A 57,671-nucleotide genomic window follows, 5' to 3' on the forward strand; every position below is an offset into this window, starting at 1 on the left:
CAAATCATCGCGTCCATCGGCAATTTACGCCGTCTTAACGTCGCAACGCCCTGAGAGTCTAGACAAGATTGAATTAACTCAGGTTCTAACACATCTGCTAAGCAGGTGAATTCGGTTAGGCGGGTAATATGAGTACGGGCGAGTGCTTCTGAGAGTTGCATAAAAAATCCGATGACATGAGGTCATCGGATTTTGATCTTTTCAGCGAGATCGTCAAGCGATCTGTCTTAACTGATCGGCATTAGGCTATATGCCTCCTTAATTGAGTTTTAATGCTAGATTTAGAATTTGTGTTCTAAGCCAACACCAATGTATTTGTCATCATCTGTAGACGCTTCTAACGAACGGTTCGTGTAGAAAGCGAATAATTTAGTTGGCTTACCTAAGCTGTAGTCTGCACCTACCGACCATGAATCACCAAGTTCTTCCATATCTTGGAACTGAGCTTTTAAAGTAACAGCATCGATATCATAGGCAGCGCTTAATAGATAGCCGTTAGCACTTTCTGCAGTGACTTCAACTGGCATCGACGTTGCAGAATCAAATTTATAGGTTTGCTCTTGTTGCTGGTACATACCACCCAGTTTAATACCGGCTAACTTAGCTTGTAAGCTGGCACGAACAATCTCATATCCAGACACATCTGAGTCATAAGCAAGAGATGCATAAACGGGTGTTTTCTTCAGTTTCGCATCGCCATACATGGCCGCTAAGCTAAAACCATCTTGAGCAAATTGACCTTTTACATCATTTCCTTCGGCAACATAGGTAACACCGAATACAAAATCACCAAAGGAAGGCGTAAGGTAAGTCGCCGTTTGAGCAGCGCGAACTTCACCCTTGAACAGCTTACCTAAGTCACCTGAAAGGTCGTTAAACTGATCAACATCACCTTGAGAAATTTTCAACAAGGTATCATTACGACCCACAGAGAACGAACCAAATGCGCCTTTCAAACCAACAAATTGGTTACGTGCAGTAAAGTTATCGCTTGATGCTGCACCTGTATCAACTTGATATTCCACTGTGTAGAAAGCTTCCAGCGAGCTAGACAGCGCAAAATCACCCTTCACACCAAAACGAGAAGCATTACTTTGAATAGTTGTTGTAGCATCACCTTTCTCATCATTTGATTGAGCAGTGACATTCAACTTACCATAAACAGTCAGTGGCTCAGCGGCATTAGCTGAAGCCAGAGTTGCAGAAGCTAGCGCAGAAGCAAGTAGAGTTTTACAAAAAACGTTCATCATTTAATCCTTTCGACGTTATGTTCGTCTTGGTTATTGGTTTGGAACGACCGAAAGTTTGCAATGAATGTGTTTCAATTTTATTTCAATTGTGACCATTAACGTTGGCGTGCAAAAAAGCTGACGCGAAGCCAGGCATAAAACCCAGTAAAAATGCGGGCTGCAGCTAAGCTAATTATTATGTTACAGTTTAATGAATTCTGATCCTCCGTTAAAAATCAGCTATTGAACACAGGTTTACCCCGCTCAAACTATGCCGTAAACTGCCACTTTAATTTTCAATGGGCGCCTCTTATGTGGTTTAAAAATCTTACTCTTTATCGTTTCAATAAACCTTTTGCCGTCGAAACCGAAGCGCTAGAAACTGCGTTGGCCGATTTCACTTTCTCCCCCTGCTCAAGCCAAGATGTCAGTAAATTTGGTTTCTCAAATGCGTTAGGCAAAAAAGGCAGTTCTTTGGTCCATAGCGCTGACAATCGCCATCTGATCTGCGTGACTAAAGAAGAGAAAATTCTGCCAGGCCAAGTCATCAAAGAAGCCTTAGAAGAAAAAGTGGCTCTCATTGAAGATGAAGAAAATCGTAAACTGGCGAAAAAAGAAAAAGATGCGCTAAAAGATGAAATCATCACTAGCCTACTGCCACGCGCTTTTTCGCGCCGAAGCCAAACCCACGCCTTGATTTTGCCTGAGCTAGAAATGATCCTCGTTGATAGTTCAAGTGCCACTAAGGCCGAAGAATTATTAGCGTTATTACGTAAAGCTCTCGGCAGTTTACCTGTGATCCCACTGAGCTTTAAAGCGCCAGTCGAATCCAATTTAACTGAATGGTTAAAACTTGGCAGCGCGCCATTACCCTTTGAAATGCAAGACGAAGCCGAGCTCAAATCTGAAGCTGATGAAGGCGGAATTGTGCGCTTTAAGCAGCAGGATTTGAAAGAAGACGAAGTGTTAGCTCACTTAGCAACAGGTAAGCAAGTACACAAGTTAGCGCTGCATTTCGGCCAATCGATTGCACTATTATTGCAATCAGATGCCAGCGTGAAGCGCCTTAAATTCTCTGAAGAATTTAGAGCAGGGAACGATGAAGTCGGCACTGACGATCCTATGGCTCGTTTAGATGCAGACTTTGCCCTAATGGGCAGCGAGTTAGTCGCCTTGATGCATGCACTCGTGGCCGCCCTTGGTGGACTCGAAGACGCACAAGTTTAAGCAAAACTCGTTAAGCAGACGAGATCTGCAACTCGCTTGTTAGACTGAGCCGTACAAGATAAGAAAAGGCGCCCCCATCAAAATAATGGTTGCGCCTTTTTTATGACGATTTTACTTTAGGTGGCTTTAAGACAAAGGCATTTAGATGCTAAATATGAAGCCCTAACCACATTAAGCTTTAGTCGCTAACTCGCCTTTATTGTCAAACGGCCAATCAATGCCTAACCAAGTCTTGAAGAAAGCTTTTTGCTGTTTAGTCGCTTTTGCATCCCCCTTGAGCACTAGCTTACCGCTTTGTTGCTCGCCAAGGGTGAGCTGTACTTGCTTGATTTTATCGTTGCTAAATAATGTCACCTCTACACTATCGCCAACCTTAAAGTCTTTGATGCGCTTATAGAAACCCGCAGCAGTCACCTTGAGAGCATTAATCGCTAATACTTCATCCCCCGCAACTATGCCCGCTTGCCAAGCAGGACCATTACGCAACACTTGGTCTAACACTAAAGAGCCATGGGTACTGCTCAAGGTCATTCCCGCAAATGCCTCAGCTTTTGAATCTTTACCATAGGACAGATTTAACCCTGCCTGTGATAATAATTCGGGGAAATCTAAACTCATGGGACTATTCACATTGGCTTGCCACCAAGGTGCATAATCTTTGCCGGATAAGTCTTTAAGAATGTACTGAACATCACTAACACCATAGCCTTTTGGTACGCGATGTTCTTGATATAAACGACGGTGCACATCGCGATATGAATACTTAAGTTCGGAGTCTTGCAGTAATGAAAAATCTAAGGCTAAAGAGGTTAAGTAACCCTCTGAGTAAATATTTACACTGTGGTTAATGGCATAATCGCCACCGATACTGCTCCACTCCCCTGCACTCGCCTCTGCCACAGATTGAGTTTCACGACCCGGATTGAGTTGGTTTTTCTCGACGCGCTTGGCTAAATCTTCGAGGAACTCTTTAACTGTTATCACTCCAGCCCGCAACAGCAACTGATCTTGAAAATAACTGGTAGAACCTTCAGCCATCCACAGTAATTCCGTCATGTTTTCATGTTGATAATCGTAGGGAACTAATCCCTCGGGACGATAAGCCTTCACGTTCCAGGTATGGATAAACTCATGGGATGCCGTGCTAATAAAGCGCAGGTAGTCCTTGCGTTCACGGAAACTAAAGCGCGGCAGCTGAATGACAGTAGAATTTAAATGTTCTGTCGCGCCACTGGCACCACTCGTTGCATGCACCATATAAACGTAACGATCAAAAGGATAATCATCCCAAATCACCTTAGCTTGACCGCTTAAGGCTTTAAGATCTTTTACTATTTTATCCGTGTCATAGTTACCTTCCCCCCAAAACACCAATTCATAGTTTTTACCATTAGCACTAAATTGTTTATGGGTACTCACACCAGTTTCAATCGGGGAGTCGATCAACACATCATAATTAGGGGCAATAAAGGAATGAGCGGCCTTACCCGATGACATCCCAGAGTAACTTTGCCAATTTTTAGGCACTTTTAATTCTACGGATATTGGTTCAGAGCGAAATTGCGGACTGTACATGAACACACCGCTAGCATCTAAATAGGCATGGCTCGCGTCAATATGGCGCACCCTTTGGCCTAATTCATTAGCATACAATTGATAACTGACGGTAACACGGGTTGGCTGCGTGAGCGCCACTTGCCATTCACCGCTCGCGGTGCGCTTCCATTGCAGTTCATGACCTTGACTATCTTTAGCACTAAATAAGCGCACACCATCGGCCAAAGGCAATACTTGATATTTGCCCGTCCGCCACACAGGGAGATTCACCGTAAAATCGTTCGTCTTCACTTCAGGAAAAGTGACACTCACTTGGGCAATATGGTGTTCGGGTTTAATAAGGTCGATTTGGTATTTCACATCGGCCAATACTTGACCCGAAAATAATGCGCTTAATATCAAGATTGATAGTCTGTTGGGTTTCACTCTTGCTTCCTTCTGTTATTATGCTTCTTATGATTTTTCCAAGTATAACAAGTCGATGTAGCATCCTCATTAGGCGCTAACAAAAGCTAACAAAATAAGTTCCTTGACTAAAGGAATGAGGAATCACAGTTCAAATGCAAAAACTCACGGTTATTTTATTTACTTTGTTGCTGTCACTGCCTTTTACAGTCCAAAGCCGAGATCTCGAAGCGGATGAGGTTGAGTTAAGAGAATCACCACAGCAAATGTATGATGCGCTCAACAAAACGATTTCCTTTCCCCTCGCTTTTCAAAACCGTGACCAATTTGAGCGCGCAGCCCAAGAGCAAGGCTACAATCCACTCGAATTTGAACAGATTTTGTATTTGCTGGCCCGCCTCAATATGGAGCCAAACGTTAAAACCAAGGTCGATTTTCAAAACGCAAAAAGCTTGATTGAACTCCTATCGACTGCGGCGCAATCGCCCTACGAACTTGCCATGGTCGCCATGTTAAATGGCCGTTACCTTGGCCGTACGGAACAGAAATATCAAGAAGCGATTGGTCTTTATAATGAAGCGCTCACCCGCATCAACGACAGCTATGACATCGAAGCATTAATTCTTAAACACAATATTCATGAACATCTAGGTGGCTTACATTTATTGATCCGCCAGGAAGTGCCTGCACTGATGCACTTCCACACATACCGCGACATTGCCTATAAACTCAGAAACGATTACTTAATCGCGGCGGCTGAAGCGAGGCTTGGCTTTTATTACAATTTTAATCAGCAGCTTACAAAATCATTACAGCATTATAGTGAAGCGATTCGGATCTCCAATCGTTCTAATTACCCATCAATGAAAACCAATCTGCAATTACAACTTTCTAAGGTATATCGTGATTTAAAGCAGTGGGATGAAGCGCTTAAAAACGCTCATGAAGCCGCGGCTGGATTTAAAAAAATGGGCAATGACACTTATCTTTCAAGTTGTATGACAGTGATCGCTATGGTCTATGGCGAACAAGGGGATTGGCATAAAGCAATTGATTACTACCTAAATGCCCAGCAATTAGATGCAAAACGCGGTAACTACATCGCACAAGGGCTTAATTTCCATAATTTAGGACAAGCCTACTCAAATATTAAAGACAATGTTAACGCCCTAAAATATTTACTGATGGCCAATCAAATATTCAAAGAAAAACAAAGCCATCACTATCAAGTTTATAACGAACTCTTAATTGGTGAAATCTCCCAAACCAACCAAGATTGGCCGCTGATGATGACCCATGCCGATATCGCATTAGCACTCGCGGTCGATTTAAAACTGGTCGATGAACAAAAATCCGCACTCACACTTATCGCCTCCGCGGCGCAAAAATTAGGTGAATTAGCAAAAACCATCGATGCCCAAGCCCGTATCATTGAGCTAGGTAAAAAGCCAGCTGAGACAGATAAAGACTCCCCTGTGTCGGCCTCTGCCCTTGCAGAGCAACAGCTTAAACTTGAGCTCAACATGCTACAGGGAAAACTCGTTGAGACAGTGAAAGAAAGCAACAACACTCACACGCTACTGCTCATTTGCAGCCTTATTGCCGGACTCTTGCTGCTCGTGATTATTTTCATGCTACAAAATCGTCGCAAAATAATGGCTAAAAACGCGGCATTAACTCAATTAACGCTACAGGAACCCTTCACTCACAATTTAGGGTATGCCGCATTATTAGCGCACTTAAGCCATAATCAAAGTCAGGAATCCACAACGGCACTCGCGATTATCGCCTTCCCCACCCAACTTACGGCGGATCTGGACTATGGCCAATATTTTAGTGATGCAGTAACAGCGCAAATTGCCAATCATCTAACGGATGCACTCGCAGCATCTGTTTATGTGGTACGCCAAGGGGTATTTGCGGTTCGTTTCATGCAACCTATTGAGCCGACACAAATACTCAGCCAAGTACGCCTGAAACTCGATCAACAGCAAATCACACATCATTTCCGTCTTGGCTTTGCACATTTGCCACTTTTAGCAAAATCAGAAATTAAAATGGCCGCGAAATTAAAATTTGAAACAGTGCAGATGGCGCTTGCCTGTGCCCGCAGTTTAGGTGGCAATAACGACTATTATGTCGCTCTCAGAGCCCTCGACTTTGTTCCTTTGAGCTTATTTGCAAATCCGTTATTTTTACACCTTGAAAAAGGCATTGAGCGTGGATTAATCAGATTAGAGACCAACGGCAATAAAGAGGATGTTCGCTGGCCTTGCTGGGAAAATAACCAAGATAAGCAATTACTGGAAAATATTTGATCAATATCGGTAATTAATCACAGAGTCACAGGCAAATCGCATTTGCACTCTACGCCCAGTGTTATAACATTAGTATCATATGAGTTAACAGCTAATCTGGACATAGGATTGTCATGTTTTTTAGCCTTGCAGAGTTAGGACAATACTCAGGATGAAGGATTCAAGCGCTACAGTTTCACAACTTGCCTTGCTGCAACAGAAACTCCATTCGGCCAAACTTGCCCTTGATGAAGTTAATGAAGATAGAAATGCAAAGTTACAGACATTACTCCAATTTATTGGTCACTTAAGCCTCGCCTGTAAAGGGCAAAATCTTGAGCTGGATAATAAACTCGCCAAACTTCGCCATAACTTAAATACGTTTGAGCGAGTCGATGAAGCATTGCCAGAATTAGTTGATGTCGAGCGCCTGCTAAAAGGCCAATATCACCATGTGATGGTACAACTCGAAGAGAGTCGTACTGGTTTGTCACAGGTGATCCGTCAGATCCAACGCGTTAACTCTGCACCTGAAAAACTCAAAAAAGAAGTCAATTACTTCAAGCAAGATCTGGCTAAACCTTTTCATACTGTGTGGGAATATATACCTAAAGTTAAGCAAATCATTGGCTTCTACGAAACCATCTTACAGCTACAATTTAGCGAATCTGAAAAGCTTGATGTCTTACCAAAGCACAGGCAGCTAGCCCATGAGCTGGCGCAGATGATTTCGGAAATCGAGTTCCGTAAAGATCAACGTGACCAAGTATTAGTGATCAAAGAAGTACTCTCTTCTGAGATTGAAGTTGACAGCTTGCTCGAAGCCTACCAAACCATTTTAGCGTTATTGCTTGATAACATCGCCCGCGAGAAATCAGCATCCCAAGAGTTTTTGTTTGCACTCAATGATGCCTTAGCCGCGGTACGTGAGGTGGTGAGCGAGTCTTACAATCACAATCAACGTAGCTTCCAATTAAAAACCCAGCTGAATCGTGAGATTAACACCCGCGTCGATAACGCAGGTGAAATCATTATCGATGTGGAAGACGTCGTTGACCTTAAAGCTCAACTAACAGAGCAACTTAACTCTATCCGCTCGGCATTAGCCCGTAAAGAAGCCCTAGAGCAAAGAGAGCAAGCTCTGCTGCGCAAGTCGATGGAGACAATGCGCAAAGAGCTTAATGAGTTAAGTAGTGAGGCTAACACCTACAAAGAGCGTTTGTTTGAACAACAAAAACTCAACTTACTCGACAGCTTAACTCAATTGCCTAACCGTGCGGCATTAGAAGAGCGCATGGAGCTAGAATACCGTAACTATCAACGACATAAGTCCCCGTTATGGGTTGCCGTTGCCGATATCGATCACTTCAAAACCATCAACGACAGTTTTGGCCACAGCACAGGTGATAAAACCTTGCAAGTTATAGCAATGGCATTGAAAAACTCCCTGCGAGATACAGAATTTGTAGCCCGCTATGGCGGCGAAGAATTTGTACTGCTATTACCTGATGTGGCACCTGCTGATATCGCTCAACTTTTAAACAGAGTGCGCGAGAAAGTAAAAAATATTCCATTTAAATTTAAAAATCAGAGAATTACAGTTACAGTATCTATAGGGGCTGCGCAAGTTATGGGAAGTGAACTCATACATGAGACCTTTGAACGCGCCGATGCAGCACTCTACAAAGCGAAACACGAAAGCAGAGACAGGGTTGTGATTGACGTATAATTAAGCCCCACTATACGCCTCCTCTAATCACTCCTGTCATGACGAAGGAGTGGTAAATGATAGTAAAAGTCAGCCCAAAAGGCAGCATGGATCAGCTTTCGCAACTTGAAGTTGATCGACTCAAAAATAGTGCCAAAAGTGCCCTATACCAACTGTACCGCAACTGCTCCTTAGCAGTGCTTGCCGCGGGTTTAAAAAACGACAACTCTAAAGCCCTATTCGAGCAATACCATGATTTCGACATCAACGTTCTACAACGGGAGCGCGGGGTAAAATTAGAACTGATCAATCCCCCCGAACAAGCCTTTGTCGATGGTCAAATTATCACGGGAATTCAAGAGCATCTGTTCTCAGTCTTACGCGATATCCTTTATATCAGTGATAGATATGACTCACTAAAACACATTAATCTGACCAATGCCCACCATATCACCAATGTGGTGTTTGATATTCTGCGTAATGCGCGGGCAATAGCACCGATGAAAGACCCTAATGTGGTCGTCTGTTGGGGCGGACACAGTATTAATGCCATCGAATACCAGTACACACGTGAGGTAGGTTATCAACTTGGCCTGAGGGAATTAGATATTTGTACTGGCTGTGGTCCAGGTGCGATGGAAGGTCCGATGAAAGGTGCGGCGATAGGCCATGCCAAGCAACGGATTAAAAATGCACGATATATTGGTTTAACTGAACCAAGTATTATTGCCGCCGAGCCACCGAATCAAATTGTCAATGAACTGGTGATCTTACCCGATATTGAAAAGCGCCTCGAAGCTTTCGTGCGCTTAGGTCATGGTATTATTATCTTCCCTGGCGGTGCTGGCACAGCTGAAGAATTGCTCTATATATTGGGTATTTTACTTAACGAAGAAAACCAACAAACGCCTTTCCCGCTGATACTCACAGGCCCAACGGAGAGCGCAGATTACTTCATTAAGATTGATGAGTTTATTGCCTCAACCTTAGGACCCGAAGCTCAGAAAAAGTACCAAATTATCATAGATAATCCCACTGAAGTGGCACGCATCATGAAGCAAGGAATGGAGCAAGTAAAAGCCTATCGCCGCTCAACAGGTGATGCTTACCAATATCAGTGGGCACTGAAGATAGAGTCTGAGTTTCAGTTACCTTTTATCCCAAGCCACGAAGTGATGGCAAACTTAGATCTACACTTCCAAACCAACAAAGCCGAATTAGCCGCCAACCTGCGTAAAGCGTTTTCGGGTATAGTGGCGGGTAACGTCAAGTCGGAAACAATCAAGCACATAGAGCGTGATGGACCCTTCCAATTAAAAGGCGATCCCAAGCTCATGGATATGATGGATAAACTCTTGAGTGCATTTGTACAACAACAAAGAATGAAGCTTCCAGGAAGCGCCTATATTCCTTGCTATCAAATAGTGAAATAGAGAGCGAAGCAACAACACCCCATGAACAAGTTTTTAATCATCGATGGTCTCAACTTGGTTCGCCGCATCTATGCGGCGATCCCCGATGAATCCGATATGCAAAGCCTCACAGAGCGCGTCAGTTTGGCGTGTACTAAACTGCTGCGGGTGCATCGCCCTACCCATGTAGCTATCGTGTGGGACGGTGATGAAATCTCATGGCGTAAACAGCTTTACCCCGATTACAAAAAAGGCCGTAAACCTATGCCAGAGCCGCTGGCAAAAGGCCTTGCTGCGCTGCAAGATCACTTAACCATGATGAACATTGGCTCTATTTATGCGGCGGCTGAAGCCGATGATGTGATTGCCACTCTAGCGATAAAAACCGCCAAAGCGCAGGGTGAAGCCATAATTGTGTCCACCGACAAAGGTTTTAGTCAGCTCAATCATCGCCAAATCAGCCAGTGGGATCACTTTAATCAGCAGTACTTAGATATCGCTGCATTGGAACAAAAACTCGGTGTCGAACGCAGTCAATTTCTCGACTTGATGGCATTAGCGGGCGATAGCGGTAATAAAATTCCCGGTATTGCAGGCATTGGCCCTAAATCAGCCGCCGAATTATTGAAAACCTTTAGAAGCTTACCAACCTTGTTTTCATCGCTATCTAACTTAGGCGCTAAACAAGCCAAAAAACTTGCCGAAGGTAAGGAGATGGCAAGACTCAGCTATAAACTCGCGCAGTTACAAACAGACCTGCCACTCAATATTAATTTAAAAGATTTTCGCGTGATGAACTCCTTGCCTGATAATAACTGCCTGCCTGAAAGCCCAATCAATCCAGCCTAAACATCTGTTAATATAAAGTTGCAATTAACGCATTTACCTTAGAACAACAAAAGCGTATTTTATGGACGTAATAACGTGACTCATTTAATGAGGTAAAGGAATAACTGTAAATGAAATCAAAAGTTTCGGTAATCATCGGTAGCATTTTCGCCGCCTACGTCGCCTTTGTCGCGGTGGTGGTACTCGTTTATGAACCTACGCCAGATGACATGAGTTGGGAGGACAGACAATCCTATAACAGCCAAAAAATGAACGAGTTAGCGCTAGGGCAAAATATCATTTCAGTAAAACAGTTACTAGGTAAAGCTGACTTTTCAGAGGCCAAAGCCGTAAAAGAAACCAAGCTACAGGTGCTCTTTTATCGCACTCACCATGAAAAATCAGACGGTGTGACCACGAAAGAGGAATGTACCCCACTTATTTTTAAAAATGATCAATTGATTGCTTGGGGTCAAGATACCTATAAGCAATATCTCGATGCAGATACTGACACAGCCCTCAACTCTGCCCAAGAGACATTAACCAGTAAATAAATACGACTGACAGTTAAATAAAAACGCCACCGAATCGGTAGCGTTTTTATTTTGACAATCAACGAATTGACTCAATTGTAAAACAACTAAGCCAATTTCCTATTCATCATCGGCCTTATACTCAACATAGGCTTCGCCTTTGCTGAGCCATTCTGGCGCGGGTTTTCCCTTCAGATAATGGTCGAAATATTGCATCATGCGAATGCTGTAATCGAGCTTGTTCGGGTACTTTTTCAAGTGATGCGGCTCATCCTCGTATTGTAAGAACACCACCTCTTTACCCGCACGGCGCATGGCTAAGTACATTTCAACACCTTGTTCCCAAGGCACTGCATCGTCCTTATCACCAAACATGATCATCAAAGGCGTTTGAATACGGTCAGCATAAAATACTGGCGAGTTTTCAATATACTTTTGCGGCGCGGCAAACAAACTTGCTCCAATACGACTCTGTCCGGTTTCATATTGGAACTGACGCGCAATACCTGTGCCGTGGCGAATACCGCTATAGGCACTGGTCATGTTCGATACTGGAGCACCTGCAACCGCCGCCTTAAACATCCTAGTTTGAGTAATGGCAAACGCCGTTTGATAGCCACTCCAAGAATGACCTTGCAAACCAATAGCATCGGGATCGGCAATGCCTATCTCAATCAGCTTTTGCACGCCAGACGTGAGCGCTTGTACTGAACTCGCCCCTGGGTAACCAATTTCAAAGCGAATGTCCGGTAGGAACACCGCATAGCCATTATTGATGTACCAAGCAAAGTTAGGTCTGTGGTTAATGTTCATCTGCGGGAAGGCGTGCAGTCTATCCGTCATAAAGCGATAGTAATAAACCAGTACAGGATAGCGCTTACCCTCTTGATAATTCGTCGGCTTAATCAGCACGCCATCTAACAGTTTACCATCGCCATTTGTCCAGTGAACTAACTCGGATTGGCTCCAGTTAAAGGCTTGACGCTGCTTATCTAAATCGGTTTGCTTAACTGCATTTTGCGGTGCGCTATAGCTGGCCGTATACACGTCAGGGAATAAGTCAAAACGCTCCTTAGAAAACACGATAGTATCGCCGTCTTTACTGCGTCCCAATACTGTCAGCTTATACTCACCTTGCATCAACGTCTTCACACCCGCTTCGCCCAAGGTGGCTTGATAAAAACCATCGGCCTTGGTTTTATCACTATAACCGTGGAGTAAAACCGTGGCGTTATAGGCAAGCTCTGTCGGCTCATCGGGATTATCGACTAAGCCCTCAAGCCGATATTGAATTTTCTGGGTGCGTCCTTTACCTGCGGTTAAGGCAAAACCCGCCTTAGATTCGGTATTAAACTGCCAAACATCGTATTTGTCGTAAACCAAGAAACCCGCATCATTTTTAAGCCAAGGACCAAAACCATATCCTGGAGCACTGGATGGATAATCGTGGTCTTCATCGGCAAAACTGACCTTTAGGGATTTTGTGAGATTAGTGCGACGGTCCTGTGCAATATCATAGAGATACACATTACCTTGCTGATAATAAGCCACATACTTGCCATTTCCCGACAGCGTAGGCTCGGCATCACTCGGCTGTTGTGTCAAAAATGGCACTTTACTGCCAGTATTAATATCGACCAGATAATAATCTTGGTAGAACCCTGCCCAAGTTGCCATCTTGCGATAGGGCAAATCTGAACTGGCCAACATAAAACGTTTATGTTGTGAAATCGTCACATCTGGAACAGTTTTATCGCCAAGCTGCACCACGTTATTTGAGCCTAAATGCAATACCGCAAGGTAAGTGCGTTTTTGCTCATCCTCATATTGCTTGATTTCATTAGGCTTAATACGAGGATCATCCCCATGCCATACCTTAAGTCCACGCTGTCCGGTGACAATATTTGTATCGAACAGGTCTTTTTCTTCGGTGATCTTCTGCAAACTGAGCAGCTGACTCACCTCAGGTACGCGGCCAAAAAACAACCGTTCGCTGTCCAATGAGAAGCTTAAACTTGTGTAGCGATTAAGTTTCCACTCGGGTGACTCAGGGGGGGTACTGATTTTGCCAGACTGCAAATCGACCAGCGATAACTGATAGGTGCGGCCATAAGGTAACTCGCTGTCTTTGCCCTGCGTAAATGCAAGCCAACGACCATTTTTAGCCAGCGCTAACGCACCAATCTGTTGGCTAGGCGAATCAAAGGCAACGGTTTTTTTGTGAGTGTTTAAATCGACTAACTGCAATTGATGTTGCTTATTGGTGATATCGTTCACTGCCAGCGCGAGTCTACGGCTTGCCTTATCAAAAACATAGCCAGTAACCTGCTCGACATCAATTCGCTTTGTTTGGTCTTCTAAACTGAGCAACGTAAAACGTCGACCTTGGTCAAACTTATCGACCTTTGGCTTATCAATATTCGCAGGGCTTTGTGTGCCTGCTTCAGCGAGTTTTTCGGTAGTTTTAGGCTCAGCATCTTTTTTGGACTCTTCATCAGCCTCAAACCAAATCGCCAGATGCTTACCGTCATCACTGAACACAAATTCCTTCACACGCTCGAAGCGAGTTTGCGTGCCAGTTTGAGTATCGAGCAACACCATGTCGGATTTGAGTTTTTTCTTCGCCTTGGCATCACTCGTTTCACGCGTGAGCAAACTCGGTTTAACCACCACAGCTACATAACGACCATCGTGGTTCACCAAGGGATCTGACCCCCCCGCGATTTGATAGCTTTGCTGCGACAGGACATTTTTCACAATGACGTGACTATCCCCGCGATCGGGCGCAGACTCGACCGCGATGACTTGCCCCTTATCTGAGATAACCGGCTTTTCAAGGGATTCAAAATGCATAATGTCTATTAGGGTGAGCGGTTTAGTGCTGGTTTCAGCCTGCACTGCTGGCAATATTCCAAGGGATAACAAAACCAGAGATGTGATAGGGATTAACTTCAATGTCTTCCTCTTTTATATATTTGTTAGACTAAAGTAGACTTTTTTAACCATTGGCTCTCCATCATGGTGAGAACCCAGTATTTTTACAAGTTATACCACATAAAAAATCGTGATATTGCTCACTATTTCCTGTGAAGTTTGACCAAAGATGGTTAAAATAATAGGCAGAAAAAATACCAAATTCATAGTCCTGCTATCCAGTTAGCACTGGGGCAGACAATTGCAGTAACGACGAACCGTGGAAGGACTTCTCCATGTCAAAAAGAACGATAACCGTAATTCCAGGTGATGGAATTGGCCCAAGTATTATTGATTCAGCCTTAAAAATTCTTGATAAAGCGGGCTGTGATTTTGAATATGAATTTGCCGATGCCGGCCTGACTGCACTTGAAAAGCAAGGCGAGTTACTGCCAGCACGCACTTTAGAACTCATTGAAAAAAACCGTATCACACTGAAAGGGCCGCTGACGACTCCTGTTGGTGAAGGCTTTACTTCTATCAACGTAACCTTGCGTAAGAAATTCGGTCTGTATGCTAACGTACGCCCAGTACTGTCTTTCAAAGGTACCCAAGCCCGTTACGAAAATATCGATATCATCACAGTACGTGAAAACACCGAAGGCATGTATTCTGGCCATGGTCAAAAAGTGTCTGAAGATGGTTTAACGGCAGAAGCGACCAGTATCGTCACTCGCCAAGGTGCTGAGCAAATCGCCACTTTCGCCTATGAACTGGCCCGTAAAGAAAACCGTAAGAAAGTCACTATTGTACACAAAGCTAACATCATGAAGTCAACGTCAGGCCTGTTCCTGAAAGTGGCCCGCGAAGTGAGCCTACGTTACCCAGACATCAAGACAGAAGAAATGATCGTCGATGCAACGTGCATGAAGTTAGTGATGAACCCAGAAAACTTCGATGTGATCGTGACGACTAACCTATTCGGTGACATTTTATCGGACCTGTGTGCCGGTTTAGTGGGTGGTTTAGGTATGGCACCTGGCGCAAACATTGGCCGTGATGCTGCGATTTTCGAAGCCGTTCACGGTAGTGCGCCTGATATCGCTGGCAAAAACCTCGCAAACCCAACCTCAGTGATTTTAGCGTCTATCCAAATGCTGGAATACTTAGGTATGGCTGACAAAGCTGAGCAAATCCGTAAAGCGGTATCTGCAGTCATTGAAGAAGGCGACCGTACGACTCGCGATTTAGGCGGCACTCACGGCACGACTGACTTCACGCAAGCTGTGCTTGAGCGTCTGTGATCTCAATGCTGAGCGCGTTTAAGACGAGTCTATAACGCGCTTGTTCATGCAAAAGTTTAAAAGAAGCAAGCGCTTGAAACTCAAATGAATAAACACGAAAAAGCCCCAAAGTTTCCTTTGGGGCTTTTTGTTATCTAGCTTTTAAACCTGCGTGGCTTTAAACCCGCATGACTATTACCATTCTAGCGACAACAAGATCATCGCAGGGTTAGCACTGGAATTAATTCCACGCGGTATTAGGACGTAGCCATAAATGCACTGTCACTTCATCACGGTCGTGATAAAGATGCTTACACTGTACTTTAAAATCGGTCACACCATTCTCTTTAAGAATCGTCTGCATGGTCTCAAGGATAGCAGTCACTTCTTTATAGCGGCTCTTCATCGGTAATTTAAGGTTAAAAATCGCTTCCTTAAACCAACCGTTAATCGCCCAAGCTTCAATCAGTTCGGCAACACGCGCTGGTTTCTCAACCATGTCGCACACTAGCCAATAGATATTTTTGCGCTGTGGCTCGAAACGGAAACCGTCTTCACGGTAATGTTTCACTTGGCCCGTTTCCATCAGTTTTTCATCCATAGGGCCATTATCAACTGCCGACACAAACATGCCGCGACGCACCAGTTGATAAGTCCAGCCACCAGGGCAAGCGCCCAAATCCACTGAGTTCATGCCACTGCGAATACGCTCTTCTTGCTCTTCCTTAGGCACGAATTGGCCAAAGGCTTCGTCAAGTTTCAAACTAGAACGACTCGGTGCATCCGCCGCCATTTTAAGGCGTGGAATGCCCATAAAATGTGGCGAACTGTTATTGCTATAGGAATAACCCACATAGGCACGGCCGGGGCCAATAAAACACACGTGGATAATCGGACGTTTTGGATTTTCCTGCGCGAGCAAGCTACCCGATTTTTTCAAATGCTGGCGTAAAGGCACAGTGAACTTACGGCAAAAAGCCGAGAGCTCTTTCGCTTCGTTAGTGTCAGGTGTTTCAACCCGCACTTCACCCGCTTTGCTGACGTCACTGAGCGCTGCAACGATTGGGCTTATTCTGTCATTTTCAGGCAAGTCGACTAACAAGTCGCTAGCAGCAAACATCTGGCGAGCGAAAATGAGCGAATCTAAAGGTAATTGTTTGACTAATGTATCAGCAGCGTCGTCTTCAAAACATTGGTATACAACATAAGCGTCGTTATTGTTGGCCTTAACAAAGCCACCCACATTGAGCTCACCGGCTCGCTGTTGGATTTCTGCAGCGCATTCTTTTTCAAAGCCTGCGCGGCAAAATAAAAATAGGTTTTTCATGGGGATCCCTGAGAAATCCAAGCCAAAGCATTGGCTGACTATCGATTTGGGCGCCAGTATACCAATTTCAATCCACAAATGCCCTATTTGCCTACTGCGGAACCTTGAATTGCAATTAGAGAAATAAAAAAGGCTTAGGTGCGCCCTAAGCCCGTTAACTCACATAAGCATCAGCGATTAAGACTCATGACCGTCGATAACTTTGTGACGCCATACCGCGGCGGCAAATAATAACCACCCCAATAAGAAACAACCACCACCCATAGGCGTAATAGGACCCAACCACTTAGTCCCAAACAAGGCCAGTCCATATAGTGAGCCCGAAAATAGTACTATGCCTGCGACAAAGAGATATGCCGACCAGTCCAGTAAACGCGAGGTTAACCATTGGCCCGAGAAGGCAACCATGATGAGGGCAAAGGTATGGTAGAAATGATATTGCACACCTAAGTTAAAGACTTCAATTAAGTTTGGTGGCGCGACCGCTTTTAAACCATGGGCACCAAAAGCCCCTAAGGCGACGGCTAAGAATCCGCTCACGGCGGCGAGTAACAATAAACCTTTACGCATTTAACGCTCCTGCTGGAATGGGATTAACTCATTCAACATTTATTCGCTCAACATCAAGCTCACGAATAAAATCACTTGATAAATCAATAGCACGTGCAAGGTTAGCGGCTTCACTGGTGCCTGACGACTTTCTTGGGACAAAACTATGATCGCCGTCGGTTATCCAAGCCAATCCTATCTCAGCTTTCAAGGGCCAGCTTGGGATCTGCGCTTTGCCACCAAACTTATCCCGCTCACCCTGTACGACTAATACTGGGACTTGGCATTCATTCAAAGGTTCCAATCTAGGCTCGCCGCCTTTGAGTGGCACAAAAGGATAACCTAAACAAATCACCCTATCGATGCACGCCGCTAATGCAGGATCGCAGGCTAATAGGGCCGCCATACGACCGCCCATGGATTTCCCCATTAACACCACACGTTTAACTTGTGGTTGTGAGTGGGCGATATCGAGCATCTGTGTAAAACACGCGAGCAATTTAGGCGCGCGGTCCGGTGGACGCCGTTTGCCATCGACTGCATTCGCCTGCATATAAGGAAAATTAAAGCGCATCACTCGGAAGCCCTGAGCAACGAATCCCGCCGACATGGCCTGCATAAAATCAGAATCCATGTTAGCACCCGCACCGTGGGCCAATAAAATCAAAGTACTCGCAGGCTCCCCTTCTAATACATAACTCGGCTTATCCGGGCAACAACTCACTGCGAGACTCCTCGGCAAACATGTCTAACATCCATTCACGAAACGCCACCACTTTACCCAGCTCAGCATGGTTTTGCTGGCAAACTAAGTAGTAAGCATCTTTACTGACCAAGACTTCTTGGAATGGGCACACAAGCCGCCCAGCTTTGATATCGGGGCGTGCCAGCACGCTGTAACCCAGAGCAACCCCTTGACCGTGGGCCGCCGCCTGCAATACCAAAGACGAATGACTGAAAATAGGTCCTTGATTCACATTAATATCGGTAATGCCACATTGCCTAAACCACGCCTGCCAATCGTGACGATTCATATCATGTAATAACGTGTGATACTTTAAATCGCTCGGTTTTGAGAGTGGTTTAGGACCGTTGAGCAACATGGGCGAACACACGGGAATAAGCACTTCGTTTCTGAGCTTATCCGCACGTAGCCCAGGCCAATTACCTAAGCCATAATAAATAGCCACATCCACATCATCGGTTAATGAACTCGCTTCGGTATCAACGGCCTTTATTCGCACATCGATATCGGGATTTTTCTCACTGAATTTAGCCAAACGTGGCACTAGCCATTGAATCGCAAAACTGGGTGACATACTGACCGTCAGCGAACCAATCGCACTGCGGGCGAGTAATCTGTCGGTAGCATCGGCAAGCTGAATAAAGATATCTTTGATGTCGAGAAAATAGCTTTGCCCTTCTTCGGTTAATAGCAAAGAACGGTTCTTTCGACGAAATAATTTTAATCCGAGGAAATCTTCTAATGCCTTTATTTGATGGCTCACCGCAGCCTGTGTAACAAACAATTCTTCCGCTGCCCGCGTAAAGCTCAAATGCCGCGCGGCTGCCTCAAAAGCTTTAACCGCATTAAGCGGTGGTAATCGTCTCGACATAGTGATCTCAGTCTCGTTTTTTAATTAGTTTTTCTAATCCGTATTGTTACATTTAATCGTTTGTAAAGGCCAGCGTTTTTGGTTAAATTTTGCGCCAATGAAACAGCTTATCAACGAAACACCAATAGCGATGAAACATCCATAGCTATGAAATACCTAAGTTAGACAATCTCAAAGTTGGTGATGGGAATGTCTGACAGCGTTACTTTGTCAGCCCGGAGGCGACTATGTTCAATTTAAAATCGGCGTTTGCGTTAATATTAGTCTCAGCACTCAGCTTCAATGCCAGTGCAAATGTACTCGTTGACGAAATCGTCATTGACACAAGCGACTTGCAAGCCAATATCACTGCAGATTTAACCGCTGCAATGAATAAAATGCACCAAGAAGTGCTACAAGAAGCCACTCTGCTGATTGCCACAGACGATGTCGCATCTCATCAGCAAGTCGTTAAAGCCGAATAACCTAAACGACACTGAAACTCAGGTCGCGCTCAGTAAGAGCAAAGAAAAAGCCGCATTAATATGCGGCTTTTTTGTACTTAAATAGCAAATCAATCCCACTGACGATATACGTCAATGGGCAGGTTTTCGCCCGACTTATGGACGATACACTTTCACGTTCGTGTAGCCTTGCTCGATTAAATACAATGCCTGCAATTTACTCATCACCCCACGCTCACAATAAAGCAAATAAGTCTTTTGCTTATCGAGATCGGCAAACTGAGTCGCTAACTTGAAGAATGGGATGCGCTTTATCTCAATACCTTCAATTTGCAGCGGTTTGCTTTCCTCTTCTTCAGGAGCACGAATATCAATGACCACTTGGTTAGTATCGATACTGGCAACCGTTTCTGTCTCAGTAATCCGAGTATCCATTTGTTCTGCGATCTCCCTGATATCGATAGTGACAGATTGGGCGATGATCTGATCGATCAAATCCTCAGAGAACTTTTTCTCTTCCGCTTCAACCTTAGCTAATACCGCTTTTACCGTCGGCTTTTGCGAAATCACACCGCAATATTCAGGCATTGATTTAGCAAAATCTTCGGTGCCGATTTTACGGCTCTCGTTGATAATGTCTTGCTTATCCATGGCGATTAAGGGACGTAGAATCAATAACTCAGTACAACGGTCGATGACGTTTAAGTTGGTCAGGGTCTGGCTAGACACTTGGCCTAAACTTTCACCGGTAACTAAGGCTTGAATGCCCATACGCTCGGCGATACGCGCCGCGGTACGCATCATCATGCGTTTCAATACAACGCCCATTTGTCCGTTATCGATACGCTCTAAAATCTCAGCAACCACAGGCTCAAAAGGCACGGAGATAAACTTCACTTTGTGGGATTCACCGTAGGTTTTCCACAAATGGTAAGCCACTTGTTTAACACCAATTTCGTGCTGTGCGCCGCCCAGATTGAAGAAGCAGTAGTGGGTACGAGCGCCTTTTTTGATAAATTGATAGCTAGAGACGCCAGAGTCAAAACCACCCGAAATCAAGGACAATACATCTTCCTGTGTTGCCATCGGAAAACCGCCTAGACCTTCAATACGCTTAGTCACCATATAAAGGTTATCGCGCTCAATCTCTAAATTAACGGTAATGTCCGGATTCTTTAAACGCACGCCCAGCGCATCAGTAAACTGGTTTAAGCCACCACCGACATAACGTTCAACTTCAATAGAATTAAAATCATGATCGCCAGTACGCTTTACTCGCACGCAGAAGGTTTTACCCGCGAGTTGGTCACGGTAAACAGGCAAGACTTGCTGATAAATATCATCAACAGATTCAAAGCTGTACTCATCCACTTGCACTACGTGTGCAATGCCAGGAATACACGCCAGACGCTCACCGAAAGCTTGTGCCAATTCAGGCTTATCCTTTGGTACCATCACCATAATGCGGTCCCATTGACGCTGCACTTTTGCATCTTCGTCAACTTTTTTAAGCACATTACGGATGTTAGTTTCGAGCATTTTGGTGAAGCGCATGCGTACAGGCTTGCTCTTCATCATGATTTCTGGATACAGCTTTACAATAAACTTCATGGGATTTCCGCGGGCAATTTTAAAACAGCAAAATTGGTTAAAAGAATAATCGGGGGATTATATACCCAAGCAACCTAAAAAGGCGAGTTTCAGCGCACATAGCCAACAGCGACACAGGCCACATTTATGGCGTATTCATTGCGTATTAATGACTAAATCACGGCAGCTAATTAGGCTGAAATAATGTCACTAAAGCCTATTCGAGTGGTTTGAATTGCCCTGCTTAAAATAAGTGATTTGAGATGAATCATTAACAATAAGTCGTTGAGAGATGGTTAAGGAAACTTAGAGATTACACACTCAATGTGATTAACGTAAAGCCCAAATGGATTTAAATAAACCACAGTGATTTGATGCATAACACGCTAACTAAAAGGGAAAAGTCCATATTAGCTCAATGAAAAAGCCGCAAGATTATTGCGGCTTTAGATTGGGAGAGTATCTAAACACTTAAGGCGAATTACCGATCTGAATTTCTTCAGACTCCTTAGCTTTACCTTGCTCAATAGCAATTTCAACCCTGCGGTTACGGGCACGATTTTCCGGAGAATCGTTAGGCACAATCGGATTGTTAGACGCCATACCAACCACTTTCATTCGATTAGAATCAAAGCCGCTGACCTGTACTAACTCATGGGCCACTGCCACGGCACGTTTGCTGGATAAATCCCAATTAGAACTATAGAGCTCATCGCTTATTTGCATATCATCCGTGTAACCTGACACTGTGATGACACCTGGCACATCTTTTAACAATTCACCGACTGAGCGCACCACAGGTTTAAATCGAGGCTGTAGGAAACCTGAGCCAGAAGCAAATGACCCCTTCTCACGTATACGAATAATAATCTGCTGACCTAATGACTCAATTTCAATCGCTCCATCGGTGATCTCTTTATTGAGCTCCTGCGCCATCTTCTTCACTTGCTGATTGATCTTATCCTGCGCCGCTGCCGCTTCCGCTTTAACCGCATCGGCAACTTCTTGCGCCGTTGCAGTGGCTTCACCGCCACGCTGAGAACCACTTTGCTGCTGAACGCCGCCAGCACTGTCGTCTTCACCCGCTTGGAAATCCAATACAGGTTCAGTCATTTCATTCGTTTGCTGGTTAATGATTTCAATCGGAGTCGGATCGGGGCGACCTGGTCTAAATTCTAAGGCAATGACAGAAGTCCCTTTCGGGATGTCTTTAACTTCCACCTTATTTTGCACACCAAAGGCATACTTCATTGAGCCCGCGATCTGCTTAAACTTCATCACGTCCATTTCAGAAAATGACAATAACAATACGAAGAAACACATCAACAGCGACATCAAGTCGGCAAATGTTGCCAACCAGAGCGGTGCTCCGGGCGGTGGACAATTGCACTTAGCCATGGGCTACTCTCCGTCCGTTGTATCGATTTTACGATTTTTTTCAGCGAGATAATTTTTCAAAAAGCCTTCAATCACCCGCGGGTTTTGTCCGTCTTGAATCGCCAATACCGCATCCATAATAAGGTTACGATTGAGCATTTCCTCCCCCATCCTAAGCGTTAGCTTATCCGCGATAGGAAGACAAACCATGTTAGCAACCATAGCGCCGTATAATGTGGTTAACAACGCAACCGCCATCGAAGGACCAATAGATTTAGGATCCGCCATATTTGATAACATGGCCACGAGACCAACGAGTGTACCTATCATCCCCATCGCTGGGCCAACATCGCCAAAGGCTCTAAATATGCCAATCCCCGTCCGATGACGTTCTTCCGTTAGAGCGATATCCTTCTCTAGGGCTGCACGCACCACTTCACCATCGTGACCGTCGACCAACATATCAACAGCCTTTTGCATAAAAGTATTGGTAATTTGCGCTTCTTCTAATGCCAAAAAACCCCCTTTACGGGCGGCATCCGCCATAGTCACGGACTGCTCAATCAAATCTTCTGGTTTATCAATCTTAAATACAAAGGCTTTCAAAGCAATTTTAACGGCACTAAAAAACTGTTTAAGAGTGAACTTCATCATTACCACGAAGAAGGACCCACCGAACACAATCAGGATCGAGGGCACATCAACGAAAATCATCAAGCCGCCACTGGTCACCATAGCGCCGAGAATAAAACCAAAGGCTCCCACAATTCCGATTATTGTTGCTAAATCCACAACGGCTCCTCAATTTTCGTAATAAACGACATAATACTTACTCTGGGTAAGCAAGAACACTCAGTTATTCTACCGACACACATACGAGCCTTGTTTATCCAGTTAAAAATTACCATACAAATGATGATACTATTGTCAGTTATCGGACACACACTAAGCAAGTTTAGCGACAATTTATATTTTCTGGAAAAATTTCAGTAACAAAGCGTGCTATTGAGCAAATATCTTTAGTCTGAATTTGACCCTTACGCCGCCCTGATATACCTTGTGTCCGCTAAATCAAAGGAAACCTGAACGTGGCGAAGAAACCCGAAAATCTTAGTTTTGAAGAATCCCTTGGCGAACTTGAACGCATCGTTGCCGATCTAGAACAAGGCGATATCTCCCTCGATGACGCGTTAAAACAATTTGAACGTGGCATCAATCTCGTTCGAAATAGCCAAGCAAAACTCGAACAAGCCCAACAAAAAGTGGCCATTTTACTGAAACAAGACGAAAATGCGCCCCTATCCCCCTATGCCGTTGAGGGCGAATAAGCGTGTTAGTCAGTACCATTCAAGAATATCAACAACGAGTTGATGATCAATTAAAACAGCGTTTTAGTACGCTTGAAGATACCGCTCCCCAATTAAAAGCCGCTATGACTTACGGTGCCTTATTGGGAGGGAAGCGCATTCGACCGTTCCTCGTATACAGTGTAGGACGCATGTTTGGGGTCGAACTCGAAAAGTTAGATGCTTGCGCCGCAGCCATTGAATGTATCCATGCTTATTCATTAATCCACGACGATTTACCCGCCATGGACGATGACGAGCTGCGCCGTAGCCAGCCGACAGTGCATATCGCCTTTGATGAAGCGACGGCCATTTTAGCGGGGGATGCTCTGCAAACCTTAGCCTTTGAAATTGTCACCGAAGCCGTAGCAGGGATCAGCAGCGAACAACATATTGCTATGGTAAGAGTATTAGCCAAAGCCTCAGGTTATCGTGGTATGTGTGGAGGCCAAGCGATAGACTTAGCCTCGACCGATAAACATATTGATCTTAAAGCGTTAACTCAGCTACATAATATGAAAACTGGCGCCCTTATCAGCTGCGCCGTTGAGTTAGCTTTGATCGCCGCAAACGCGCCAAAAGATCAGTATGCTGCTATGATGGATTTTGCTCGTGCGGTCGGACTCGCCTTCCAAGTACAAGACGATATCCTTGACATCGTAGCCACCACCGAAGAGCTAGGTAAACCGCAAGGCTCTGATACTGAATCGAATAAGAGTACGTTTCCACAACTACTTGGACTACAAGGTGCACAAGACACCGCCAAACAACTGATCCAAGAGGCACTATCAGCGCTGGCTAAATTGCCATACAATAGCCAGTTAATTGCAGACTTCGCCCGCTATATCATTGAGCGAAGAATATAATAAGAGTCGAAGTATCTCGCTATGAGTTTGGACATTTCTCAGTTTCCCGTGTTGGCGCAGGCCAACACCCCCAATGAGCTCCGCCAGCTTCCTCAGGCACTTTTACCACAAGTAGCCGATGAACTGCGCGAGTTCCTTCTTAAGTCTGTTGGCATGTCCAGCGGACATTTTGCCTCTGGGCTCGGCACAGTAGAACTCACTGTGGCACTGCACTATGTCTACAATACCCCCTTTGATCGACTGATCTGGGACGTAGGCCATCAAGCCTACCCCCATAAAATTCTCACGGGTCGACGTGACAAAATGCACACCATTCGGCAAAAAGATGGCTTACATCCTTTCCCATGGCGTGAAGAAAGTGAATACGACACTTTCAGCGTTGGCCATTCAGGCACGTCGATTAGCGCCGCACTGGCGATGGCGATAGCTGCAGAAAAAGAACAAGCAGGTCGTAAAGTTGTCGCTGTCATCGGCGATGGCGCTATGACCGGCGGCATGGTGTTTGAAGCCATGAACCACGCGGGCGACTTGCACAATGACATGCTCGTGGTACTGAACGACAACGAAATGTCGATTTCAGAAAATGTCGGCGCCCTCAACAATCATTTAGCACAACTGATGTCAGGCCGTTTCTACACCACACTGCGCGAAGGCGGCAAAAAAGTGTTGAAAGGTATGCCAGTCATCAAAGAAATGGCCAAGCGCACTGAGGAACACCTCAAAGGTATGGTCGTTCCTGGCACTCTATTTGAAGAGTTAGGTTTCAACTACATAGGTCCTATCGACGGCCACGATGTAGACGCTCTGGTCGAGACCATGCGCAATATGCGTAATCTGAAAGGTCCACAGGTGCTGCACATCATGACCAAAAAAGGTCGTGGTTATGAACCTGCTGAAAAAGATCCTATTGGTTGGCATGCTGTGCCTAAGTTTGACCCATCACTCTTTAAAAAGCCGGCCACCAAACCCGGTTTGCCGACCTTTTCTCAAGTCTTCGGTAAATGGTTGTGCGACATTGCCGAACAAGATGAGAAAGTGTTAGCGATTACTCCTGCGATGCGTGAGGGTTCTGGCATGGTGGAGTTTTCCCAGCGCTTCCCGAAACAATATTTCGATGCAGCGATTGCCGAGCAGCATGCAGTCACCTTAGCGGCGGGTTTTGCCTGCGAAGGTTTCAAGCCTGTCGTCGCGATTTACTCGACTTTCCTGCAACGCGCCTATGATCAGCTTATTCACGATGTCGCACTACAACAATTGCCCGTGTTATTTGCCATTGACCGTGGCGGTATCGTCGGTGCCGATGGTCCAACCCACCAAGGTGCATTCGATTTAAGTTTTATGCGTTGTATCCCTAATATGGTGATCATGGCGCCGTCCGATGAAAACGAATGTCGTCAAATGCTTTACACTGGCTATTGCTATGATGCGGGCCCAAGTGCGGTGCGTTACCCAAGGGGTAGTGCCACGGGAGCGATGCAAGTCGAGTCCATGACTGCGTTGCCAATTGGTAAAGGTGTCATTAAGCGCATCGGTAAGCGTATTGCCATACTTAACTTTGGTACCTTGCTCGCATCAGCATTAACCGCTGCCGAAAGCTTAGATGCGACGGTTGTCGATATGCGCTTTGTGAAACCACTTGATGTTGATCTGATAAAAGAAATGGCACTAACCCATGAAGTGTTAGTCACTGTGGAGGAAAATGCCATTATAGGCGGTGCGGGTGCCGGAGTGCTTGAACAGCTTCAAAAGCTAAAAATGCCTAAAGCCGTACTCCAAATTGGTTTGCCAGACGAGTTCATTAAACATGGCTCGCCAGAGGAAGTCATCCACGATTTGCAACTGGATGCCAAAGGCATACTGGCGCAAATCAATGCTTATCTAGCGCAATAGGCTGAACTTGCTTATCTCGTTAAGACGCTAAATCTTATCAATAAAAAATTCCGCCCATAAAAAAGGACTGCTATTGCAGTCCTTTTTTGTTGCTGTCTTTATATAACCGCGGCTGATCCAATAAAGCTTAAGCTTCGATATCTATCGTTGCGCTTTCTTGGTTAGGGCCACCCTGTGACACCATCACCATAGCAGGGCGCAGCAAGCGACTGTTCAGCTCATAACCCTTTTGCATCACCAACATCACAGTGTTCGCAGGGAACTCGGCGCTTGGCTGCATGCCAATCGCTTGATGTTGATCAGGGTTAAATGACTGACCTTGTGGATCAATTTGCTTAACACCAAATTTAGCCACCGCAGTGAGTAAGCTTTTTTGAGTTAACTCAACACCTTGATAAATCGCTTTAGTCGCTTCATCTTCTGGGTTTGTACCCATTAGCGCGCGCTCCATGTTATCAAGCACAGGCAAAAGCTCATTGGCGAACTTTTCCAAGGCAAACTTGTTCGCCTTTTCCACATCCATTGCGGCACGACGACGAATGTTATCGACCTCGGCTGCGGCGCGGATGACTGAATCCTTCTGCTCTTCAACTTTCGCCAAAGCTTCAGCGAGTAACTGTTCCAGCTCTTCAATACGGAAATTGGCCTGGGTAAGCTCATCGATCAGACTTGCTTCTGCGGTAGATACTTCAGACTCTACACCCTCTTGGATCAGATCCTGTTCTGCTTTAATCGATTCGTTGCTCATTTTCACTCCAGCTAAAAATGCTTTGTTTCTGAAATACTCTGGGCATATTATGGGGATCAATTTTGACGTTTCAAGGCCTAAGGCCAGATCTAGCATAAATATGACCACAAAGTTTCATACTATCGGCCTTATCGGCAAACCTCACCACCAAGGGACCAACCAAACCTTAAAGCGTCTGCATTATTGGCTGACAATGCAGGGCTTTGAAGTCTTAGTGGAAGAGCGTGTTGCTACCGAATTAGGACCCAATATCATAGCGGTCGATTTACTAGAAATTGGCGCGCGTTGCGACTTAGCCATAGTCGTCGGTGGTGACGGTAATATGCTCGGCGCGGCAAGGGTATTAGCCCGCTTCGATTTAGGCGTGATTGGGGTTAACCGCGGCAATTTAGGCTTTTTAACCGATCTGCCGCCCGATGCCTTCGAAGAGGCGCTCGCCAAGGTACTCGATGGAGAGTTCGATACCGAGCATAGATTCTTACTCGAAGCCGAAGTCTATCGCCACGGTATGCTCAAGGCGAGCAACACCGCCGTCAACGAAGCCGTACTCCATCCGGGTAAAATTGCCCACATGATTGAGTTTGAGGTCTATATTGACGATCAGTTCATGTACAGCCAACGTGCCGACGGCATGATAGTGTCAACGCCTACCGGTTCAACGGCCTACGCCCTCTCCGCTGGCGGCGCTATTCTGACGCCTAATTTACAGGCCCTAATCTTAGTACCTATGTTCCCGCACACTTTGTCGTGCCGCCCGATTGTTGTCGATGCGTGCAGCACCATAAAAATGGTTGTGTCACCTGAAAATGGCGAAAACCTCGAAGTCAGCTGTGATGGCCACGTGCATTTAGCCGTGTTACCCGGCGATGAAATCATAGTGCGCCGCAGCTCTGAACGTTTACGGCTTATTCATCCTAAAGGACACAACTATTTCCACGTGCTGCGGACCAAATTAGGCTGGGGCAGCAAGTTGTTTTAAGTCTGTATCTTTGGGCTAAATCACCAATAAAAGAGACATATCACGTCTCTTTTTTATTTTGTAAATTTAACCTAAAAGGTTGCCATTAAAGCCTTATCTTTTCCCCTGCACAGTCTTTGGTGAACTTTTTAGCACCTCTCACAAACGGCAGGTATTCGCATTAATGACGTTTAAGCATTAATGACACTAACCAGTTTGATAAAAGTTCAAACAGTATTTTTTAGTTTTGTTACTTAAAATTTCTGCTTCAATTTCACCCTGTTCTCTCAATTTCCCCTCTTAACCCATTAGAAGCGGTCACTTTTTATTTCAACTTTTCTGTTATTCGCTCAATATACTTGAATATTTGGGCTGGCTGTTCGCTCAAATAAACTGAAACTAAATTAAACAATGGTTATTAAATTTCATATTAAAGTAAAATTCATTAAGTGATATCCATCACAATAAAATCCCACCATTTTAAAACGTGCTCTAGATCACTATAAAAAACCATTCCAAAATGGACATATTAGGCAAACATTACAATAGCTTGATGAAAATAGAAGTAAATGAGTTAATCTAGCCACAACAATCTATGCGACCTTAATCACACCTTAAAAATGACTGAAAAAACCAATAACAGACTATTAATGAAATAAATGGATCAGTTAATTGCAATAATGACGATGAATATGAGTGATAGCTCTACTTTTAATAACCAGAAAAACAACAAATTTAATTTAATATAACCAAAGTAGATATACACCCAACAGTCTAAGTGATCATTGTCACATATAAGAAAATCCCCCGAGAGAAGCACCCCGCAGCACTGTAAATTAGCATTTCATATAACAGCCAAGATGATCTAGATCATATTAGTCAAGCTCACAATAGCGTCTAGTACACAACACAGAATGTCGAGACCGTAAGTACTTGCAGTATTAACTGCTGATTTATTGGTCTGGGAAGTCGACATGAAGGCAGATGAAAAATCCTAATATCAATAATAAGACAGACCACTTTATGAAGAGGCAAGCATGACAATACTTCAACTCCTCGCTAGCTTGACGCCAGTGCTCAGTGTAATGCTATTTCTAGTGTTACTCAGAATGCCTGCATCTAAGGCTATGCCTATCTCCATGATAATCACAGCGCTCGCCGCCGTGTTTATTTGGCAAATGGATACCACATTACTGGCGGCATCGGTCCTCGAAGGACTGCTCTCAGCCATCACACCGTTAACCATCATTTTTGGTGCCGTATTCCTACTCAATACCCTGAAATACTCAGGTGCCATGGACACTATCCGTGCTGGGTTTACTAACATCAGTGCCGATGCCCGTGTACAAGTCATCATCATCTGTTGGTTATTCGGTGCCTTTATTGAAGGTAGTGCTGGTTTTGGTACTCCCGCAGCCATTGGCGCACCACTACTGGTATTGCTTGGTGTACCACCCGTTGCCGCAGCTGTCGTGGCTTTAATTGCTGACTCGGCCTGTGTATCCTTCGGTGCGATTGGTCTACCCGTACTCTTTGGGATGGAACAGGGTCTGATCCAAGGTGGCGTGAGCATGGCGGCGGAGCAATTTGCTGCCCATGGCGGTAACTATGCTGGTTATGCTCGATATATCGTCATGCATATGATCACTATCGACTTAATCACAGGTTCATTAATTCCTCTCGTAATGGTGACCATGCTAACTGGATTCTTTGGTCGCAATAAATCCTTTAAGGAAGGCTTAGCAATTTGGAAATTTGCGATTTTCTCAGGTCTTGCCTTTACCGTCCCCGCATGGATCATCAACTACCTTGCAGGCCCAGAATTCCCTTCGGTTATCGGTTCATTGATCGGTATGGCCTTAGTGATCCCGGTTGCGCGTAAAGGCTACTTACTGCCTAAAACGCCATGGAATGATTTCGCAGAGAATGACAGTCAAGAAAGCGGAAAAGTCGAAACAACGGCTAAGTTTTCTCAAATTGCCGCTTGGACACCTTACATCATCATGGCTGCGCTTTTGGTACTGTCGCGTACAGTGGCACCGTTAAAAGCATGGTTATCAAGCTTTAACATCAGCTGGACAGGCCTAATGGGCACTGAGCTTAAAGCCAGCTTCGCAACCTTATATGCACCAGGTGCCTTCTTTGTTGCCGTGTGTATTCTAGGTTTCTTCCTGTTCAAAATGAAAAGCCCTGCGATTCAGCAAACGGTCGGTGTTTCATGTAAGTCCATGTTGCCAACCATTATTTCATTAGGCGCATCAGTGCCTATGGTGAAAATCTTCTTAAACTCAGGCGCGAATGGTGCAGGCCTTGCCTCAATGCCTGTCGCTTTAGCGGATATGTTGGCAGGTTCCATGGGCGCAGTGTGGGCTTGGATGGCGCCTATCGTGGGGATTTTTGGTGCCTTCTTATCCGGTTCAGCCACCTTCTCAAACATGATGTTCTCCAGCCTTCAATACAGCGTGGCCGACAATATTGGCATGAACCACACACTGGTATTGGCACTACAAGGTATCGGTGCAAACGCCGGTAACATGATGTGCGTAATGAACGTGGTTGCCGCTGCAACGGTAGTGGGTATGGCAGGTAGAGAGTCAGAAATTATCCGTAAAACAATGCCTGTTGCCATTGGTTATGCCTTACTGGCGGGCACAATAGCTACCCTGTGGGGTGGATTCTAAGCCGTTTTATTTTATTGAATGCCCGAAGTCACTCCCAGTGACTTCGGCTTTAATCTATTAATAAAGAGAGTGATGCTATGTCGATTAACTATAAACTGGTCATCGATGATCTAAGAACGCAATTAGGTGATCATCCCGTGACGGATGATCCCGTTCGCCGTTTTGCCTGGTCCACCGATGCAAGCTACTTCAGGATAGTCCCAGAAGTGGTTGTCCATGCAGAAACCCTAGAACAGGTAAAGCTCACATTAGCCGTTGCCCGTAAGCATGATGCACCAGTCACGTTTAGGGCCGCTGGAACCAGTTTATCTGGCCAAGCTATCGGTGAAGGTATTTTGTTGATCCTTGGCCATGATGGTTTTAGAAAGATTGAAGTCAGTAGCGATGCCAAACAGATCACCTTAGGTGCTGCTGTCATTGGTTCCGACGCTAACGCCGTACTCGCGCCGCTTAACCGCAAAATTGGTCCCGATCCAGCCACCATAGGCTCCGCCAAAATTGGTGGTATTGTGGCAAACAATGCTTCGGGAATGTGCTGTGGTACTGCGCAAAACAGTTACCAAACTATCGCTTCCGCGAAACTTCTTTTTGCAGATGGTACTGAACTCGATACAGGCTGTGAAAAATCAAAAGCTGCCTTTGTTAAATCCCATGGAAAAATACTGGATGCGCTGACAGAACTGTCGCACATGACTCGCCATAACACAGTGTTAGCGGACAGAATTCGTAAAAAGTATTCCATTAAAAATACCACCGGCTACGGCATCAATTCGTTACTCGATTTTACCGACCCATTTGACATCATCAACCACTTAATGGTGGGGATGGAAGGCACCTTAGCCTTTATTAATGAAGTCACTTATCACACAGTGAATGAAGCTAAATTTAAAGCCTCTGCTATGGCCGTATTCCATAATATGGAAGATGCCGCACGAGCCATACCACTGATAAACGGTGAAAGCGTTTCTGCTGCTGAACTCCTTGATTGGCCATCAATCAAAGCAGTAACAGGCAAGCCTGGCATGCCAGATTGGTTATCAGAATTACCGGCCCTATCCGCTATTCTACTGATAGAATCCCGTGCTGATGACGACAAAACCTTAGAAAATTATACTCAAGATGTCACCGCGAAACTCGCCGGTTTTGACTTTATCCGCCCAATGGAATTTAGTACTAATCCAGCGGTTTATGACAAATACTGGGCAATGCGCAAAGGCTTGTTCCCGATTGTAGGTGGTGAGCGTCCAAAGGGAACCTCAGTTATCATCGAAGACGTAGCCTTTGAACTAGAGCACCTTGCTGCTGCGGCGCACGATATCACTGAGCTTTTCCATAAACATGGTTACCCTGAAGGCTGTATTTATGGCCATGCTCTTGCGGGGAACTTCCACTTTATCATTACCCCCACCTTCTCGACTCAAGCCGATATCGATCGTTTCCATGCCTTTATGGATGATATTGCCGACATGGTGATTAACAAGTACGACGGTTCAATGAAAGCCGAGCATGGTACTGGCCGTGCTGTCGCGCCGTTCGTCGAAAAAGAATGGGGACAAGATGCTTACACTTTGATGAAGAGCATCAAACAAGTATTTGATCCACAAGGCATTCTAAACCCAGGCGTTATTCTTAACGACGATAGCAATGTCCACGTTAAAAACATCAAGCCCTGCCCTGTGGTCGATGATTTTGTTGATAAATGTATCGAATGTGGTTTCTGTGAAAAAACCTGCCCAACATCGGCACTCAACTTCTCACCTCGTCAGCGTATTGCGACTCTGCGTGAAATCGAACGTTTAGAACAATCCGGTGATAAAGCCGCCGCAGCAGAAATGCGCGCCGCCGCTAAATACGATGTAGTTGATACCTGTGCCGCCTGCCAGCTTTGTACTATTGCTTGCCCAGTGGATAACAGCATGGGCCAACTGGTGCGTAAACTGCGCACGCCGTACATCAGCACTACTGAACAAAAAGTCTTAGATTTCCAAGCCAAACACTTTGGCGCAGTTAACCAGGTTATCAGTTCAGGTTTTGACATGCTTGGCGTGATCCACAAGATCACTGGCGATAACATTACCAGTGCCCTAATGAAAACCGGCCGTTTGATTTCAAAAGAAGTGCCTTATTGGAACCCCGATTTCCCGAAAGGCGGCAAATTGCCAAAACCATCTCCCGCTAAAGTTGGCCAAGAAACAGTGGTTTACTTCCCAGCCTGTGGCGGCAGAACCTTTGGTCCGACGCCAAAAGATCCCGATAACCGCACTTTGCCAGAGGTGGTCGTCACGCTGCTGGAACGTGCTGGCTATAACGTCATCACGCCAGAAAAAACCCGCGATTTATGTTGCGGCCAGATGTGGGAATCTAAGGGCGACTTTAAAAACGCCGATGCCAAACGCCAAGAACTTATCGATGCCGTGAGCAAGATGACCAATGGTGGCAAGCTGCCAGTGATCGTCGATGCCCTGTCTTGCACCTACCGCACTTTGTCAGGTAATCCAAAAGTACAAATTATCGACTTAGTTGAGTTTATGCACGACAAGCTACTGACTAAGCTCAACATCAGCAAAAAAGTCAATGTGGCACTGCACTTAGGTTGTAGCGCACGCAAGATGAAACTTGAACCTAAGATGCAAGCAATCGCCGATGCCTGCTCTGCACAAGTGCTCAAACCTGCGGGAATTGACTGCTGCGGTTACGCGGGTGAAAAAGGCTTGTATAAGCCTGAAATCAACGCCAGCGCACTGCGTAATATCAAAAAGCTCATTCCTGTCGAGATTAAGGAAGGCTATTACGCCAACCGTATGTGCGAAGTCGGTTTGACCCAACACAGCGGCATTTCCTACCGCCACTTAGCTTATCTGCTCGAAGAGTGCAGCCGCTAATCTGGTATGACAGTAGTAAACAACGGGGCTATTTTTAGCCCCGTTTGTTTATATAAGCGAACTATTCTCATTTATTTGTCATTAAGTATTTTTTGAGAATTTAAAACCTGAATAAATACATTTTAAAATCAATATAATCATCAAGTTAAAATATTCTCATTTTTGAAAAAATCTACAAGCTCATTTACTAAATTAGGGCTACTTATTCCGCTAAGATAGGCCTATATTTGATCAACTACCTTAGCATTAGTGTGGATATTGGGTCACACTGCAAGGCAATGTCGTTCACTAACAAGAAAGAGAAAACACAATGAAAATCGCCCTTTTCATCCCGTGTCTAGTCAATCAAATGATGCCAGAGGTCGCGATTGCCACCTTGGAATTATTAGAGAAACTCGGGCACCAAGTGATTCTACCCGCGGGTCAAACATGCTGTGGCCAGCCGATGACAAACTCGGGTTGCTTCGATGCAGCACGCAGTACCACTCTTAAATTGCTCAACGCCTTTAAAGGAGTGGAATGCGACGCTATTGTTTGCCCTGCCGCCTCTTGTTTAGTGGCCGCCAAAGAAAACTTCCACGAGTTTGATAGCAGCCCAGAAGCACAAGCTGTGATCAACAAACTCTATGAACTCACAGAGTTTTTGCACGATATCGCGCCGATTCCCGCCTTTACCAAGCCCTTCGCGCACAAGGTAAGCCTGCAACTAAGTTGCCATGGCATTCGCATGTTAAGCCTTGCCACCCCAAGTGAGCAAATGGGACCAAGATTCAACAAAGTCGAAGCTGTATTGGCCAATATTGCCGGCATAGACATAGTGTATCCAGACCGCCGTGACGAATGCTGCGGCTTTGGTGGCACCTTCGCCGTCGATGAAGGCGCAGTGTCAGCCAAAATGGGCAAAGATAAGGCCCAAGCCCACGCCGCAACGGGTGCTGAGTATGTGGTGGGTTTTGATCCCTCATGCCTGTTGCACCTCGATGGCATGATCCGCAGACAGCAATTGCCGATTGAAATTCGCCACATAGCGCAAGTGCTAAACGCCGCGCTCTAGGAGACTCACCATGGCTTACAATCATAATCACGGAGCTAATGGCTCCCAAGTCCATGCCCATAAAGCCGATATTTTTTGCCGCGACGAAACCCGTGTCGACTGGCATTCAAAAGCGCTATGGATGCTCAGAGAAAAACGCGACCGCGCCGCGGGTAGCATCCCAGAATGGGAACAACTGCGTCAGTTAGGCTCAGAAATTAAGCTCCACACGCTAACCCATCTTGCTCAATATCTTGAAACCTTTGAACAAAACTGTATCGCCAACGGTATACAAGTCCATTGGGCGAAAGATGGCGCAGAGCACAATCGTATCGTGCATGACATTTTATCCCGCCATAAAGTCAAAAAGTTGGTGAAGTCTAAGTCTATGCTGACCGAGGAATGTCACCTCAATCCGTACTTAGAACAACGTGGCATTGAGGTCATAGATACCGACTTAGGTGAGCGGATTATTCAGCTCGCCAAAATGCCACCATCACACATAGTCGTGCCCGCTATCCATATGAAAAAGGAAGAAGTCGGCGAACTCTTCCATGAGAAACTCGGCACTAAAGCAGGGGCAGCCGATCCCTTGTATTTAACCCGCGCCGCCCGTGCCCACTTGCGTGAACAGTTCCTTAGCGCCGATGCCGCGATGACAGGCGTGAACATGGCGATTGCCGATAAAGGCGCCGTGGTGGTCTGCACGAACGAAGGCAACGCCGACATGGGTGCTAACCTGCCTAAGTTGCAGTTGCATTCAATGGGCATCGACAAAGTGGTGCCCGATATCGATAGCGCAGCCGTCTTGCTACGCACACTGGCACGCAACGCCACAGGCCAACCTGTCACGACTTATAGCGCCTTTTACCGTGGCCCACAGCCCGAAGGTGAGATGCACATTATTATCGTCGACAATGGCCGCACTGAGATGCTCAAGGATAAAATCCTCGCAGAATCATTGAAGTGTATTCGTTGTGGTGGTTGCCTCAATACCTGTCCTGTGTATCGTCGCTCCGGCGGTTACAGCTACAACTACACCATACCTGGCCCAATTGGTATCGCAGTGGGCGCTAAGATTGATGACACTAACTCGATTGCCTGGGCCTGTACCTTGTGTGGCAGCTGTACCTATATCTGCCCGACGAAGGTGCCGCTCGATAAGATTATTTTCCACCACAGACGCCTTAAGGCTGAAGCCGGAAAACTCCCCTATGGCAAAAACAGTTACATGCCATTAGTGGGTAAATTTATGGCAAGCGAAACCATGCTGAACTGCTCTATGAGTGTGGCGAGAACTGCGCTGCGCATTCTACCGGGTAGTCTGTTAAAACCCTTTAGCGGTGCATGGGGTAAATACCGTGAACTGCCCGTTGCCCCGAACTCCAGCTTCGAAGCTTGGTTTAAGAAACACAGGAGCCTATAAGATGTCTAGTAAACTTGAAATTCTCAATGCGCTCAAACTGTCGGCCTTAACAAATCATCCTATGCCAAGCATAGATGTGACGCCAAGAGTCGAAAATCTCGTCGGCCAGTTCGAGACCAACCTCAATACTGTCGCGGGTACGCTGCATAAAGAAGGTGGCATCAAAGCCCTGCAAGCCAAAGTCGATGAACTTATCGCCCAAGGGTTACAGGTCATCTCCCTTGTAGAGGGTGTCACGGCAAACCGTGAAATGCCACCCACTGCCCACGAGCTCAAAAACATAGATTATGCAGTGATCCCTGGTGACATTGGCGTTGCCGAAAACGGTGCCATTTGGGTTAACAATAAAAATCTAGGCCACAGAGTGACACCTTTTATCTGTGAAAACCTGATCTTAGCCCTGCCAACGAATAAGATTGTGCCGACCCTACATCAGGCAGCTAAAGAAATCACGTTAGCCTCAGGTGAGTTCGGGGTGTTTATCGCGGGTCCATCAAAAACCGCCGATATCGAACAAGCCCTCGTCGTCGGCGCCCACGGTGCCTGCAGCTTGAACGTGTATTTGCTCTAATGCCTCGAGATTTAATGTAACCAAGAAAATTCAAGGGTTATGGAATAATCGAAACACAAAAGCCGCCTTCATTAGCGGCTTTCTTATTGAGATTTAGCTGAATGATATTTGAGTTGTAGGCTGATAAACCACTAACACAGCTTACTAATTAACGTTTATTGACAAGCAGTTTACAGGCTTGCCATGGCATTCACTCGCCGACTCGGTGAATAGAAACCTAGGGCTTTAAGCTTATGAACGAGAGCCATGGTCGTTCTCATGCATCCCTGCATTGCACGACATTCAGGCGTCCTGCCTATCAGATAGCGAACTGGCAGTTAAACACGGATGTTGTTCAAGTCAATCCGTGGATGCAGGGCCGCCCCATCCTGCTCTTTGATGAACGGCGCCATCTCTGATATTTATCTGCGTACGTTAGTGAACACTTAAATATAAATCCAACATTAAGATGTTGATTTAAATTGTGATATCACTACGTTCTAAGGCAATCGTTAGTGATAAGCAGGGGATCTTTATCAAGTCGCTTTAACCGCGTGCGATAGCGCACATACTGAGGATACCTTGATAGTATCCTCGACTCGGTTGATAGTATTCTCAACTATGTCCATGAGGCATTTATAGTAAAGGTGAGTAAATGAACGAGGTATTACTACAAATAAAGGCGCTCACCAATGGTGATCCTTTGTTGACGGCTGTCATTGTTGGAGTATTAACATTTACGTTAATTGGACTCGTAGGCTACATGCTAAAAGATGTCCCCGCGAAGCTGTTAAGTTGGCTCAGTAGTCTGCTGTTTGTGCGGCTCACTATAGACGATAGCCATCAGGCGCGCACAGAGGTATTCAATAAACTGTCCTTTTTGATCAGTAATACTACCATTCCGTTTTTTTCACGCTCTATCTCTGAGGCTGTGTACTATGACTATAGTGTGAGTTACGACGGGCGTGTCAGTGTTAAATCTATCGGCTATGGTATGCACCTGTTTAAATACGGTGGTTGTTTCATGTTGGCTACCCGATCTAAGGTCGATAGTACGATGGCATACGATTCTATTACTGTAAGTGCACCATGGTGGGCAAAAGATAAACTATATAGTTTTTTAGAAGATACTCGTGGAGACATATCTACAGAGCCGAAAGTTAATATTTTCGAAGAAACCGAATGGTGTCGCTATGGCACATTGAAATCATCGGGTTTTAGTGAATTAGTGCTAGATGAAGAGTTTAAGCAGAAGTTGATGGGAGAAGTTGATAACTTCGCAAGTAGAGGGAAATCGGTTGTAAGTAAGCTAACCATACTGTTACATGGAAAAACGGGTACAGGTAAGACGGGTATAGCGAGAGCCTTAGCTGTTGAGTATCATCGCGATCTATACATATTGAATCTATCGACTGTAAATGATGCCACTATTCATAAGGCGATTAGAAAGGTACCGCCCGGAGCTATGTTGTTAATAGAGGACTGTGACTGTGTAAAGGCTACGGTATCACGTACTGCTGAAAGCAATGCAGATAACCCACCACTCACTTTAGGTGGCGTTCTAAACGCGTTAGACGGAATCATTCCTCTTGATGACTGCCTTGTAATAATGACCACAAATCATCCTGATAATCTTGACCCAGCGTTGATACGTAAAGGTCGTGTAGATGTCAGTATTGAAGTACCACTTATCAGTGCAAAACAAGTTAATGAAGACTACTTTGAGCGTTTTGGCGCAGTTCTTAATAGAACTGAGCCATTGTTAGGTTGTGAAGTCTATGAACTCCATCGCAGAGCGAACTTAAGATATGGTGTGTGTTGTAAGCCATTGTAAATGCTCTGGATTCAACAAACCATGAGGTCATGATAGCCATGAATAACAATAAACTGATCGTCTTCAATTAGTGGTAACTGGCCGAGTTGCTGTAATCTGATTTTTAATTCAGCAAGCAGAAATACATTGTCATCCGCCAAACCGGCGGGAAAAACGGTTTTCGCAATTCTAATAGCATAAATGGATTTGTAACTAATACGCCTTTGCACAAAAAGACAATCAGTAGCCATGATCTCGGATAACACTTGATTTGAGGCTTCATAATCGAGAGGAAAGTCCTCTTCACCGACCAACTGTAGTTGCAAATACACAGGACGAGAAGCTAACAGCGTCATACATTCGCGCCATTTAGTATTATTCATCATAGAACTCATAATGTTAAATTGCTTTTTTACTCCTGATGATTAGCAAGTTACCTTTGGTGTTTAACAGCCCGTATAGGGATTAAAAATGGTAGCGAATAAAGTAAGCCGCTTAAAGTAATGGGCTAGACGTAAACTCGTTTAGTACATCTTCTGAGGTTGACTCATATTCAACCACCAGTTTATGGGGTGTAAGCCGATACACCCTCACCTCAATATTCCCTCGCACAGCATAAATTAAAGCGCCGCCATAGGTTGTTTCAGGCCCAAGATCTCCTGCTGGAACTTGCTCGGCGGCGCCAATATACAGGCACCCTGACAATATTGTTAAGTTTGCAGAGAGATAATTCGAATTGAGCCCAGCCTCACCTAGCTTACGGAAAATTTCAACCTCATAATAGCCATCGGCGCCAAGTCCTACGAATAGCACATGACCTTGATTGATTTCCAAAATTTCGTCACTCGGCACCGACCACCAATCAGCCGTATCTTCACAGCGATGAGTTAATGCCGCGGGATCAAATATCGCCATTGTGGCGGTATCTGTGTCAAACCGAGTTGTTGTATAGGGTTTACTCATCATCCTTGCCCACTAACAGAAATAATTCTGACTACCTGTTTTATCCTTGATAACTCCAAACCTAAAATAGAAAAATCGCCATAATTTTAGGCCGTTACTACCACTTACTTACAACAATCCTTTACATAAAGGCTTTAGTGAACGCTTCCTTCGACTGGCGAATGTAGTTACGGGCGCTTTTGGCGTGCTGCTCCCACACGGCGCGGTCGCTAGGATCGGTAAAGGGGTTTTGCTCGGCGGCAATTGAGCGCTCAAATTTGTCGTAGAAGGTCAGCATGGCCGAAGTGATCTGATTAAAACGTTCCTTGAACTCTTGAAATTCATCAATCTTCTCAGTGGTTTTAATCATGTACTGCACTAACTCTGCATTGCTGTTCGAAGCCAATAGCGCCTCAGCTTTAGCACTGATATTGGCACTCGCCTCAGCAATCACCAGCGCGCGTGCCTGCTCGTCTTTACTCATCACTCGGCTGTAATTTTCAGGTGTGCGGGCAATACTGGCATGCTGTAAGTAACTGCGCAGATGCTTATCGAGATCCTTACGGAAATTATCTAAGTTCTTCTGCATACTGACTAAATCATTGTCGAGTGCAGTGACTTGTTGCAGTTCTTTTTCGATTTCAGACATAAACCGTTCGGCCTGCTGATAAATTTTCAGGCCATTTTCTTCAGCAAACTTTTTATCACTACGGCTTAAGTCACTGTTGTCATAATTAGAGCGATCAAAAGTCGCAGCTAAGAATGACTTAAAGGGTTCGGCAAAGGCGGAATACGCACCGGCACTAACCACGTTTAAGGTGGCAGTAGCTAAGTCACCAAAGGGTTTCACCATAGAGCCTAAACGCGCCTGTTGGAGAGGCGATGCCACACGTTTAGCGTCAGTTAAAACCGACCTAAAGGTGTTATATCCCATAGGGTTAGACATTTTATTGCGCTCAGACGTCGCCAACACAAAGGTGATACTTGAATAAATAGCATTCGAGTACTCGAGGTATTGTCTTTGGCTCTCGAGCTGGGCGGCATAATTTTTACCTAAAGTACGAAATGACTCAGACTGCACTTCGTAATTCTTATCAGCTTTCAGCTTATCTAAAATCCCGCCGATAATTTTCTGCTCATTTTTTTGCAGGGCCATATCAAGGCGAATTTTACCTAAGCTCAAATCGTCCAAACTGATAGGGCCATTAATAGCCTCAATATCAAGACGGATATATTGGCGACTCGGATCATCAATAGACACTCGGTGTGCTAAATATTCGTTAGCCCCAGGGGTGATATCGATTAAAGCAACATGCTGCCACTGGGCATCGAGCTTTAATACTGGAGAGGTCAATACATTGATGCGATATTGGGTTTGAGTATTCTGGGTTTTGACCCAAAACTCTAATAGACCCGCTTCAGAAATAGGGTACTTACTGACGATACTGCTATTGCCTTCGACGCAAAGCAGCGCACTTTCACCTGTGTGAGGTTCAGCGCCTTCAAATTGACAACCCATGATCCACGACCAAGGTTGAGATAAACGATTGCCTTCGAAGTCGCTGGCAAACACTAACTCATTCTCTTTGGCACTGGCATTAACTGTCGTTAACACGCCAAGCAACAGCATAGAAATGACTGAAGTGGTGCGCATAAGGGCCTCATAAAACATAAATTACTAAAATCAACGAGCGAGTCATTCGGCTCAATACCCAGTTATATCAACGATCAATCGACCCAAAAGCCTAAGCGAACTCAGTCTATTAATTGAGGACTATAGCCTCGACTTAAGAGCACGCATGGATAAGTCATTTTTGATTGCAGATTAAACCAGCGAAATGTACCAGAGGCCATCATCCCACGCTAGCCCTAAGTCATGTTTAACGACGAAAGATATGTGGGCAATTACAATCGGGGCCATTAATCGCCCCAATTGTAAAATTTACGTAAAAATAAACACTTATACCTCGGCTAAAGGTTACTTGCCTCGCCCCTTGTCTTGTCAATATATCAGGCGAAACCAATACAACCCAAAGCAAGGATTAATGCAGACGTGCCTCGACTCGCTTCATGGCGTAAAACATCCATATCGTCAAGATAGTGCTACAGGTCGCGAGCGACACCCACACACCAATCACGCCGAACGCCCATGCAAAGCAGTAGATGATCGCAGCGATAAGAATAAGCTTAGCGCCCGTCAGCATAGAAGCTTGTTTCGAACAGTTAATCGCTTGGAAGAAACTCGCACCGACTAAGATTAAGCCTTCCATAGGCAAGCCCCAAAAATACCAGCGCATACCTTCAATCGCCACTGGGGTTAAATTCGGATTATCACCGGCAAACAAATACACTAACCATTCAGGGCGAGAATAAATCAGCGCTAAACCTAAAGCTGCGGTAAGTAACGTCATACCAAAGGCAATATTGCGCGCTTGTTTAACCCTGTCAAAACGCCCAGCTCCCGCGTTAAAGCTATAAATGGGTTGAGTACCAAGCGCAATGCCCTCAAAAATCAGATAGAAAAACGCTTCGGTGTAACTCACCACACCATAGGCGGCCACATGTAATGGACCGCCAACCCACAAAAAAGCCGTATTATGCAGGGTTAACACTATCGACAAATACAGATTCATCAAAAAGCTGGGGAAACCAACGCGGGCTATATTAAGGCAATTATCGAGCTTGAGCTTCATCTGCTCAAAAGTGATTTTAAGCTGAGTGCGCGGACTGAAAAAATGCTGTAAACACAAAAGCCCCGTTACCGCCTGCGACAACATAGTCGCAATCGCTGCACCTGCTAAACCAAAGGGGAAAACCACAATAAACAGCCAGTCTAAGAAAGTGTTTAATACACCACCCAAAATCAGCACCCAAGTCACCATAGATGGCCTGCCATCATTACGCAGCAGTGTGGTAAAGGTCATTGAAATTATGGGGAAATGACACAGTGCAAAATACCAGAATAAGTATTCGTTAGCGTTTTCGAGCATCTCCCCTTGCGCCCCGAGAGCAACCAAAATATCTCGCGAAAATATCCCACCAACAAGGGCAAAAAAGCATCCCGTTAATAAACATAACGTAAAGGCATTACCCAGTAGTTTACGGGCCTTGACTACATTACCTTGGCCAAGATTGATTGACACTAATGCCGCGCTACCCATACCTATCATGGCGCCAATAGCGTATAAAATCGCGCCAACAGGGTAAGCTAGCATCATCCCCGCCAGCCCTGTTTCACCTAAATAATGGCCAACAAAGATGCCATCAATTGTCACATATACGCCCGTGACCAACATAGAGGCTATGGTGGGTATGGTATAGCGCCAAAAAAGCTTCGCAATCGGCTCCTCGAGCAAGCTCATATCCGCAGGAGCATGATTAGATGTTGTTGCTGTCATTAGCGTTTCTCACAAAAAGGGGGGCTAGAGTCGTATCTATCTAGAAAAATGATCGAGTGAACAAAAATGCGACAATGGATTGTACCTAAAAATAGCGAGAACTCAAAGCATGTTCATTGTGAATAATTAACAATAAAGATTAATCATCACAATGACTTAAGAAGAAACAGTCCAATTTCAGCCAAATGACAAACTCAGTACAGTTCAATAACAGATGTGGGTTAATTCATCATTTTCTGCTACTTTTTTGGTGTTTAAGGCCGAATTAGGTAAAGTATCCGTTCAAGCAAGCCCATTAACGTATTTAAGCAAGATGAAATCATTAACTTTATAAATTTAAGCTTTTGATAATTAATGGGTTAAACAGAAATAAATTCAATAACAATAATAAGGGAAGGACATGAGTCAGAATAGTCCAAATGCAGGCAACGATCTGCGAGAAGTCAAACAGCTCGGCATGTGGGCCTCCATTACTAGCTTAGGTTATGTGTTTTGGTTAGTTGGCGGTATGGAGTTAGTCGAGCGTATCGCCTACTACGGTGTTAAAGCCAGTGCAGGACTGTATGCTAAAGCGCCAGAGTCTGCGGGCGGCCTTGGGATCAGCCTGAGTGACTACGGCATTATTATTTCCCTCTGGGCGATCATGCAAACCTTTGTGCCCGTGTTCACCGGTGGCATGTCTGACCGAGTGGGCTACAAAGAAACCATCTTCGGCTCCACCATCATTAAAATCTTTGGCTATCTCGTCATGGCATTCTTCCCCAGCTTTTGGGGCTTCCTTGTCGGTGCATTACTCCTTGCCATAGGCACAGGGATATTTAAACCGGGCATTCAAGGCACCTTAGTGCTGTCCACTAATCGCAATAACACTTCAATGGCTTGGGGCATTTTTTACCAAGTTGTAAACATTGGCGGTTTCCTCGGGCCTTTAGTTGCCGTGCATATGCGCCAATTGTCTTGGGACAATGTATTTTTCGCCTGCGCCGCGATTATCTCACTCAACTTCTTATTCTTACTCACCTATACCGAGCCAGGTAAAGCCGAGCGACTGGAACGCAATAAGCAAATAAAATCAGGTGAAGTCGAACAAGAATCCCTGTGGCGTGATGCTTGGCGCGAGTTGAAAAAGCCGATTGTGATCTACTATATGCTCGTTTTTTCAGGCTTTTGGTTCCTGTTCAATGCCCTATTCGATGTGCTGCCTATCCATATTTCCGAATGGGTCGATACCAGCGTAATCGTCACCTCCCTCTTTGGCAGCGAAGGCACCAGTAACGGTATTCTACAATTTTGGCTTGGCCTCAATAACGAAGGCACTAAGGTGATGCCCGAAGGCATGTTAAACCTCAATGCGGGCCTGATCATGACCTGCTGTTTTATCGTCGCGGCACTGACGGCTAAATACCGTATCACTACCGCTATGTTTATTGGTTGTTTGCTGAGTATTTTAGCTTTTGTGTTTATCGGTGCTTTCCATGCGGCATGGTTTATCGTATTCGCGATAGCCATGTTCTCCATTGGCGAAATGATGATTAGCCCGAAGAAAAACGAGTTTATGGGTAATATTGCTCCCGAAGGCAAAAAAGCCATGTACTTAGGATTTGTGATGTTGCCCCAAGGGATCGGCTGGGGATTAGAAGGCTACTTTGGCCCTAAACTCTACGAGATTTATGCATCAAAGGAATTATTTTCGCGGGATTTATTGCTAGAGCGCGGCATGAACAGCACTGAGGTCAGCGCCATTCCTCAAGGTGAAGCCTTTACTACCTTGGTGAGTTACACAGGTGAAAACGCACACGATCTCACCCAATTGCTATACCACAGCCATAACATTGGCATGGCATGGTACATCATCGCCGCCATAGGGACTATCTCAGCGGTAGGGATTTACATCTATGGTAAGTGGTTACTCACACTACAAAGAGCCCAGCAAGCCGCCTAAGTGAAACTCGCTGACCTCATTCTGGGCAAGGACGACAAAGACAAGATAAGGGCTAGATGATGGCAAGGTGAGGAGCAATCCTCATCTTGCCTCATCAGTATCAGAAAGGACGCGTCAGCAGTTCAGGCGTAAAATGTTCGGGCGAAAGCAATAGGCCTAAGCTCTCGATTTGCGTATTAAGACGATTGAGATCTTGAGTCAGTGCCGGCAAGGTCAGCGTATTGTCATCGAGTTCATACACTTGCCTTAAACTGGTGTAATAAAACAGCAGTATAATCAAAGCATTCACGTCATTTTGCGCTGCAGCGGCTTTAATCTTTATCAACTTACGATAAATACGATTATGGAGTTGCTTTAATTGCCACACATAATAAATTTCACTGAAAAAAGGTCGGTCTTTTAAGTTGTAAATCACGGCGCTACACAGACCCAGACTGAAAATTACGCCTAAGAGATTCAAGTGAAAATTACCTGTTGGCTCACCTGGCACTGGCGTCGCCCCAAACAGCGCAATGAGTCCAGTACCAAAAATCAGTGATAACACGACTAAGCTAACAACTAGAATAACGATGAATAAATTCATGTTTTTACGATACAAGGTTTTATCTATTTCCTGCAGCTTCATAACATCCCGCTCAAATAAACCGCCCAGCATTGGGGTATAAATCAATGAATGGCAGAGCATACCCCAATCCCCTTTATTCGGCCTTAACTGATTTAAACGCATAGCTAAAATACATTTCTCATTCTCACTTACAAACGATACAAATTGAAACTTTTAGGCGTAACTAAGCAGGCTGAGGGATAGGATGATGTATCGATTAAAGATCAACGGCTTAATGCCCTTACGATTAATCTTCCATTTATTTCAAAACATTAAAATGTTAACGTTCGATCAAATCTGGGTAAAATTTGCTAACCTTAACCCTAGTGAATTGCATAACAATAATCGCCGCTTTTACGAGAGACAGTGTTCTAACCTCCCGCATTCAAACCACACAAGGAATGCCATGATACTCAGCAAAGGCTTTGCACAAGTCGTCCTTTTGGCGCTCAGCAGCCTTTGCTTGACTGCACAGGCCAAAGACCTGCTTGCAGTGGGTTCGAGTTTCAGTCAAATTTTTGAACTACAAGCCAATGGCGAATATACCGGCTTAGGTGTCGATATTTTGAATCGCTTCGCCCAGCAGCAAAGTGTGAACATTCACTATCAAATTACCCCATGGCGCCGCGCTATCTCTATGGTTGAACGTGGCCAAGCGGATATTCTTATTGGTCCCTACGATACCCCAGAACGTAATGCCAACTTGGTTTTTGCGGCGAAGGCATTTTACCGCGATGATATGGTGTTTTATGCTCGGGCAGACAATGAAATAGTGTGGAATGGCGACTATGCCAGTATTAAAACGCAACGGATTGGAAAAATGCAGGGCTGGAGTTATGGCACACGGTTTACTGAACAAACTAAATCATTAAATATCAATGAATTTGTCGATATTAAAAGTGGTATAGAACGGCTTTCGCGGGGTGATTTAGATTTACTCGCCACCAATAGTCGCAATACAAATGCAGTGCTCGCCCAAATCAAAATCCCTAAAGCAATTACGCCAATCATGCCGATAATCGATGTGCGAGACGGCTTTATGGCTTTTCCGAAACAAGCTAAATTTGATCCGCTAAGAACTCGTTTTGACAGCTTCTTCGAGGAGATGATCCAAAATGGCACACTCACGACACTCGGCCAAAAATACCGCGTGACCTTGCCTTACTGATCCAACCTTACTGTTCCCACCAAATCCGCCCCTCTTACCTATGCTCACACCTGTAATAAAGAGTGATGGGGAACTCTGTTAGCTAAGACAAGTAATCAACTGCAGCTCAATCTCGTCCCAATTAACGTCGTCCATGGTAATCATTTCTAGTCTGGAATCTAAGGTGTCATCGAGTTCAACCACACTAAACTCATGGTCAATCCAGTTAAATCCTGCAATTCCATCAGTAGTGATCATCACAGCCTTTAATCTAAGCAACACTTGCCCAACGTTGGATGACTGAGCTTGCCGCTGAATAAAATCCATTAATTTATCAAAATCAAATTCTTGACTCGGTTCAAACACCCAGCCGCAGCTAAAACAACCTTCACCTTGATTCTGCTTTCGCACTATACCGCGATCATCAAAATCAAGTGCGGCTTCGATTGCACCTTCGGCAAAGAGGCTCAACTCACTCAAGCGAGAACCACCAGCACGAAACAAGCTTGGGGCCGTCGTCGGTAGGCTGCCCAGCTTTAGGCCCGCGCTAGCATGCCCATTTATATTGAGTGACACGCGCCTTGGTTGGTTAAGATAGTCCAGTAAAGCGCTAGGTAAAGGCTGTTGATTAGAGTGGCTCACTACAGGAATATCAGTACGTTCAATATGGCTTAAATAAGTCTGCAATTCATAGAGTAACTTAGTATTTTCAGCATCATACAAGTCAGACTTAGTTGCGATGATCACATCGGCCACTTGCAACTGTTGGATAAAATTTGCATGTTCGCGATAGCGAGGATCGTGGATCTTACGCGCGTCCACCAAACATAGGGTGCTACGCAGTGAAATCACATTCTGATAATGGGGCGCACTCAGTACTTTAATGATTTCATTAGGATGCCCAAGCCCAGTCGGTTCTATCAATAAACGGTCAGGTTTCGCTTTCGCAATCAACTGATTGATGGCCACTTGTGTTGGTACGCCCGCGGCGCAGCACATACAGCCACCCGCAACCTCACGAATTTGTATGCCGTTATCGGAGGAATTCAGTAACCCCGCATCAATGCCGACCTCACCAAATTCATTGACCAGTACTGCCCAAATTTCATCCGCGGGTTTAGTCGCCAGCAATTGCTTAATCAGAGAGGTTTTACCTACACCTAAAAAACCTGTAATGATATTGGTGGGAATCGCTTTGATAATCATAAGGAAACTCGCTCGAATAAAAAGCTTGGCGCTCGAGTGTAGAAGTATTGGCTTTGAAGCTCAACAAAAAGCGCATCGGTGAGGATGCGCTTTTAGAATAGCGACAGGCTATGTAGCAAAATATGCAACTGACTATTCAACAGTCAAATCAACAAACTAGGTAACCGTTAGACGGCTAAGCTAATAGGCACTTTGCACTTATTAGCCTTGATTGTTGTGCTTAGCTTATTTTGACTTAACTTATTTTGACTTAGCCTATTTTGACTTATTGGTGCGAGAGCCAAAACCTGACTTATTGCTCACTAAATTCGACTTAGGTTTAGTCGCATTAAACGGCTTACCTGAGCCAGAAGCTGACTTAGCACGGCTAGAAGATTTCTCGCCACCTGCTTTGCTGTCCTGCGCTTTACCTTTCGCGTACTTACCCTGACGAGACTGACCAATAGTGCGATCCTGCGGCGCCTTATGGCTCCACTTTCCAATCGGCTTAATCGGTGCTGCGGGCGCATCACGGTAACGAGCAGGCAAAGGCGTGCCTTCTTCATAACCCGGTTGTACCGACACGGGCAGTTTCTGCTCAATCAAGGCTTCAATTTCAGCGAGCATTTCATCGTCAGAAGGTGAAACAAACGAAATCGCGCGACCCGTTAATCCTGCTCGGCCAGTACGACCAATACGATGGATATAGTCTTCGGCGAGGAAAGGTAATTCAAGGTTGATCACCATAGGCAAGGCATGAATGTCTAAACCACGAGCAGCCACATCGGTCGCCACCAGCACCCGCAATTTACCGGCTTTAAACTCTTCCAACACCCGATTACGGGCGCCTTGTGTTTTATCGCCGTGGAATACACCTGCGGCTATGCCATCAAGCTTTAATTCTTGTAATAAATGCTCGGCGCTTTCTTTCGTGCAGGCAAACACCAGCACTTGGCGCCAATTGTTGCGGCCAACCAATTCAGACAACAGCTCGGCTTTGCGACGTTTATCAACGCGATAGACTTCCTGCACAACTGTGGATGCGGTAGTCGTGTCAGCAACATTCACCCACTGAGGTTCATTCAGCATTTTCTCGGCGAGTTGTTTGACTGCATCGCTATATGTGGCTGAAAACAACATGGTTTGATGCTGCGGCGCAATTAAGCGTTTCACTTTTTCAATGTCGCGCACAAAACCCATGTCTAACATACGGTCGGCTTCGTCAATCACTAATGTGGTAACGCTCGACAAATCTAACTGGAATTGGCCGATAATATCGAATAAACGACCAGGAGTTGCCACCAAAATATCAACGCCCTGCTCTACCCCTTTACGCTGGGGATTCATGTTGGCGCCGCCGTAAACCGCTAAGGTTTTCAGTGGTAGGAACTGGCTGTATTTTTGGATATTTTCGCAGACTTGAATCGCAAGTTCGCGGGTTGGAGTCATCACCAACGCGCGTAAAATCGGTTTATCATTGCTGTCGCTTGTTAAAGAATCAGCCGCCAACTTTTCAAGTACAGGCAGAGCAAAGGAAGCCGTCTTACCTGTACCCGTTTGGGCGCAGGCCATAATGTCTTTGCCTTCAAAGGCAAGCGGGATCACTTTCTCTTGCACTTGAGTGAGTTGCTGATAGCCACACTCAGTTATCGCATTCAAAATAGGAGAAGATAAACCGAGTGTTTCAAATTTCATAGGGACTCTTTAGCTAAGTAGTAAAACTTTGATGCGAGGTGATACTCAATGCCCCAACGCGGGGCCGCGGAGTCTAGCAAAATCCGCGGCGTTTTTATAGGCAATTATCGCCACTAAGTTAATATCTCCTCAGACATGGGAGACTAAAAGCGGATCCTGTAAGTATTTTTGGCTAAATTCACCCGAAGGCACAGGTCTTGAGAACAAGTAACCTTGGCCGTAGTCACAGCCTGCAGCCAACAACACTTGGCACTGCGCATCGGTTTCGACACCTTCGGCAATCACCTTCATTCCCAACTTGTGGGCCATCACGATAATCGCCTCGCAGAGAATTTGATCGTTTGAATCGGTATCGATATGGCGGGTAAAAGATTGATCAATTTTAAGATAATCAATGTCAAACTTTTTCAAATAGGCAAGTGACGAATAGCCAGTACCAAAATCGTCCAGCGACACTTGCACACCCGCATCGCGGTAGGCCAGTAGTTTTTCGGTTACACCCATACTGGCATCCAATAACAAGCCTTCGGTAATTTCAACGCACACGCCCGCGCCTGTAATATTAAGATCTTGCAATAACTTCAACCAATCATTGAGCAGCGTGCCTTCATCACGAAATTGGATTGGGGATTTATTGACGCTGATTTGGATTTCAACCCCTAATTCATGACGCCACGCCGCACTCTGGCGAGCGGCTTGCTCGAACACCCAATTGCCGATTTCAACAATCAAGCCAGTATCCTCCGCCACAGGAATAAACTCAGCAGGCGACACAGCACCACGCTCTGCATGATGCCAGCGGATCAAGGCTTCAGCCTTGGTCACTTCACCCGTTGCTAAGGCAACAATCGGCTGATAATGCAGTTCAAATTCTTTATTCACGACCGCTTGACGTAAGTCTTGGATCAAGCGCATGCGGTATTTGGCGTATTCCTGCATCGATGGAGTGAAATAGTTGAAGCGATTACGCCCTTGATCTTTCGCCGCATACATAGCCTGATCCGCATGCTTGAGAAGCCCTTCAATACTGGTCGAATCATCGGGATATAAAGTAATCCCAATACTGACGCTGATATAAGCGGTTTCTTCCCCTAACACATAGGGTTCGGCAATTCGTCGCAAAATATTCTCGGCGACGCGCTCAATCCCCTTATGGTCTTCCATCGAACTTAACACCACAGTAAATTCATCGCCGCCAAGACGCGCCACGACGTCGGCATCACGCACACAGGATTTCAAACGACTCGCGGTTTCTATCAGCAGTAAATCGCCCATGGCATGGCCTAAGGTGTCATTCACTTCTTTAAAGAAATCTAAGTCCAAGAACAATAAAGCAAAGTGGTTGCGATTGCGGTCGGCATTTTTCACTTCGCTGCTTAAATACTCCAACAACATGCGCCGATTGGGCAACCCCGTCAGCGTATCGTAGTTGGCTTGTTTCCAAATCAGATGCTCATTTTGCTTCTTATCGGTAATGTCTGAGAACAGGGCAACACGTCGATAGGGATGGCCTTCTTTGTCATTAATGGTATTGATGGTTAACCAGATGACATATTCTTCGCCATTTTTGCGCCGCTGCCACATTTCCCCCTGCCATTGGCCTTTCTCGCGGATATCATTATTCATTTTGGTGTAAAAATCGCGGCCATTGAGGTCACAATAAAGCAGCCGAATATGTTGGTCCCGCACTTCAAATTCGCGATAACCCGTCATCACACTAAAGGCGGCATTGACGGTAATAATCACGCCCTTTTCATCGAGGACACTCATGGCTTCAGAGCTGTTATCGTAAACCAGTGCCGACAACTTTAAGGATTCTTCGATAAGTTTTGCGTCGGTAATATCGGTATAGGTTCCACACATACGCAGAGCATTGTTGTTTGCATCTCTGCTCACGACTTTACCTGTATCAAGGATCCACCGCACCTTACGGTTTACGGTATTTAAGCGGTACTCCATCTTATGTTGCGCCGTTTCGCCACGAATATGGGCCTCAATCGAATGCAGCACTTTAGGCCTGTCTTCGGCGACTATCGCATCCATCCATTGGCGACTATTAGCGTTGAGCATATCAACATCGCAGCCAAGAATATCGGCGCTGCGGGCGTTACGTTCGATACGATCATTACGAATATCCCAATCCCACACCCCAAGATCGCTACTACTCAACACCAGTTCGAGTTGTTCACGGCTAGCGAGCACCTCTTGGTCAGCAATGGCCTGTGAGGTGATATCTAAATATCCAGCAATAACAAGCAACACGGCATTATTACCACCGCGCTTACAGGCGACTGTCATATGGGTGTAAACCACGCTGCCGTCTTTAACGATAAAACGTTTATCCATCTCGTAATTATCGATATCCCCCCGCAGCATAAGCTCAAATTTCAGGGCATCCGCTTCTAAATCATCGGGATGGGTAATTTGTGCCCACGTCATCCGTAGCAATTCAGCTTCTGAATACTTGAGCATTTGACATAACCGTGGATTCACCTTTATCCACTTTTGATCTATCCCCGTTATTGCAATACCAATATTGCCCGCGTTGAATTGGCTCCTAAAAAGAAAATCATCCTGCAGACGAATTTGTTCATCACGCTCTAATTCAAAACGTCGCGATAACAAGCGGCTCAATAGCCAAGTCGCAATCGGGAAAATGGTCAATACTGGGAGGGTCACTTTGGCGAGTAATGGCATTGCTATGCCATCGGGTAGAAATAAGAACCACAACAACATCACGATATGAACGGTATAGGCAAAGAGAAAAATTTCTCCACCTGAAATATTGGCTAACAGAGACTTACGATATTGACGCCAGATCACCCCGATTAAACCGGATGACACTATCACGCCGACGCCAATCCATATACCAGCGCCACCGATACTGATGCGATACAGCGCCGTCATCACGACAGCCACTAAGGTCGGTAAACCACCGAAAAATAGACCAGAAATACAGAGAATAACTGAACGGGTATCAAAGAAAACGCCAGGCAAATATACCCAAGGCGTACTCATAATAGTGATACCAATACCACCGATGAGCATCCCAATAATGATGCGCCACAGTAAAAAATACTGCCGCTGATGCTTTTTAGGAATCACGTCGTACAAAAAGACCAACGCCAGCAATAAAGCCGCATTTTGTACTAACGGAAAGAGAATACCTTTATCCATAACTCAGAGAGCGACTCCAAAAATGAGGGGGCTTGATACCATTTTAACATTCCCCCACAAGTGTAGCAGAATCACTTAGAAATCATGCGTTAATTCCCTTTGCCGCATCACACTTTGGACTTACCACATTACATTTTGCAATAGAGTTGTTGACGATATTGCTCTGCAATAGAATGCCAGTCAAAACGCTGTGCCATGGCCGCAGCACGCACTTGTGGCCATGTTTTCCCCTCGAAACAAGCAATGGCTTGCGTCAACCTTTGCAGAAACGCTTCGGCCTGCTCATTTAAGCTATTGCCGTTAAAAGCAAAACCATTAACGCCATCCTCAACGGTATCCTTTAAACCGCCTACACTATGCACTAAACATGGCTGTCCCGCGCGCATGGCCAACATTTGACTGATGCCACAGGGCTCAAAGGAACTTGGCATCAAAAACAGATCGCCATGCTGATACAGCGCTTCGGATAACGCCTCGTTGTATCCCTGCAAAAATAATAGGTTATCGTATTTAGCCCCTAACGCTTGAAAAGACTTAGCAATCGATGCATCGCCACTGCCGAGTAAAATCAGCAGCGCCGTCGGTTTTGTTTGCTTCAATGCTTTAAGTAAGGTTTCAAGCACAGATAAACCCGAGGGCAATTGATGGCGCAGCAGTAAGACTTTTTGATCGGTCAAACGGCCCACCGAAGTCAATAACAGATTCGGTACTTGCTCCGCCATTGCTTGACGCCAATGGGCTTGGGTGCGGGCAAAAGCAATCATGTCCACGCCACTCACTTGCGTTTGATGCCCCTGCCATTGCACTAACGCAGTTTCAATCGCACTGAGCAATTGCTTGAACTCGGGTACTTGAATACGCGCAGGTGGCTTAGCGGGTAAATCCGATACTGACGAATATACACAGCCATTTAAAATCCCCACCACTTTGCCGTCATTGGCCTTGACCTGTAAGTCATGTTCTAGCCCTTCACCACCAAAGAATCCCGCCTCTGGTTTGGAGGGCTGCAACACTTCTTTGGCATAACTGGGCGAGACTAAATGCACTTTGTCGCTCAGCACTATGCCCATACGCATAGGGTTAACACAGTAGGGATAACGGGGATCAGTAATTAACTGTTTTTGCCCCAGCGTCAAAGTGGCAAACAGCTCGGGAAACCAAGCCGCAAAGGAGGATGAGTCTTGGCTTAAGGGACGTATCCCCTGCAGTGCAAGATTGTGGATAGAGAACACACACTCAATTTCTTTGAGAACACTGAACTCAGGCACGAATGCTCTTAACATGGCTAAGCAGCCCGCATGCCAGTCATGTAAATGCAGCACAGTCGGCATAGGCACTCGGCCAGTAACTAATGCTGTCGCGACGCTCGCGCAAAGGAAAGCAAACTTAGTCGCATCGTCGGCGAAAGGACGCTCGGCACTGCCTTGGCTATAAATCTGCCCAGGTACGGATTGCCATAATGCATGTTCGAGCAGATAAATCATCGCCTCTGGCACATGGGGATGGGGCATGGCAAACAAATGCACTCGCTCCAAGCGACCACCAAAGGCCACAGTTAACTCACCCAGATCTTGGGGTTGATTCGCTACCGCAGTTAAAAAGCCATAGCTTGGCATGATCACATCGGCGCACAAATCAACACCCGCCAGAGCGGCGGGTAAATCACGGATGACATCCGCCATACCGCCAACCTTGGCGCCCGCAAGGGCACCGTTTTCAGCCGCGACCATCAAAATGCGTTGTTTCAATTAATTGGATACTCCCGCTACTTCAACTGTGCAGCTTTTATTAAGCTGCCTATACCTAAGCCATTTTTACTTTAATGATCAGTTTACTTTAATGATCAAAGCACTATTCATAGCCTACAGGCAAACCTAGCATGTCACGGGTCACTAAGGTGACGCCTTTTTCCGACACCCTAAAGCCTTTAGCTCTGTCGTGATCATGGTTATAACCTATCACCATGCCTTCGGGAATAATGCAGCCACGGTCAAGTATCGCATTCTTGATTTTGCAATGGCGCAGCACGACTACATCGGGTAGCACTACTGAATCTTCAACTAACGAATAAGAACAAACGCGCACTTCGTTAAACAATACACTACGGCGCACTGTCGCCCCCGAAATAATACAACCGCCCGAAACAATCGAGTCCAACGCCATACCGCGTCTATCATCGTCATCAAACACAAATTTAGCGGGTGGTAATTGTTCTTGGAAAGTCCAAATTGGCCATTTCGCATCGTACAAATTCAGTGCTGGCGTAGGCGATAACAGTTCCATATTCGCTTGCCAGAAAGAGTCTAGCGTACCCACATCGCGCCAATAGGCTTGCTCGTTCGGGAAAGCGCTCTTAAAGGGATAGGCGAACACATTATGTTTTTCGATGATCGCAGGAATAATATCCTTACCAAAATCGCGATCTGAGCTTTCATTTAAGGCATCTTTCTTGAGCTGGTCAAACAAAAACTCTGTGTTAAACACATAGTTGCCCATAGACGCTAAACACATTTCAGGATTACCCGGAGAATGCTTAGGTTGCAGCGGCTTTTCTTCAAAGCCTAAAATGCGCATCTCTTCATCGACTTCCATCACCCCAAACGAACCCGCAGCTTCGGCAATCGGCACTTCAAGGCAAGAGACTGTCATATCTGCGCCCGACTCGGCATGCGCGGCTAATAACCCAGCATAATCCATGCGATACACGTGATCGCCAGACAACACCATCACGTATTTAGGCAGCTCGTGGCGAATGATATCGATATTTTGAAATACCGCATCGGCCGTGCCTTGGTACCAGTTTTCCGAATAGCGTTGTGAAGCGGGTAAAATCTCCACCGACTCGCCCAGCTCCTTCTTAAAATGGCCCCAACCGCGCATCACATGGCGGATCAAAGAATGCGACTTGTACTGAGTCACAACCCCGACACGACGAATACCCGAGTTAATACAATTTGAGAGCGGGAAATCGATAATACGAAACTTACCACCGAAATACAGTGCAGGTTTAGCACGCCAATCCGTGAGTTCATGCAAGCGAGACCCGCGCCCACCAGCTAAAATCAACGCATAGGTTTCACGAGTTAAATTACTGATATAACGAACATTAGACATAGGCTCTTACTCCGAAATCGGCAAACTGATTGCCCATAAATGGCTTATCGATACGGCAGACACTGCCATACTCCCCTGAGTATTTCTCACTTGCATTCCCCATTCCTTCCATTGATTGCTGCATTCCTTTCAAACACTTAACGCTTATACTCATCCGCTATAACAAGAGACTTATAACCAAGAGCCCAACCCTTACAGTTTCCAAATTTCATCGCGATAACCTGCGATCGTCACATCACTCGAAAAACGTCCACTGGCGGCGGTATTGCGAATACTCATCTGCGTCCAAACCTGCGGATCTTTATAGGCCCGCGCCACGGCTTCTTGCACGACTCGGTAACTGTCAAAGTCGGCGGCCGTCATCCATTGATCGTCGCTACTTTCGATGGCGGCAATAATGGGATCGAAAATCCCCGGCTCCAGCAGATTGAAGTGACCACTTTTGAGTAACTTCATCACCTCAGATAACGCCGGTGAATCATCAATAATACTGCGTGGATGATAGTGACTACGTACCTGCGAGACCTGCTCCGCATTGAGTCCAAACAGGAAGAAGTTCTCAGAGCCCACTTCCTCTAACATCTCGATATTGGCGCCATCCATAGTGCCGATTGTCAGGGCGCCGTTCATCATGAACTTCATATTGCCCGTGCCCGATGCCTCTTTGCCCGCGGTTGAAATTTGCTCGGACAAATCAGTCCCCGGACAGATTTTTTCCATGGCGCTGACGTTGTAGTTTGGTAAGAAAGCAAAGCGTAGGTAAGGCGTCACCATAGGATCGGAATTGACCATATGAGCAACATTGCTGGCGAGCTTGATGATCAACTTAGCCATAAAGTAACCGGGCGCCGCTTTACCGCCGATCAATACACAACGTGGCACCATGTTTTCGGTGTGGCCTTGCTGGATCTGATGATAGAGATGAATCACATGCAATATGTTGAGTAACTGACGTTTATATTCGTGAATACGCTTCACTTGCACGTCAAACAGCATAGCCGGATCGAACTCAACTCCACATTCCTTAACAATCATCTTAGCCAGCAAAGCCTTGTTGGCTTGCTTCACATCACGCCATTTTTGGATAAACGCATTGTCCTGTGTGAGGGCATTGAGCGCCGTTAACTGGCTTAAGTCTGTCACCCATTCTTGACCTAAATGGGCGGTCAGTAACTTAGCTAAGGCAGGGTTACAATGGGCAAGCCAACGTCTTGGCGTCACACCATTAGTGCGGTTATTAAACTTATGCGGCCACAACTCATAGAAATCCTTAAACAACCCAGATTTGAGTAGTTGCGTGTGTAAACCCGCGACACCGTTGACCGAGAAACTCGCCACAATCGCCAAATACGCCATACGCACATGGGGATGTGGACCATCTTGAATAATTGACATACTCGCCAATTTCTCACTATTTCCTGGCCAATGGTGGGCGACTATATCTAAGTAACGGGCGTTGATTTCATAAATGATTTCTAAGATGCGTGGCAGCATTTGCGCCATCATACGCACGGGCCAACGCTCTAGTGCTTCAGGCAACAGGGTATGGTTAGTGTAAGCCATGGTCTGACTGGTAATAGCCCATGCACTGTCCCATTCCAAACTGTATTCGTCGATCAATAACCGCATCAACTCAGGCACGGCAATGCTAGGGTGAGTGTCATTCAACTGCATGACATTTTTAGCGGCAAACTGCGTAAAATCATGACCATGACGACTCACCCAACGTTTGAGTAAATCCTGCAAGCTAGCGGAGGATAAAAAGTATTGCTGACGTAATCGCAGCTCTTTGCCGTTCTCGCTCGCATCATTTGGATAGAGCACCATAGTGATCTGCTCGGCCAAGTTTTTACGGGCCACGGCTTCCGTGTAGTCGCCTTGGTTAAACTCAGCTAAATCAAAATCATCGGTCGCTTCAGCCTTCCACAATCTCAGGGTATTTACCCGCCCATTGCGATAACCGGGAACTGGCATGTCATA

Annotated in this window: 44 protein-coding genes (1 of these 44 running past the window's edge); 20 read left to right on the plus strand and 24 right to left on the minus strand. The window is 45.5% G+C overall.

Features of this window, described 5'->3' with window-relative positions:
• Both L5M18_RS06000 and L5M18_RS06005 read right to left on the minus strand, forming a co-directional pair.
• Positions 1–161: transposase domain-containing protein (locus L5M18_RS06000; RefSeq protein WP_263196282.1), on the minus strand; the 161-nt coding region annotated here is incomplete at its 3' end.
• 120 nt (positions 162–281) lie between these two features.
• Positions 282–1,250 carry a porin gene (locus L5M18_RS06005; protein ID WP_168823290.1) on the minus strand — a complete coding sequence of 323 codons (969 nt, stop codon included), beginning with the start codon at positions 1,248–1,250 and terminating at the stop codon, positions 282–284.
• A 291-nt stretch (positions 1,251–1,541) separates the two neighbouring features.
• On the opposite strand from L5M18_RS06005, the gene rdgC reads away from it, so the two are divergent.
• A complete protein-coding gene (rdgC, locus tag L5M18_RS06010; protein ID WP_113941038.1) occupies positions 1,542–2,456 on the plus strand; it encodes a recombination-associated protein RdgC in 915 nt (304 codons plus the stop codon).
• 171 nt (positions 2,457–2,627) lie between these two features.
• Here rdgC and L5M18_RS06015 read toward each other — a convergent pair whose 3' ends face one another.
• Positions 2,628–4,439 (minus strand): M61 family metallopeptidase, encoded by a 1,812-nt coding sequence (locus tag L5M18_RS06015; RefSeq protein ID WP_263196229.1) that lies wholly within the window; start codon positions 4,437–4,439, stop codon positions 2,628–2,630.
• Between the two features lie 134 nt (positions 4,440–4,573).
• Here L5M18_RS06015 and L5M18_RS06020 point away from each other — a divergent pair, with 134 nt between their 5' ends.
• From L5M18_RS06020 to L5M18_RS06040, 5 genes are all read left to right on the plus strand, one after another.
• On the plus strand, positions 4,574–6,736 hold the full coding sequence (locus tag L5M18_RS06020) for a tetratricopeptide repeat protein (protein ID WP_263196230.1): 2,163 nt from the start codon (positions 4,574–4,576) through the stop codon (positions 6,734–6,736).
• Positions 6,737–6,887: 151 nt separating this feature from the next.
• Entirely contained in the window at positions 6,888–8,444 is a 1,557-nt protein-coding gene (locus tag L5M18_RS06025) for a GGDEF domain-containing protein (RefSeq protein ID WP_105249767.1), read from the plus strand.
• A gap of 56 nt (positions 8,445–8,500) precedes the next feature.
• On the plus strand, positions 8,501–9,856 hold the full coding sequence (gene ppnN, locus L5M18_RS06030; RefSeq protein ID WP_263196231.1) for a nucleotide 5'-monophosphate nucleosidase PpnN: 1,356 nt from the start codon (positions 8,501–8,503) through the stop codon (positions 9,854–9,856).
• Between the two features lie 21 nt (positions 9,857–9,877).
• A complete protein-coding gene (gene xni / locus L5M18_RS06035) occupies positions 9,878–10,684 on the plus strand; it encodes a flap endonuclease Xni (protein ID WP_263196233.1) in 807 nt (268 codons plus the stop codon).
• Positions 10,685–10,794: 110 nt separating this feature from the next.
• Positions 10,795–11,217, plus strand: coding sequence for a DUF3192 domain-containing protein (locus L5M18_RS06040; protein WP_263196234.1), 423 nt, complete (start codon positions 10,795–10,797; stop codon positions 11,215–11,217).
• Positions 11,218–11,316: 99 nt separating this feature from the next.
• Here L5M18_RS06040 and L5M18_RS06045 read toward each other — a convergent pair whose 3' ends face one another.
• Positions 11,317–14,151 (minus strand): S9 family peptidase, encoded by a 2,835-nt coding sequence (locus L5M18_RS06045; RefSeq protein WP_263196235.1) that lies wholly within the window; start codon positions 14,149–14,151, stop codon positions 11,317–11,319.
• Between the two features lie 254 nt (positions 14,152–14,405).
• Between L5M18_RS06045 and L5M18_RS06050 the strand changes: the two genes are divergently transcribed.
• Positions 14,406–15,413: an isocitrate dehydrogenase gene (locus tag L5M18_RS06050; protein ID WP_113941031.1), complete on the plus strand. Its 1,008-nt coding sequence runs from the start codon at positions 14,406–14,408 to the stop codon at positions 15,411–15,413.
• A 220-nt stretch (positions 15,414–15,633) separates the two neighbouring features.
• On the opposite strand, the gene rlmM is transcribed toward L5M18_RS06050, so the two are convergent.
• The 4 genes from rlmM to L5M18_RS06070 form a co-directional block, all read right to left on the minus strand.
• Positions 15,634–16,719: a 23S rRNA (cytidine(2498)-2'-O)-methyltransferase RlmM gene (rlmM, locus tag L5M18_RS06055; RefSeq protein WP_011846285.1), complete on the minus strand. Its 1,086-nt coding sequence runs from the start codon at positions 16,717–16,719 to the stop codon at positions 15,634–15,636.
• Between the two features lie 177 nt (positions 16,720–16,896).
• Positions 16,897–17,289 (minus strand): DUF423 domain-containing protein, encoded by a 393-nt coding sequence (locus tag L5M18_RS06060; protein ID WP_011918954.1) that lies wholly within the window; start codon positions 17,287–17,289, stop codon positions 16,897–16,899.
• Between the two features lie 28 nt (positions 17,290–17,317).
• A complete protein-coding gene (locus L5M18_RS06065; protein ID WP_263196237.1) occupies positions 17,318–17,992 on the minus strand; it encodes an alpha/beta family hydrolase in 675 nt (224 codons plus the stop codon).
• Positions 17,973–18,884, minus strand: a complete 912-nt coding sequence (locus tag L5M18_RS06070; protein ID WP_105249769.1) for a transcriptional regulator GcvA — start codon at positions 18,882–18,884, stop codon at positions 17,973–17,975. The genes L5M18_RS06065 and L5M18_RS06070 overlap by 20 nt, the downstream gene beginning before the upstream one ends.
• A gap of 227 nt (positions 18,885–19,111) precedes the next feature.
• Here L5M18_RS06070 and L5M18_RS06075 point away from each other — a divergent pair, with 227 nt between their 5' ends.
• Positions 19,112–19,348: a hypothetical protein gene (locus tag L5M18_RS06075; RefSeq protein WP_028760686.1), complete on the plus strand. Its 237-nt coding sequence runs from the start codon at positions 19,112–19,114 to the stop codon at positions 19,346–19,348.
• Between the two features lie 135 nt (positions 19,349–19,483).
• On the opposite strand, the gene thiI is transcribed toward L5M18_RS06075, so the two are convergent.
• The 3 genes from thiI to pomA form a co-directional block, all read right to left on the minus strand.
• Positions 19,484–20,938, minus strand: coding sequence for a tRNA uracil 4-sulfurtransferase ThiI (gene thiI, locus L5M18_RS06080; RefSeq protein ID WP_028760687.1), 1,455 nt, complete (start codon positions 20,936–20,938; stop codon positions 19,484–19,486).
• Between the two features lie 450 nt (positions 20,939–21,388).
• Positions 21,389–22,315 carry a flagellar motor protein MotB gene (locus L5M18_RS06085; RefSeq protein ID WP_263196239.1) on the minus strand — a complete coding sequence of 309 codons (927 nt, stop codon included), beginning with the start codon at positions 22,313–22,315 and terminating at the stop codon, positions 21,389–21,391.
• A 3-nt stretch (positions 22,316–22,318) separates the two neighbouring features.
• Complete coding sequence (gene pomA / locus L5M18_RS06090; RefSeq protein ID WP_263196241.1) at positions 22,319–23,086, minus strand: flagellar motor protein PomA; 768 nt, start codon at positions 23,084–23,086, stop codon at positions 22,319–22,321.
• A gap of 296 nt (positions 23,087–23,382) precedes the next feature.
• On the opposite strand from pomA, the gene xseB reads away from it, so the two are divergent.
• From xseB to dxs, 3 genes are read left to right on the plus strand one after another with little or no spacing between them, the layout of a single operon-like run.
• The gene (xseB, locus tag L5M18_RS06095; RefSeq protein WP_006080884.1) at positions 23,383–23,622 is read left to right on the plus strand and encodes an exodeoxyribonuclease VII small subunit; all 240 of its coding nucleotides are present in this window, start codon (positions 23,383–23,385) and stop codon (positions 23,620–23,622) included.
• A 2-nt stretch (positions 23,623–23,624) separates the two neighbouring features.
• Positions 23,625–24,506, plus strand: a complete 882-nt coding sequence (gene ispA / locus L5M18_RS06100; protein WP_263196242.1) for a (2E,6E)-farnesyl diphosphate synthase — start codon at positions 23,625–23,627, stop codon at positions 24,504–24,506.
• A 21-nt stretch (positions 24,507–24,527) separates the two neighbouring features.
• Complete coding sequence (dxs, locus tag L5M18_RS06105) at positions 24,528–26,396, plus strand: 1-deoxy-D-xylulose-5-phosphate synthase (RefSeq protein ID WP_263196244.1); 1,869 nt, start codon at positions 24,528–24,530, stop codon at positions 26,394–26,396.
• Positions 26,397–26,523: 127 nt separating this feature from the next.
• Here dxs and grpE read toward each other — a convergent pair whose 3' ends face one another.
• Positions 26,524–27,144, minus strand: a complete 621-nt coding sequence (grpE, locus tag L5M18_RS06110) for a nucleotide exchange factor GrpE (protein ID WP_028760692.1) — start codon at positions 27,142–27,144, stop codon at positions 26,524–26,526.
• A 100-nt stretch (positions 27,145–27,244) separates the two neighbouring features.
• On the opposite strand from grpE, the gene nadK reads away from it, so the two are divergent.
• The 7 genes from nadK to L5M18_RS06145 all read left to right on the plus strand — a co-directional run bounded on the left by nadK (position 27,245) and on the right by L5M18_RS06145 (position 38,508).
• On the plus strand, positions 27,245–28,123 hold the full coding sequence (gene nadK / locus L5M18_RS06115; protein ID WP_081729057.1) for an NAD(+) kinase: 879 nt from the start codon (positions 27,245–27,247) through the stop codon (positions 28,121–28,123).
• A 1,016-nt stretch (positions 28,124–29,139) separates the two neighbouring features.
• Positions 29,140–30,783 carry an L-lactate permease gene (locus tag L5M18_RS06120; protein ID WP_049821741.1) on the plus strand — a complete coding sequence of 548 codons (1,644 nt, stop codon included), beginning with the start codon at positions 29,140–29,142 and terminating at the stop codon, positions 30,781–30,783.
• Positions 30,784–30,860: 77 nt separating this feature from the next.
• The gene (locus tag L5M18_RS06125; protein ID WP_113941023.1) at positions 30,861–33,665 is read left to right on the plus strand and encodes an FAD-binding and (Fe-S)-binding domain-containing protein; all 2,805 of its coding nucleotides are present in this window, start codon (positions 30,861–30,863) and stop codon (positions 33,663–33,665) included.
• A gap of 310 nt (positions 33,666–33,975) precedes the next feature.
• Positions 33,976–34,719: a (Fe-S)-binding protein gene (locus tag L5M18_RS06130; protein ID WP_006085148.1), complete on the plus strand. Its 744-nt coding sequence runs from the start codon at positions 33,976–33,978 to the stop codon at positions 34,717–34,719.
• Positions 34,720–34,729: 10 nt separating this feature from the next.
• Positions 34,730–36,124 carry a lactate utilization protein B gene (locus tag L5M18_RS06135; protein ID WP_113941021.1) on the plus strand — a complete coding sequence of 465 codons (1,395 nt, stop codon included), beginning with the start codon at positions 34,730–34,732 and terminating at the stop codon, positions 36,122–36,124.
• A 1-nt stretch (position 36,125) separates the two neighbouring features.
• Positions 36,126–36,695 (plus strand): lactate utilization protein C, encoded by a 570-nt coding sequence (locus tag L5M18_RS06140; RefSeq protein ID WP_028760696.1) that lies wholly within the window; start codon positions 36,126–36,128, stop codon positions 36,693–36,695.
• Positions 36,696–37,329: 634 nt separating this feature from the next.
• Positions 37,330–38,508 carry an AAA family ATPase gene (locus L5M18_RS06145; protein WP_263196246.1) on the plus strand — a complete coding sequence of 393 codons (1,179 nt, stop codon included), beginning with the start codon at positions 37,330–37,332 and terminating at the stop codon, positions 38,506–38,508.
• An 11-nt stretch (positions 38,509–38,519) separates the two neighbouring features.
• Here the strand turns inward: L5M18_RS06145 and L5M18_RS06150 are convergent, their stop codons facing one another.
• From L5M18_RS06150 to L5M18_RS06165, 4 genes are all read right to left on the minus strand, one after another.
• Complete coding sequence (locus L5M18_RS06150) at positions 38,520–38,873, minus strand: hypothetical protein (protein ID WP_263196248.1); 354 nt, start codon at positions 38,871–38,873, stop codon at positions 38,520–38,522.
• A 109-nt stretch (positions 38,874–38,982) separates the two neighbouring features.
• Positions 38,983–39,450, minus strand: a complete 468-nt coding sequence (locus tag L5M18_RS06155; RefSeq protein WP_251068797.1) for a DUF6386 family protein — start codon at positions 39,448–39,450, stop codon at positions 38,983–38,985.
• Positions 39,451–39,571: 121 nt separating this feature from the next.
• On the minus strand, positions 39,572–41,083 hold the full coding sequence (locus tag L5M18_RS06160; protein WP_263145081.1) for a hypothetical protein: 1,512 nt from the start codon (positions 41,081–41,083) through the stop codon (positions 39,572–39,574).
• 388 nt (positions 41,084–41,471) lie between these two features.
• The gene (locus L5M18_RS06165) at positions 41,472–42,827 is read right to left on the minus strand and encodes an MATE family efflux transporter (protein WP_028760699.1); all 1,356 of its coding nucleotides are present in this window, start codon (positions 42,825–42,827) and stop codon (positions 41,472–41,474) included.
• Positions 42,828–43,227: 400 nt separating this feature from the next.
• On the opposite strand from L5M18_RS06165, the gene L5M18_RS06170 reads away from it, so the two are divergent.
• Positions 43,228–44,769 carry an MFS transporter gene (locus L5M18_RS06170; RefSeq protein ID WP_028760700.1) on the plus strand — a complete coding sequence of 514 codons (1,542 nt, stop codon included), beginning with the start codon at positions 43,228–43,230 and terminating at the stop codon, positions 44,767–44,769.
• Between the two features lie 100 nt (positions 44,770–44,869).
• Here the strand turns inward: L5M18_RS06170 and L5M18_RS06175 are convergent, their stop codons facing one another.
• Complete coding sequence (locus L5M18_RS06175; RefSeq protein ID WP_263196284.1) at positions 44,870–45,394, minus strand: DUF3087 domain-containing protein; 525 nt, start codon at positions 45,392–45,394, stop codon at positions 44,870–44,872.
• A gap of 385 nt (positions 45,395–45,779) precedes the next feature.
• On the opposite strand from L5M18_RS06175, the gene L5M18_RS06180 reads away from it, so the two are divergent.
• Positions 45,780–46,541 (plus strand): substrate-binding periplasmic protein, encoded by a 762-nt coding sequence (locus L5M18_RS06180; protein WP_168823321.1) that lies wholly within the window; start codon positions 45,780–45,782, stop codon positions 46,539–46,541.
• Positions 46,542–46,619: 78 nt separating this feature from the next.
• On the opposite strand, the gene L5M18_RS06185 is transcribed toward L5M18_RS06180, so the two are convergent.
• From L5M18_RS06185 to L5M18_RS06215, 7 genes are all read right to left on the minus strand, one after another.
• On the minus strand, positions 46,620–47,726 hold the full coding sequence (locus L5M18_RS06185; RefSeq protein WP_263196251.1) for a CobW family GTP-binding protein: 1,107 nt from the start codon (positions 47,724–47,726) through the stop codon (positions 46,620–46,622).
• 255 nt (positions 47,727–47,981) lie between these two features.
• On the minus strand, positions 47,982–49,400 hold the full coding sequence (locus L5M18_RS06190) for a DEAD/DEAH box helicase (RefSeq protein WP_263196252.1): 1,419 nt from the start codon (positions 49,398–49,400) through the stop codon (positions 47,982–47,984).
• A gap of 129 nt (positions 49,401–49,529) precedes the next feature.
• The gene (locus tag L5M18_RS06195; protein ID WP_263196254.1) at positions 49,530–52,577 is read right to left on the minus strand and encodes an EAL domain-containing protein; all 3,048 of its coding nucleotides are present in this window, start codon (positions 52,575–52,577) and stop codon (positions 49,530–49,532) included.
• Between the two features lie 128 nt (positions 52,578–52,705).
• Complete coding sequence (locus L5M18_RS06200; protein WP_173497056.1) at positions 52,706–54,325, minus strand: glycogen synthase; 1,620 nt, start codon at positions 54,323–54,325, stop codon at positions 52,706–52,708.
• 103 nt (positions 54,326–54,428) lie between these two features.
• Positions 54,429–55,691 (minus strand): glucose-1-phosphate adenylyltransferase, encoded by a 1,263-nt coding sequence (gene glgC, locus L5M18_RS06205; RefSeq protein WP_006085131.1) that lies wholly within the window; start codon positions 55,689–55,691, stop codon positions 54,429–54,431.
• Entirely contained in the window at positions 55,684–55,815 is a 132-nt protein-coding gene (locus L5M18_RS06210; protein WP_263145093.1) for a hypothetical protein, read from the minus strand. The genes glgC and L5M18_RS06210 overlap by 8 nt, the downstream gene beginning before the upstream one ends.
• A 68-nt stretch (positions 55,816–55,883) precedes the next feature.
• Positions 55,884–57,671, minus strand: the 3' portion of a protein-coding gene (locus tag L5M18_RS06215; RefSeq protein WP_263196255.1) for a glycogen/starch/alpha-glucan phosphorylase. The gene runs 747 nt beyond the window's last position; only the last 1,788 of its 2,535 coding nucleotides appear in the window; the start codon falls outside the window, past its right edge; its stop codon occupies positions 55,884–55,886.

It is taken from the genome of Shewanella sp. SM20 (assembly GCF_025654545.1).
GTDB lineage: Bacteria > Pseudomonadota > Gammaproteobacteria > Enterobacterales > Shewanellaceae > Shewanella > Shewanella oncorhynchi.

Coding starts and splice junctions, on each gene's coding strand:
- L5M18_RS06005 (WP_168823290.1), bottom strand. CDS start 1,250: ATGATGAACGTTTTTTGTAAAACTCTACTTGCTTCTGCGCTAGCTTCT.
- rdgC (WP_113941038.1), top strand. CDS start 1,542: ATGTGGTTTAAAAATCTTACTCTTTATCGTTTCAATAAACCTTTTGCC.
- L5M18_RS06020 (WP_263196230.1), top strand. CDS start 4,574: ATGCAAAAACTCACGGTTATTTTATTTACTTTGTTGCTGTCACTGCCT.
- L5M18_RS06025 (WP_105249767.1), top strand. CDS start 6,888: ATGAAGGATTCAAGCGCTACAGTTTCACAACTTGCCTTGCTGCAACAG.
- ppnN (WP_263196231.1), top strand. CDS start 8,501: ATGATAGTAAAAGTCAGCCCAAAAGGCAGCATGGATCAGCTTTCGCAA.
- xni (WP_263196233.1), top strand. CDS start 9,878: ATGAACAAGTTTTTAATCATCGATGGTCTCAACTTGGTTCGCCGCATC.
- L5M18_RS06040 (WP_263196234.1), top strand. CDS start 10,795: ATGAAATCAAAAGTTTCGGTAATCATCGGTAGCATTTTCGCCGCCTAC.
- L5M18_RS06050 (WP_113941031.1), top strand. CDS start 14,406: ATGTCAAAAAGAACGATAACCGTAATTCCAGGTGATGGAATTGGCCCA.
- rlmM (WP_011846285.1), bottom strand. CDS start 16,719: ATGAAAAACCTATTTTTATTTTGCCGCGCAGGCTTTGAAAAAGAATGC.
- L5M18_RS06060 (WP_011918954.1), bottom strand. CDS start 17,289: ATGCGTAAAGGTTTATTGTTACTCGCCGCCGTGAGCGGATTCTTAGCC.
- L5M18_RS06070 (WP_105249769.1), bottom strand. CDS start 18,884: ATGTCGAGACGATTACCACCGCTTAATGCGGTTAAAGCTTTTGAGGCA.
- L5M18_RS06075 (WP_028760686.1), top strand. CDS start 19,112: ATGTTCAATTTAAAATCGGCGTTTGCGTTAATATTAGTCTCAGCACTC.
- thiI (WP_028760687.1), bottom strand. CDS start 20,938: ATGAAGTTTATTGTAAAGCTGTATCCAGAAATCATGATGAAGAGCAAG.
- L5M18_RS06085 (WP_263196239.1), bottom strand. CDS start 22,315: ATGGCTAAGTGCAATTGTCCACCGCCCGGAGCACCGCTCTGGTTGGCA.
- dxs (WP_263196244.1), top strand. CDS start 24,528: ATGAGTTTGGACATTTCTCAGTTTCCCGTGTTGGCGCAGGCCAACACC.
- grpE (WP_028760692.1), bottom strand. CDS start 27,144: ATGAGCAACGAATCGATTAAAGCAGAACAGGATCTGATCCAAGAGGGT.
- nadK (WP_081729057.1), top strand. CDS start 27,245: ATGACCACAAAGTTTCATACTATCGGCCTTATCGGCAAACCTCACCAC.
- L5M18_RS06120 (WP_049821741.1), top strand. CDS start 29,140: ATGACAATACTTCAACTCCTCGCTAGCTTGACGCCAGTGCTCAGTGTA.
- L5M18_RS06125 (WP_113941023.1), top strand. CDS start 30,861: ATGTCGATTAACTATAAACTGGTCATCGATGATCTAAGAACGCAATTA.
- L5M18_RS06130 (WP_006085148.1), top strand. CDS start 33,976: ATGAAAATCGCCCTTTTCATCCCGTGTCTAGTCAATCAAATGATGCCA.
- L5M18_RS06135 (WP_113941021.1), top strand. CDS start 34,730: ATGGCTTACAATCATAATCACGGAGCTAATGGCTCCCAAGTCCATGCC.
- L5M18_RS06140 (WP_028760696.1), top strand. CDS start 36,126: ATGTCTAGTAAACTTGAAATTCTCAATGCGCTCAAACTGTCGGCCTTA.
- L5M18_RS06145 (WP_263196246.1), top strand. CDS start 37,330: ATGAACGAGGTATTACTACAAATAAAGGCGCTCACCAATGGTGATCCT.
- L5M18_RS06150 (WP_263196248.1), bottom strand. CDS start 38,873: ATGATGAATAATACTAAATGGCGCGAATGTATGACGCTGTTAGCTTCT.
- L5M18_RS06155 (WP_251068797.1), bottom strand. CDS start 39,450: ATGAGTAAACCCTATACAACAACTCGGTTTGACACAGATACCGCCACA.
- L5M18_RS06160 (WP_263145081.1), bottom strand. CDS start 41,083: ATGCGCACCACTTCAGTCATTTCTATGCTGTTGCTTGGCGTGTTAACG.
- L5M18_RS06165 (WP_028760699.1), bottom strand. CDS start 42,827: ATGACAGCAACAACATCTAATCATGCTCCTGCGGATATGAGCTTGCTC.
- L5M18_RS06170 (WP_028760700.1), top strand. CDS start 43,228: ATGAGTCAGAATAGTCCAAATGCAGGCAACGATCTGCGAGAAGTCAAA.
- L5M18_RS06175 (WP_263196284.1), bottom strand. CDS start 45,394: ATGAAGCTGCAGGAAATAGATAAAACCTTGTATCGTAAAAACATGAAT.
- L5M18_RS06180 (WP_168823321.1), top strand. CDS start 45,780: ATGATACTCAGCAAAGGCTTTGCACAAGTCGTCCTTTTGGCGCTCAGC.
- L5M18_RS06185 (WP_263196251.1), bottom strand. CDS start 47,726: ATGATTATCAAAGCGATTCCCACCAATATCATTACAGGTTTTTTAGGT.
- L5M18_RS06190 (WP_263196252.1), bottom strand. CDS start 49,400: ATGAAATTTGAAACACTCGGTTTATCTTCTCCTATTTTGAATGCGATA.
- L5M18_RS06195 (WP_263196254.1), bottom strand. CDS start 52,577: ATGGATAAAGGTATTCTCTTTCCGTTAGTACAAAATGCGGCTTTATTG.
- glgC (WP_006085131.1), bottom strand. CDS start 55,691: ATGTCTAATGTTCGTTATATCAGTAATTTAACTCGTGAAACCTATGCG.
- L5M18_RS06210 (WP_263145093.1), bottom strand. CDS start 55,815: ATGCAGCAATCAATGGAAGGAATGGGGAATGCAAGTGAGAAATACTCA.